At 62.1% G+C, this 54152-nt stretch carries 64 protein-coding genes and 1 pseudogene (2 of these 65 only partly in view); 12 read left to right on the top strand and 53 right to left on the bottom strand.

The features are described from left to right. Positions 1–490, top strand: partial view of a hypothetical protein gene (locus tag IVB22_RS02025; RefSeq protein ID WP_247515643.1) — the 3' portion only. The gene continues 59 nt to the left of window position 1, outside the view; only the last 490 of its 549 coding nucleotides appear in the window; the start codon falls outside the window, past its left edge; its stop codon occupies positions 488–490. Next, positions 487–1254, top strand: a complete 768-nt coding sequence (locus tag IVB22_RS02020) for a hypothetical protein (protein WP_247515642.1) — start codon at positions 487–489, stop codon at positions 1252–1254. Before IVB22_RS02025 ends, IVB22_RS02020 begins: the two co-directional genes overlap by 4 nt. Here IVB22_RS02020 and IVB22_RS02015 read toward each other — a convergent pair. Beyond that, complete coding sequence (locus tag IVB22_RS02015; RefSeq protein ID WP_247515641.1) at positions 1238–2623, bottom strand: tyrosine-type recombinase/integrase; 1386 nt, start codon at positions 2621–2623, stop codon at positions 1238–1240. The two genes, IVB22_RS02020 and IVB22_RS02015, sit on opposite strands and share 17 nt — an antisense overlap. Positions 2624–2777: 154 nt before the next feature. Continuing rightward, positions 2778–3986, bottom strand: coding sequence for a cytochrome P450 (locus IVB22_RS02010; protein WP_247515953.1), 1209 nt, complete (start codon positions 3984–3986; stop codon positions 2778–2780). 204 nt (positions 3987–4190) lie between these two features. On the opposite strand from IVB22_RS02010, the gene IVB22_RS02005 reads away from it, so the two are divergent. Next, positions 4191–5507, top strand: coding sequence for an acyltransferase (locus IVB22_RS02005; RefSeq protein ID WP_247515640.1), 1317 nt, complete (start codon positions 4191–4193; stop codon positions 5505–5507). A gap of 27 nt (positions 5508–5534) precedes the next feature. Here the strand turns inward: IVB22_RS02005 and IVB22_RS02000 are convergent, their stop codons facing one another. From IVB22_RS02000 to IVB22_RS01955, 10 genes are all read right to left on the bottom strand, one after another. After that, positions 5535–6659 carry an SGNH/GDSL hydrolase family protein gene (locus IVB22_RS02000; protein ID WP_247515639.1) on the bottom strand — a complete coding sequence of 375 codons (1125 nt, stop codon included), beginning with the start codon at positions 6657–6659 and terminating at the stop codon, positions 5535–5537. A 49-nt stretch (positions 6660–6708) separates the two neighbouring features. Beyond that, complete coding sequence (locus tag IVB22_RS01995) at positions 6709–6969, bottom strand: hypothetical protein (RefSeq protein WP_247515638.1); 261 nt, start codon at positions 6967–6969, stop codon at positions 6709–6711. Then, a complete protein-coding gene (locus IVB22_RS01990; RefSeq protein WP_247515637.1) occupies positions 6969–8513 on the bottom strand; it encodes a C25 family cysteine peptidase in 1545 nt (514 codons plus the stop codon). Before IVB22_RS01990 ends, IVB22_RS01995 begins: the two co-directional genes overlap by 1 nt. A 267-nt stretch (positions 8514–8780) precedes the next feature. Further along, a complete protein-coding gene (locus IVB22_RS01985) occupies positions 8781–9731 on the bottom strand; it encodes a catechol 2,3-dioxygenase (RefSeq protein ID WP_247515636.1) in 951 nt (316 codons plus the stop codon). Between the two features lie 96 nt (positions 9732–9827). Next, positions 9828–10670: a hypothetical protein gene (locus IVB22_RS01980; protein ID WP_247515952.1), complete on the bottom strand. Its 843-nt coding sequence runs from the start codon at positions 10668–10670 to the stop codon at positions 9828–9830. Between the two features lie 7 nt (positions 10671–10677). After that, on the bottom strand, positions 10678–11370 hold the full coding sequence (locus IVB22_RS01975) for a 4-carboxy-4-hydroxy-2-oxoadipate aldolase/oxaloacetate decarboxylase (protein ID WP_247515635.1): 693 nt from the start codon (positions 11368–11370) through the stop codon (positions 10678–10680). Next, complete coding sequence (locus IVB22_RS01970) at positions 11367–12092, bottom strand: PIG-L deacetylase family protein (RefSeq protein WP_247515634.1); 726 nt, start codon at positions 12090–12092, stop codon at positions 11367–11369. Before IVB22_RS01970 ends, IVB22_RS01975 begins: the two co-directional genes overlap by 4 nt. A gap of 55 nt (positions 12093–12147) precedes the next feature. Next, on the bottom strand, positions 12148–13146 hold the full coding sequence (locus IVB22_RS01965; protein ID WP_247515633.1) for a tripartite tricarboxylate transporter substrate binding protein: 999 nt from the start codon (positions 13144–13146) through the stop codon (positions 12148–12150). A gap of 13 nt (positions 13147–13159) precedes the next feature. Next, complete coding sequence (locus IVB22_RS01960; RefSeq protein WP_247515951.1) at positions 13160–14029, bottom strand: amidohydrolase; 870 nt, start codon at positions 14027–14029, stop codon at positions 13160–13162. A gap of 45 nt (positions 14030–14074) precedes the next feature. Further along, on the bottom strand, positions 14075–14800 hold the full coding sequence (locus IVB22_RS01955) for a TetR/AcrR family transcriptional regulator (RefSeq protein ID WP_247515632.1): 726 nt from the start codon (positions 14798–14800) through the stop codon (positions 14075–14077). Between the two features lie 171 nt (positions 14801–14971). Here IVB22_RS01955 and IVB22_RS01950 point away from each other — a divergent pair, with 171 nt between their 5' ends. Continuing rightward, complete coding sequence (locus IVB22_RS01950) at positions 14972–15949, top strand: tripartite tricarboxylate transporter substrate binding protein (protein WP_247515631.1); 978 nt, start codon at positions 14972–14974, stop codon at positions 15947–15949. A 22-nt stretch (positions 15950–15971) separates the two neighbouring features. Here IVB22_RS01950 and IVB22_RS01945 read toward each other — a convergent pair whose 3' ends face one another. Continuing rightward, the gene (locus IVB22_RS01945; RefSeq protein WP_247515630.1) at positions 15972–17231 is read right to left on the bottom strand and encodes an MFS transporter; all 1260 of its coding nucleotides are present in this window, start codon (positions 17229–17231) and stop codon (positions 15972–15974) included. 84 nt (positions 17232–17315) lie between these two features. Continuing rightward, positions 17316–19067, bottom strand: a pseudogene (locus IVB22_RS01940) (EAL domain-containing protein); the annotation flags it as partial. Between the two features lie 590 nt (positions 19068–19657). On the opposite strand from IVB22_RS01940, the gene IVB22_RS01935 reads away from it, so the two are divergent. From IVB22_RS01935 to IVB22_RS01925, 3 genes are all read left to right on the top strand, one after another. After that, positions 19658–21421: an ATP-binding protein gene (locus IVB22_RS01935; protein ID WP_247515628.1), complete on the top strand. Its 1764-nt coding sequence runs from the start codon at positions 19658–19660 to the stop codon at positions 21419–21421. Positions 21422–21614: 193 nt separating this feature from the next. Continuing rightward, a complete protein-coding gene (locus IVB22_RS01930; RefSeq protein WP_247515627.1) occupies positions 21615–22199 on the top strand; it encodes a peroxidase-related enzyme in 585 nt (194 codons plus the stop codon). 129 nt (positions 22200–22328) lie between these two features. Then, a complete protein-coding gene (locus IVB22_RS01925) occupies positions 22329–22667 on the top strand; it encodes a hypothetical protein (RefSeq protein WP_247515626.1) in 339 nt (112 codons plus the stop codon). Positions 22668–22927: 260 nt separating this feature from the next. On the opposite strand, the gene IVB22_RS01920 is transcribed toward IVB22_RS01925, so the two are convergent. The 4 genes from IVB22_RS01920 to IVB22_RS01905 form a co-directional block, all read right to left on the bottom strand. Beyond that, a complete protein-coding gene (locus IVB22_RS01920) occupies positions 22928–23593 on the bottom strand; it encodes a tetratricopeptide repeat protein (RefSeq protein ID WP_247515625.1) in 666 nt (221 codons plus the stop codon). Positions 23594–23640: 47 nt separating this feature from the next. Beyond that, complete coding sequence (locus IVB22_RS01915; protein WP_247515624.1) at positions 23641–24975, bottom strand: replication-associated recombination protein A; 1335 nt, start codon at positions 24973–24975, stop codon at positions 23641–23643. Continuing rightward, entirely contained in the window at positions 24972–26366 is a 1395-nt protein-coding gene (locus IVB22_RS01910; RefSeq protein WP_247515623.1) for a DegQ family serine endoprotease, read from the bottom strand. Before IVB22_RS01910 ends, IVB22_RS01915 begins: the two co-directional genes overlap by 4 nt. Before the next feature lie 81 nt (positions 26367–26447). Continuing rightward, entirely contained in the window at positions 26448–26825 is a 378-nt protein-coding gene (locus IVB22_RS01905; RefSeq protein ID WP_108518138.1) for a helix-turn-helix domain-containing protein, read from the bottom strand. A 120-nt stretch (positions 26826–26945) separates the two neighbouring features. Here IVB22_RS01905 and IVB22_RS01900 point away from each other — a divergent pair, with 120 nt between their 5' ends. The 4 genes from IVB22_RS01900 to IVB22_RS01885 all read left to right on the top strand — a co-directional run bounded on the left by IVB22_RS01900 (position 26946) and on the right by IVB22_RS01885 (position 31250). Further along, complete coding sequence (locus tag IVB22_RS01900) at positions 26946–27959, top strand: zinc-binding alcohol dehydrogenase family protein (RefSeq protein ID WP_247515622.1); 1014 nt, start codon at positions 26946–26948, stop codon at positions 27957–27959. Between the two features lie 128 nt (positions 27960–28087). After that, positions 28088–29065 (top strand): tripartite tricarboxylate transporter substrate binding protein, encoded by a 978-nt coding sequence (locus IVB22_RS01895; protein WP_247515621.1) that lies wholly within the window; start codon positions 28088–28090, stop codon positions 29063–29065. A 7-nt stretch (positions 29066–29072) separates the two neighbouring features. Further along, complete coding sequence (locus tag IVB22_RS01890; protein WP_247515620.1) at positions 29073–30563, top strand: amidase; 1491 nt, start codon at positions 29073–29075, stop codon at positions 30561–30563. A gap of 270 nt (positions 30564–30833) precedes the next feature. Further along, entirely contained in the window at positions 30834–31250 is a 417-nt protein-coding gene (locus tag IVB22_RS01885) for a hypothetical protein (protein ID WP_247515619.1), read from the top strand. A 63-nt stretch (positions 31251–31313) separates the two neighbouring features. On the opposite strand, the gene IVB22_RS01880 is transcribed toward IVB22_RS01885, so the two are convergent. The 34 genes from IVB22_RS01880 to rpsL all read right to left on the bottom strand — a co-directional run bounded on the left by IVB22_RS01880 (position 31314) and on the right by rpsL (position 51809). Then, positions 31314–31655 carry a DUF1236 domain-containing protein gene (locus IVB22_RS01880; RefSeq protein ID WP_247515618.1) on the bottom strand — a complete coding sequence of 114 codons (342 nt, stop codon included), beginning with the start codon at positions 31653–31655 and terminating at the stop codon, positions 31314–31316. 151 nt (positions 31656–31806) lie between these two features. Beyond that, positions 31807–32103 carry a DUF1330 domain-containing protein gene (locus IVB22_RS01875; protein ID WP_247515617.1) on the bottom strand — a complete coding sequence of 99 codons (297 nt, stop codon included), beginning with the start codon at positions 32101–32103 and terminating at the stop codon, positions 31807–31809. 28 nt (positions 32104–32131) lie between these two features. After that, positions 32132–32590 carry a transcription elongation factor GreA gene (greA, locus tag IVB22_RS01870; protein WP_247515616.1) on the bottom strand — a complete coding sequence of 153 codons (459 nt, stop codon included), beginning with the start codon at positions 32588–32590 and terminating at the stop codon, positions 32132–32134. Positions 32591–32728: 138 nt separating this feature from the next. Beyond that, the gene (rplQ, locus tag IVB22_RS01865) at positions 32729–33145 is read right to left on the bottom strand and encodes a 50S ribosomal protein L17 (RefSeq protein WP_247515615.1); all 417 of its coding nucleotides are present in this window, start codon (positions 33143–33145) and stop codon (positions 32729–32731) included. Between the two features lie 123 nt (positions 33146–33268). Then, positions 33269–34309, bottom strand: a complete 1041-nt coding sequence (locus tag IVB22_RS01860; RefSeq protein WP_212420837.1) for a DNA-directed RNA polymerase subunit alpha — start codon at positions 34307–34309, stop codon at positions 33269–33271. A 118-nt stretch (positions 34310–34427) separates the two neighbouring features. Then, entirely contained in the window at positions 34428–34817 is a 390-nt protein-coding gene (rpsK, locus tag IVB22_RS01855; protein ID WP_006021048.1) for a 30S ribosomal protein S11, read from the bottom strand. Between the two features lie 116 nt (positions 34818–34933). Continuing rightward, the gene (gene rpsM, locus IVB22_RS01850) at positions 34934–35302 is read right to left on the bottom strand and encodes a 30S ribosomal protein S13 (RefSeq protein ID WP_247515614.1); all 369 of its coding nucleotides are present in this window, start codon (positions 35300–35302) and stop codon (positions 34934–34936) included. Between the two features lie 184 nt (positions 35303–35486). Continuing rightward, positions 35487–36368: an adenylate kinase gene (locus IVB22_RS01845; protein ID WP_247515613.1), complete on the bottom strand. Its 882-nt coding sequence runs from the start codon at positions 36366–36368 to the stop codon at positions 35487–35489. A 78-nt stretch (positions 36369–36446) separates the two neighbouring features. Further along, positions 36447–37778 carry a preprotein translocase subunit SecY gene (secY, locus tag IVB22_RS01840; RefSeq protein WP_247515612.1) on the bottom strand — a complete coding sequence of 444 codons (1332 nt, stop codon included), beginning with the start codon at positions 37776–37778 and terminating at the stop codon, positions 36447–36449. 148 nt (positions 37779–37926) lie between these two features. After that, positions 37927–38415, bottom strand: a complete 489-nt coding sequence (gene rplO / locus IVB22_RS01835) for a 50S ribosomal protein L15 (RefSeq protein ID WP_247515611.1) — start codon at positions 38413–38415, stop codon at positions 37927–37929. 75 nt (positions 38416–38490) lie between these two features. Continuing rightward, positions 38491–38685, bottom strand: a complete 195-nt coding sequence (gene rpmD, locus IVB22_RS01830; protein ID WP_247515610.1) for a 50S ribosomal protein L30 — start codon at positions 38683–38685, stop codon at positions 38491–38493. Between the two features lie 37 nt (positions 38686–38722). Further along, positions 38723–39298, bottom strand: a complete 576-nt coding sequence (gene rpsE / locus IVB22_RS01825; protein WP_057902127.1) for a 30S ribosomal protein S5 — start codon at positions 39296–39298, stop codon at positions 38723–38725. Between the two features lie 61 nt (positions 39299–39359). After that, entirely contained in the window at positions 39360–39719 is a 360-nt protein-coding gene (gene rplR, locus IVB22_RS01820) for a 50S ribosomal protein L18 (protein ID WP_247515609.1), read from the bottom strand. A gap of 11 nt (positions 39720–39730) precedes the next feature. Continuing rightward, entirely contained in the window at positions 39731–40264 is a 534-nt protein-coding gene (gene rplF / locus IVB22_RS01815; protein ID WP_247515608.1) for a 50S ribosomal protein L6, read from the bottom strand. 16 nt (positions 40265–40280) lie between these two features. After that, positions 40281–40679: a 30S ribosomal protein S8 gene (gene rpsH / locus IVB22_RS01810; protein ID WP_247515607.1), complete on the bottom strand. Its 399-nt coding sequence runs from the start codon at positions 40677–40679 to the stop codon at positions 40281–40283. A 14-nt stretch (positions 40680–40693) separates the two neighbouring features. Then, positions 40694–40999 carry a 30S ribosomal protein S14 gene (gene rpsN / locus IVB22_RS01805; protein ID WP_247515606.1) on the bottom strand — a complete coding sequence of 102 codons (306 nt, stop codon included), beginning with the start codon at positions 40997–40999 and terminating at the stop codon, positions 40694–40696. A gap of 44 nt (positions 41000–41043) precedes the next feature. Further along, the gene (gene rplE, locus IVB22_RS01800) at positions 41044–41601 is read right to left on the bottom strand and encodes a 50S ribosomal protein L5 (RefSeq protein WP_247515605.1); all 558 of its coding nucleotides are present in this window, start codon (positions 41599–41601) and stop codon (positions 41044–41046) included. Continuing rightward, entirely contained in the window at positions 41594–41908 is a 315-nt protein-coding gene (gene rplX, locus IVB22_RS01795; protein WP_214491134.1) for a 50S ribosomal protein L24, read from the bottom strand. Before rplX ends, rplE begins: the two co-directional genes overlap by 8 nt. Further along, positions 41908–42276, bottom strand: a complete 369-nt coding sequence (rplN, locus tag IVB22_RS01790) for a 50S ribosomal protein L14 (RefSeq protein WP_011473865.1) — start codon at positions 42274–42276, stop codon at positions 41908–41910. The genes rplX and rplN overlap by 1 nt, the downstream gene beginning before the upstream one ends. An 84-nt stretch (positions 42277–42360) precedes the next feature. Beyond that, positions 42361–42609 (bottom strand): 30S ribosomal protein S17, encoded by a 249-nt coding sequence (gene rpsQ / locus IVB22_RS01785; RefSeq protein ID WP_100417522.1) that lies wholly within the window; start codon positions 42607–42609, stop codon positions 42361–42363. Between the two features lie 11 nt (positions 42610–42620). After that, the gene (rpmC, locus tag IVB22_RS01780; RefSeq protein WP_247515604.1) at positions 42621–42827 is read right to left on the bottom strand and encodes a 50S ribosomal protein L29; all 207 of its coding nucleotides are present in this window, start codon (positions 42825–42827) and stop codon (positions 42621–42623) included. Between the two features lie 5 nt (positions 42828–42832). Beyond that, complete coding sequence (gene rplP / locus IVB22_RS01775; RefSeq protein WP_025588649.1) at positions 42833–43246, bottom strand: 50S ribosomal protein L16; 414 nt, start codon at positions 43244–43246, stop codon at positions 42833–42835. A 32-nt stretch (positions 43247–43278) separates the two neighbouring features. Then, positions 43279–43977 (bottom strand): 30S ribosomal protein S3, encoded by a 699-nt coding sequence (gene rpsC / locus IVB22_RS01770; RefSeq protein WP_108518094.1) that lies wholly within the window; start codon positions 43975–43977, stop codon positions 43279–43281. 19 nt (positions 43978–43996) lie between these two features. Further along, positions 43997–44383 (bottom strand): 50S ribosomal protein L22, encoded by a 387-nt coding sequence (rplV, locus tag IVB22_RS01765; protein WP_247515603.1) that lies wholly within the window; start codon positions 44381–44383, stop codon positions 43997–43999. 10 nt (positions 44384–44393) lie between these two features. Further along, positions 44394–44672 (bottom strand): 30S ribosomal protein S19, encoded by a 279-nt coding sequence (gene rpsS / locus IVB22_RS01760; protein ID WP_247515602.1) that lies wholly within the window; start codon positions 44670–44672, stop codon positions 44394–44396. Between the two features lie 12 nt (positions 44673–44684). Continuing rightward, on the bottom strand, positions 44685–45518 hold the full coding sequence (gene rplB / locus IVB22_RS01755) for a 50S ribosomal protein L2 (protein WP_212420848.1): 834 nt from the start codon (positions 45516–45518) through the stop codon (positions 44685–44687). Positions 45519–45530: 12 nt separating this feature from the next. Next, positions 45531–45830, bottom strand: a complete 300-nt coding sequence (locus tag IVB22_RS01750) for a 50S ribosomal protein L23 (RefSeq protein ID WP_108518085.1) — start codon at positions 45828–45830, stop codon at positions 45531–45533. Further along, positions 45827–46447 carry a 50S ribosomal protein L4 gene (gene rplD / locus IVB22_RS01745; protein ID WP_247515601.1) on the bottom strand — a complete coding sequence of 207 codons (621 nt, stop codon included), beginning with the start codon at positions 46445–46447 and terminating at the stop codon, positions 45827–45829. Before rplD ends, IVB22_RS01750 begins: the two co-directional genes overlap by 4 nt. Before the next feature lies 1 nt (position 46448). Continuing rightward, positions 46449–47168: a 50S ribosomal protein L3 gene (rplC, locus tag IVB22_RS01740; protein ID WP_247515600.1), complete on the bottom strand. Its 720-nt coding sequence runs from the start codon at positions 47166–47168 to the stop codon at positions 46449–46451. Positions 47169–47220: 52 nt separating this feature from the next. Then, a complete protein-coding gene (rpsJ, locus tag IVB22_RS01735) occupies positions 47221–47529 on the bottom strand; it encodes a 30S ribosomal protein S10 (RefSeq protein ID WP_002712302.1) in 309 nt (102 codons plus the stop codon). Between the two features lie 89 nt (positions 47530–47618). Beyond that, on the bottom strand, positions 47619–48809 hold the full coding sequence (tuf, locus tag IVB22_RS01730) for an elongation factor Tu (protein WP_247515599.1): 1191 nt from the start codon (positions 48807–48809) through the stop codon (positions 47619–47621). A 40-nt stretch (positions 48810–48849) separates the two neighbouring features. Then, positions 48850–50922: an elongation factor G gene (gene fusA / locus IVB22_RS01725; RefSeq protein ID WP_247515597.1), complete on the bottom strand. Its 2073-nt coding sequence runs from the start codon at positions 50920–50922 to the stop codon at positions 48850–48852. A 29-nt stretch (positions 50923–50951) separates the two neighbouring features. Then, positions 50952–51422 carry a 30S ribosomal protein S7 gene (gene rpsG / locus IVB22_RS01720; RefSeq protein ID WP_108518073.1) on the bottom strand — a complete coding sequence of 157 codons (471 nt, stop codon included), beginning with the start codon at positions 51420–51422 and terminating at the stop codon, positions 50952–50954. A 15-nt stretch (positions 51423–51437) separates the two neighbouring features. After that, entirely contained in the window at positions 51438–51809 is a 372-nt protein-coding gene (gene rpsL, locus IVB22_RS01715) for a 30S ribosomal protein S12 (protein WP_025588683.1), read from the bottom strand. A 710-nt stretch (positions 51810–52519) separates the two neighbouring features. On the opposite strand from rpsL, the gene IVB22_RS01710 reads away from it, so the two are divergent. After that, entirely contained in the window at positions 52520–53743 is a 1224-nt protein-coding gene (locus tag IVB22_RS01710; RefSeq protein WP_247515596.1) for an NAD(P)/FAD-dependent oxidoreductase, read from the top strand. On the opposite strand, the gene IVB22_RS01705 is transcribed toward IVB22_RS01710, so the two are convergent. Beyond that, positions 53686–54152 carry the 3' end of an ABC transporter ATP-binding protein gene (locus IVB22_RS01705; RefSeq protein ID WP_247515595.1) on the bottom strand. 1564 nt of this gene lie beyond the right edge of the window, so the window shows 467 of its 2031 coding nt (coding positions 1565–2031); its start codon lies beyond the right edge, outside the window; the stop codon is at positions 53686–53688. The two genes, IVB22_RS01710 and IVB22_RS01705, sit on opposite strands and share 58 nt — an antisense overlap.

The raw sequence follows: 54152 nt of genomic DNA, 5'->3' as shown, positions 1-54152 counted from the left end.
CAGTTACGCGCAATCCCCAACGGCCTATTCTCAAATCCTGAAATTTGGTTTCTCTGGGAAGCCTTTCGATGCTTCGGCCAGGGCAGAGCTGACTAAGCTTTTCACGGCATTCTGTCGTGACTTATTGACGGCTTTGCCATCAAATACTCCGGCTGAAGACGCGTGGGTTCAGCAAGAGAGCAACACAACCGATGTTGCCAAACTTTCGCGGCTCGTTAATACACCCGAGTACGCCAGGCATCAGCTGAAAGACACATTATCGACCTGCGCGAAGAGAGCTTCAGACTTGGCCATGGTACAACAGAGAGGTGATCTTCGAGCTGAAGCTGCGGGATTCATCAGCCTCGCAGCTATCTTCAACGAGGATGCCGATCTCAAAGCGCTCGCGAAACGTCTCGACATCAAGAGCATCAATGACCAATTTCAACTGCTTTACGGCATACGTAGGGTACTACTTATCTCGGCGCTACGAACCTTAGATGGCCAATGATGCACGAGCTGTGGACGCAGATTTCCCCTTGGATTGTATCGGCGATCGGCGGCCTCATCGGCGCTACGCTCCTCCTGCCTACCAAACTCGGAGAGGCGCTGTTTCAATTTAGAACTAACAAGGCTCTGGAAGGATTTAAGGCCCAGCAAAGTCACGAACTTGAACGCATAAAATCCTCGCAGAGCCGTGAACTGGAGCTTCTCAGAGAACAACTCAATCACCTTGGCGATCGTGGCCGGCGCTCAAACGAAATGGAATTCGCTGCTACCGAAGCGGTTTGGAAGGCGTTCGTTAAAGCTTGGCTTTCGACGAACACTTGCACGGGCCAAATGATGACAATCCCGCGCTTTAGCACCATGTCCGCAGACGACCTGACAAGCTTTATGGCATCATCGGACTTAGATGAGCGAGAAAAGGAGATGCTACTGAACGCGACCGATCGCGAAAAGGAGTACGCTAAGGTCATAAACTGGCGCACCGTGTCCTTGGCGGAAACTGATATCTATCAGGCCCGCTTAGTTCTTCGCGAACAGCGCATTTTCATGCCGGCATCAATTACCTCGGAATTCGCAAGCGTTATCGATAAGATGTCGGGTGCCCAAGTTCAAAGACGTCTAAGCCTTCAGCATCCGCATATTCCGTCATATGACTTTGGCAAAGCTACAACCGATTGGATGAGGGATTGCGTTTCCGAATTTGATCGCATGGCAACCCTGGCAAACCAGCGCCTTTTCCGTGAGGAGCGCACTAAAGCGGAAGCTTGACCGATTCCACACAGGCCATCTTCAGCCGCTTCAACTGAGCGTTCGAATAGAGCCCGAAGGTAATCCCGACCTCGCTTTCGTGGCCCATAATGTCTGCCACGACGTTCTCTCTGTGTCCGGCATCTTCAGCCTTCGTCGCAAACCAACGCCGGAAGCTATGGAAGTTCACCTTTGATCGCCGTGCTCCTGGCCTTTTGTCATGCACGCCGAGTTTTATGCGGTAGTAAGTGAACCGCTTGGAGAGCGCCATGGTGCGGTTGCCGTCCCAACCGGTGTCCTGAAAGTCCGGGAATAAATATGCCGTGGCATCACGCTTACCCATGAGTTGCGCAATCTTCGACCGCAACGCCGAATGAATCGGAATGGTGCGAACACCCGCCGCGGATTTGCTGCGTGTGACACTGACGGAGTTGTCGCGGCAATCACCGACACGAAGCTGCCCGATCTCATCAAGGCGCATTCCCGACAAGGCCGCAATCCGCATGACGTTGGCCAAATCGGTATCCGCGGGGCCAGCGAGGAGAGTGCGAACCTCGTCGTCCGTAAACGGCCGCTCCGCGCCCATTGGACCATCTTGCGCGATCCTGTGAGCCTTGGCTTTAGGAAGCGATTTGCGCATCCAAGGGTTCGACTTCACACCAAAGCTTCGGTCGAGCCAACCCCAGTATTGCCGCAAGGCGGATAGCTTTTTGTTCGCTGTCTTGAAATGGACACCAGCCTTGACGAAAGCCTCATCGCGAAAATCGGCAGCAACCCGATCGGTGGTTGTCTCGATAAAGAACCCTTGGCTTGCCTTCGTGCACCATTCCTTAAACTGCGCTAGTGCCGTGCGGGCATCAGCTTTAGTGCGCTCGCTGTAAGTGGAAGCCGAAAGCCACCGCTCAACGTAAAGATCGGCCGGAGTGGCCTTTGCTGCGGCCAGTTGGACAAACTCGGTGGCCCGCTTGCTGGCCGCCCGGGGGTCTTCGAAGGGTTCGTAATCGTCCCGAGTGCCACCCGCCGCTAGGTCGATCTCTTCGGCGCGGTCCGTGATTTGATACATGAGGTCATTGCGCCGCGCGGCATCCGCCCTCACAAATTCCTCCCGCAGAGCCATGGCCTCCAAAAGCAAGGGGTCCTGATCCTCGGGTCCGGGCGTCCGGTGTCCGGCAATCTGGGATTTCAAGTCCGCGACTGCATTCCAGCGGGCAACGCGGGCCACACGAAGGTCGATCGTCTCCAGGGACCTCAGAAGCCGCTTCTTTCCGATGGCGCGCCGCAAACTCCTAGGAACTTCAGCGACAGCATACCAAGTCGTCCCTTCGCCTCGGGGCTGGGTTAGATAGCGCCGATCGCCGCCACCTTTTTCCGACCTTAGAATGACGTTCATGCCCCTGCCCCCAACGGCGCCCCCAACGGATCGCCCCCAACGCAGGTGTTGGTATAGACCTTATGTTGCAGTATTTCTAGGGTTTCGGAGCCTTTCGCGTAGGGTCCTAGTTCCCCAGCCAGACTTGTCGGCCCTTTCCTCTTAGCCGCCCTCGTCAAACGCCGGCCATCACAGGCAGCTCCGCGATCATGCGAATGCCGGGCCGCCTCCTCCAATGAATTTGCGACGGCTCAACCGCCAGCTTTAATCCCGGCCAGCGCGTGAACAGCGCCTGCAGTGCGCAAATTCCTTCGATCCGCGCGAGCTGGTGACCGAGACAGAGATGAATTCCTGTTCCGAACGATAGATGCCGGTTCGGCCGCCGCTCCAGATCGAGCCGTTCGGGGCACTCATTGGCTTCCTTGTCCAGGTTGGCGGCGACGATCATCGCCATGACCCGATCGCCCTTCTTCAATTTCACGCCCTCGATATCGACGTCCTGGCGCACGTAGCGCGGCTTTGAGAACTGCACCGGCGAGACGAAGCGCAGGAATTCTTCCACCGCAAGCCCCGCGCGGCTCCAGTCCGCCGCGAGCCAGTCGCGGCGATCCGGATCCTTCAGCAATTCGAACACCGATCCGCTGATCAGATGCGTCGTGGTCTCGGAGCCGGCGCCGAGCAGCAGAAACACCATCGAGACCATCTCATCCGGCGTGATGCGTCCGCCCTCCTGCTCGACGCGCACGAGTTCCGCGATCAATCCTTCGCCGCCCTTTTCACGGGCGAGCCACAGGCGTTCTCGCAGATAGCGCCGCATCTTGATAAGGCCGCCGATCAACCGCAGAAAGCCGAATGCATTGGTGAGATGCGCCATCGAGTTGGCCCAGGCGATGAATTTCGGCCGGTCAGCCGGCGGCAGGCCGAGCAGCTCGCAGATCACCGCAAGCGGCAGCATCCGCGCGTAACGCTGCACCAGATCGGCGGGGCTGCCTTCGCTGAACAATTCATCGGCGAGGCGATCGGCGATGGCGCGGATGTGCGGCTCCATGTCGAGGACCGCGCGGCGACGGAACGCCTCGTCGACGATACTTCGCAGCCGCGTGTGATCCGGCTCGTCCATCGTCAGCATGTTGTTGGCGAATGTCGCGATGAATTTCGGCATCCACCAGGGCAGGCCGACAACTGCGCCACCCTCCTTGCGCAGCGTGAACAACGTGCTGTCCTTCAGCACGCGCGCCGCCGCCTCGTAGGTCGTGGTAACCCAGACGCGGCCTATGATCGGAAACTTCGTCGCGACGACCGGACCGGCGGCGCGCAAGCTCGCGACGCCGGCCTGCGGATCACGAAAAAATGCCTCGCTGGCGAAATCCACGAACTCTGCCATCGGCACACCCTCACGGTCTCTTTCACGCCCATGCATCAAGGTGGTGCGCAACATGATCGGCGCAATGGCCGGGGACACGACGTCTCTCACCGGCACCATGCCCCGGTTCGAAACATTCGGGTTCGATCCCGGCCTTGCCAGGTTTGTGGCCCCGCTTTTGCTGACAGAAATACAACCGGAAAGAACCATAGAAGAAGATGTACCATGTCGGGAACAAAATCTGCGATTGTGGCTCGTTTTGAGGCACTCGATGCACTGCGTGGCGTCTGTGCGCTGCTCGTGGTTCTGTTCCACGTCCCCGTTTACCATGCTCTTAAAGACATCGGCTCATTCGCCAATCTGCAATTTTGCGTGGACATGTTCTTCGCCCTATCCGGCTTCGTGCTCTGTCACGCTTATGGCCAACGTCTCAACGATCGCGCCGAGACCATCCGGTTTGTGGCGATGAGGTTTGCCCGCCTTTGGCCGTTGCACATCGTGATGTTGACCCTGTTCGTCGGACTTGAAACCGGCAAGTTCATCTTCAGCCGTGCCGATACCACGTTCGCGCTGGATTCCCAGGCCTTCGGTCCGGGACGCTCGCTCTGGGAGGTCGTCACGAACACCCTGTTTCTGCAATCTTTTAATCTGCACGCTGGATTGTCATGGAATGGCCCCGCCTGGAGTGCGGCCGTCGAGTTCTACGTGTCGATCCTGTTCGCGACGGTCGTCCTGCTTTTCCCGCGCCAGCGCTATGGGATCTTCCTCGCACTTTGTCTGGCGGTCGGGGCGCTGCTCTACCAGGTGTCGCCAGACACGCTGTTTGTCTCGGCCGACTGGGGCATCCTGCGGGCCATGTTCGGCTTCTTCGCGGGCTGCCTGGCGTATGGTCTGCGAGCGCGTTCGGACGACCAACTGACGGCGCCGAATTTATGGGAGGCCTGCTGTGTGGTGTTGGTCATTGCGTTTGCTGCAACCCGACCATGGGGCCCGTCGCACTATGCGTATCCGCTGCTCGCAATGATCGTCATTTACATTTTTTCGTACGATCAGGGCGCTGTTTCGAAAATATTGCGTTCGTCCATTCTGCAAAAACTCGGTTTGTGGTCTTACTCGATCTACATGCTCCACACCTTCTTGTTTCAGGTGACGAAGATGGGAGTCTCTTTCGTCGGGCAAAAGGCCCATCTCAATCTGGTAGGCTGGCACAATGACGAGAAGCTGATGCTGCTGGGAACGCCGGGACAGGCGATGTTGCCCGCGATCATACTTACCGTGCTCGTAGTTCCCGTTGCCGCGCTGACCTATCGCTGGATCGAGAAGCCGGCGATGGACGCGGCCCGAAATCTCCTTTCGCCGACCCATGTGGGTCCGACAGCCCTCGCCAATCCGGCAACCTCGTCCGGAATCAGCGCGGCAGCAATTGCCGGACGGACATCGTGGTTGAGCACGTGGTTATTGACCCGTTCGACGCGGGGTTCGATCGAGACGGGCCTCGGCCGGTTGCGTGCCATGTCCAGGCGGGGTACTGCCGGCACGTAACAAGGGTCCGGATGACCGAACCAAGTGCTATGCGACGCGATCGGGGAAAAGCGCCTTCAGCCTGACGTGAAAAATGTCGGCAAATCTTTCAAATCCCCGGCGCGCAGGATGAAGTTCGTTGTGCCAGGAGCTGGGCTGGGGGACCAACGTACCCTGGCCGTTGACGAAGGTGACCGTCGGACCAGCCAGCGAGTCCAACATCGCCGCGAATTGCTGAAGCATGGCCTTGACCACAGCCTCCATCGCCGCACGCGTTGGGAACTTCCGTAGTTCGAATGTGGGCTTGAGCCATGGACCGAACCCGCAGATTCCGCGGCCGTCAGGAATTGCAAAGTCGTAGCCATGAAAGACCAATTGCGTGGTCGGACTGAGCTCGTTTCGCAATTCGATCACGTCCTCATAACCGGCGCGCACCAATGCGAGAGCCGCGTCGAAGCGCGCCTTGTGGATGAGTGCAGCCGGGGGAAGCGCCGGATTCCAGTCCTTGACCCACAGCGCCATGGGGTTGTCCACGATATCATTGCCGCCGCCCGAAAAGAGCAGCACGTCCCAAGGATCTCCCGCTGGGCTGCCATTGCTGAGGTTCTCCGTGAGCACCGCACGCTCCTCAACTCCGAGCATGTAGCGAACCTCATCGCCCGCCTTGGCCAGATTCAGGATCGGCACACCGAGCCGATCTTCCAGCCGAGGGATGATACCACCTCCGAAAAAGGGGACCGGATAATCGAACCAGGAATCACCCTCGGCGAAGATCTGCAGCGGCTCGAACGATCCGCCGTCCTTCGCCGTCGGTTCGCCATCCCGCGCTTTGGTGCTTTTTGGCCGCGGCGACCGGGCGCCGCGCCGCTTCATGATCTCCATCGTCGCCTTGTACTCGCGAATACGCTGCGCCCGTTCGTCGCGCTGTTCCTTCTTCAACTTTTCGCGCTCGGCGCCAACCGCCGCAGGTGATGCCGGGGGCGCCGCTGTTTTCCGCACGGCCCGCATTGCCAACTTTGGCTGCTTTGCCTGGGCCAGCGCCCTTGCCTCGTCGAGCGTAACGGGCCCCGTAGCCGGAACGGACTTCGCAGCCGCTTTCGCAGTCACCTTTCCGGCTCGGCCCTTGGCCCGCGAGGCCTTCCTGACGTTCTTGCGTTTTCCTGCGCGCGCCATCTGCCCCCCTCTCCGGATGCGTCAGAACCGATCCCGTAAAACGCCTCGTCTACCCCAGTGTTTCGATCCGCTCAGCGAGCAGCGTGTAGCCGACGACAAAGCCGTCACACTTCACGCGCTTGCCTACATATTTTTCGAGCGATTGATCTCCGAAGCTTGGCCCGCCCTTGCGCCTCAATACTAAGCGACGGCCGTCCGCTTCCAACCAGATCGCCTCTCGCTCACTTTTGCTGCCTTCGCCGAACGATCCCCGCGCTACGGTGCCGGTCAACCCATCAACTTTCTCGGGACTATCGCTGCTGTTTCCCACTATTTTTCCGCATAGATTCGATATCCAACGATCCGGCCGCTGACTTCCTTGGCCACGGCCGCCACGCTGGAATACTCCTTTTTCGGTCGATACACAGCAACGTAATAATGCGATGCTGCCGGAACCGCCTTGCTGCCGCGTGGACGCGCTCCTTTGGGCGTCTTGACGTCGAAGGCCATAAACTCCCTCTTGCTCCCGATCCCGGCTTCCTTCGCAATATTGCTGAGCGCCTTGCGGACGGTTTCGGACTTACGCACCTTGCGCGCCTTCTTGGATGCAGTGGGCTTGCTTTCCTGAAGCAGTTGGCCAACTGCGCGCAGTTTTGCGCGGCGCAGGTGCCGGCTTTGACGCTCGCCTTGTTCGGCATCGACGCCCTTTGGAACACTGGTTGGGCTAGGAACTACCGCTGGAGTGATCGACGGATCGCCCAGCAAACTAAACTGCGCAAGCGTCTTGAGATCCACCGGATCGAGCTCGCCCGTCTGCGCAACGAATTGCTGGCGCGCCATAAGCGCCGCACGTCCGATAGATGCTCCGCCAAGCACCGCCGCAAGGAAGTACTGGGTAATGAGGTCAGCCGCCCCATTCCCGTCCGCGGGGCCATAGGCGATCGTACTACTGCCGAAATATCCGTAGGCCCCCTGAATGAGGTATCGCTGGCAGATCGGTATCGGCAGCCCGAGCGTGACCGAGTCGTAAAGCTCAGCACCGTAGCAGCACTCGACGGCAGCCACCGTTCCGGGCTTGATCTTCTTTGCGATGCCATCGCTGGTGAGCGATATCGGCTGAGAGTTGCCCTTTTCGCCGTAGAAATTCGGATCCGTCTGGCCTCCGTGGCAGTTGATGAAATGAGCGAGCGGCGCGATGCGGGCAGCCGAATGCGTTGGGCCGCTCGGCGGAGCAATCGTAAGCGCGCCGTGATTGCCGAAGGTGTTGGAGAGACTAAGCTCAGTGGACTTGCGCCAGGAGTGCGTCGACAAGCCGAAGAACTTGCCGTACTCGGCGACATCGCGCGATTTGAATTTCTCCGCAAATCCGAGCACCGAAACAAGGTATGCGGGTGATGCGGGCTTCTGTCCGTTTAGGCCGGTCTTTCTCGTAAGGTCCGGAAGTCGTCCCACAACACGGGTCGGCCCCTTGAATGTGGCGATGTCTCGCGAATATGGCGTATCGCACGCATAGGGCAAGTCGCCGTACGCAAACCTGTCCGGGTCGTCGTTGGGCACGAATGTAGGGTTGGTCATATCCTGATGAGGGACCACGTCGGCAGCACCCAGGATCATCAGGTAGTCCGGATCTCCGGTTTTGAAAATCGCATCAATCGCTTCCTTGTTCTGGCGCGCGTCCGCGGGATCGGTCACGGCTTTGCCTCTAAAATTCTTCATGGCGGCCGCGGTGTCCAGATATACCAGACGGGTCTTGATGCCGCGCTTTTCATCGGCCGCGATCAGGGCTGTGACAGCCTGCTTGATCTTCCCAACACCGGCACTGCCATACTTGGCCGTTAACGCAGCACGGTTGCTAACGATGATCTTGTCGTCCATCGCGACCTCCCTATGCAAAAAAAATAAATTCGCCGCCGAAATGTGCGGTCAATCTTGTGTATAAATACCACTATAGGATGTAACCTGCCGCCGCGCATGTCAATGCCCGGGAGCTTTGGGACAGACCGTCTGACAACTTACCGCAGATGCCTCTGAGAAGTGACGGTGACCTGGCAGTCGCCTGCGCCTATCCGTGCCGCCTGCGTCTCGAGCGCAATGCCGGCGTTATGCTCGGGGGCGGTCCGCGTTTGGCGACGGAGCCCTATCTCACACCGGCGGCGTGCCATGGGTGTGAAACGACTCGATCGTCTTCAGCCCCCACGCCTGGCCCTTCTTGCGCTCTTCCTCGGTCCAGACGATCGGTTTCCAGTCGGGTGCGAGGATCAGGCGGGCGCCGGCGTTCGCAACCTCGACGCGGTTGCCGCCGGGCTCGTAGACGTAGAGGAAGAAGGTCTGCTGGATCGCGTGCTTGTGCGGGCCGGTCTCGATATGGATGCCGTTTTCGAGAAAGATATCGGCGGCGCGCAGGATTTCCTCACGGCTGTCGAGCGCGTAGGTAACATGATGGAAGCGGCCAGCCTTGCCGTAGTGATCGCGAGTATAGGCAAAATCGTAGCTCTTGTTCGACATCGTCATCCACATCGCGGCTTCCGTGCCGTCGTTGAGCACGATCTGCTCGGTGGTGCGCAAGCCCAGATAGTTTTCGAAGAAGAGACGGTTGGCCTTGATGTCGATGGCGAGGCAATTGAGGTGATCGAGCCTGCGGACATTGACACCGCGCGCCGGAAACCGCTGCGCCTGGTTCTTCAGCGCCGGCTTGAACTCGGGTGGCGCCTGGTACCATTCGGTCTCGTAATAGAGCTCGACGATATGGCCATCGGGATCGCGGCAGCGGAACGCCGGCCCCTGCCCCATGTCACCGTCAACCCAGCCGATGTCGAAGCCGGAGCCCTTCAGTGCAGCAACCCGGCGCTCCAGTGCCTGCGGGCTGCGGGCGCGCAGCGCCATGTGTTCCATGCCTGATGTTTTCGAGGCCGTCAGCTTGAGCGAATAGCGCTCGTAATCGTCCCAGCCGCGCAAATAAACCGACTCGCCCTTCTGGCCGCTGACCGTCATGTTCATGACGTCGACGAAGAATTTCAGGCTTTCGTCCGGCTTCGGCGTCAGCAATTCCATATGGCCGAGATGGGCGAGATCGAATATCGGCTCTGATGTCATTGGCGGTCTCTCTCGTAGGGTGGGCAAAGCGCAGCGTGCCCACCAGTTCAAACCACATGGTGGGCACGGCGCCATGCGCCTTTGCCCACCCTACAGTTACAGCGTCCGCGTCACGTCGTCGAACAGTTCGTCCACGTTGAACGCGCGCGGGATGAGCTTTTGCTGCGCGGAGTAATCGATAATCAGCTCCAGCGATCGCCGCATCTCGTCCGGGCTAAAGCGGGCCGCAGCGGATGAAACGGCGGCAGATTCGGCCAGCAGCCGATGAACCTCCCGGACCACATCCGGGTGCTGGTCCGACAATGCCTGGCTCACTACCACCATGTGATTGATCGGCACCACTCCGTGCTTTTCAAACCACGCCTTCTCTTCCGCAGCGACGTCGGCGAACAGCGGCTTCAAATCCGGATGGTCCGATTTCTCGCCGAGCACCGCATCGAGTTCGCCGTCGATCAGCATCTGGATAATCTGCTGGCCCGCGGGTGCCCGCTTGGTCGTATCAACGAATTCAGCGACGTGGGCGTCCTCGAACGTCACCCAGTCGATCGAATCGAGATCGACGCCATAATCATTGGCAAGGATGCCGCGCAGCCACGCACCGGTCGTGGTGGTGAACGAGCGAATGCCGACGCGCTTGACGTTGAGATCGCGTGGCGCGAACTTTCCGGCCTTCGCATTGTAAAGCGCATGCCCATGCTGGAACCGCGCCAGCACGACATCCGGCAGCAGTACCATCGGCTTGCCGAAAGACTTCGCCATCAGATAAGTGACGATCGCCATCTCCGAGACGTCGAACGCCCCTTCGCGGACCATCGGCTTAAAACCCTTGTTGGTCGGCGAATACTGCGCGAAATCGAGCGCGACCAGATCCGACCTGATCGACCCATTCTTCAGCGCGGTCGTGCCGGGATGGTCGCCGAGCAAGGTCCGCAGGCGCATCGCCACCTCAGTCTTCCTCCAGCTCGTCGACATAGACGAGGCCGGCTTTCGCCAGCGGCTCGCGCATATTGTACATGTCGAGGCCGAGCACGCCCGCCGCCAACTGCTTGCGCTTGCCGTCTTCGTCGGCGACGCGCTTCTCGCCCTTGGCGACCACGTCGGCGGCGTCCCTACGTCCAATCACCACCACGCCGTCGTCATCGGCGACCACGGCATCGCCCGGCACGACATTAATACCGGCGCAGACCACGGGAACGTTGACCGCGCCCAGCGTCGCCTTGACCGTGCCCTTGGCCGAGATCGCCTTCGACCAAACCGGAAAGCCCATTTCACGAAGCGATTTGGCGTCGCGAACGCCGGCGTCGATGGCGAGCCCCTTGACTCCGCGCGCCATCAGCGAAGTCGCCAGCAGATCGCCAAACATGCCGTCGGTATTATCCGTCGTGCAGCCGACTACCAGGATGTCCCCGGGCTTGCACTGTTCCACCGCCACATGGATCATCCAGTTGTCGCCGGGCTGTGCCAGGACGGTCACGGCGGTGCCGGCTGCTTCGGCACCGCTCCACACCGGACGCAGATAGGGCTTCATCAGCCCGAAGCGGCCATAGGCCTCATGCGCGGTGGCGACGCCAAGCGCGCCCAGCCGTTTCACCAGTTCGGCATCGGTTCGTTTGATGTTGCGGACGACGACCGTCTTCATGCCAGTTCCTCCATCGCCATCGGGAACAGCCGCTGATAAGCCTCGCCATAGGTCATCGGCTTGCCGGTATTGCGGCCGCCCTGCACGCCCCGCTGCAACGCGACCCGCTCATAATAGGCCCACAAATGCTTTTGCGCGGCGAGAACTTCGAACGTCTTGCGTTTGATCTCCCAGACCTCGTCGATGTTGAGGATCACCTGCGGCTTGAAATTGCACATCTCCGGCTGGTGCGGCTCGAACAGGAACACCGGCGGTGCCGAATAGGTGTATTTGGCGCCGGGCTTGTGGCCCATCGCCTGCGCGACGACACGGGTTTCCTGGGCGAAGTGCGCCGCGTTCGGATGATCGAAATTATAAGGATCCTCCAGCGCGTGGGTGAGCACGAAGGACGGATTGAGCTCGCGGTAGATATCGACCATGCGGTCGAAATGCTTATCCGTTAGCCGCAGCGGGTAGTCGCCGGCGTCGAAGAATTCGATCTCCGCTCCGAGCATCTCCGCCGCGCGCTGCGCCTCGTCACGCCGTCCAGCCTTGACCTTCTCCATCGTCGCGCCTGCCTCCTTCCAGGCGAACTGGCTTTCGCCGCGCTCGCCGAACGAGAGGCAGGCAATCTTGACGCGATAGCCCTTCTTGGCATGCAGCGCGATCGCGCCGCCCGCGCGCCAGACGAAATCGCCGGGATGCGCCGTGACCACCAGGCCCGTTTTGCCAGCATTGCTCATGATCGGGATTTCCTCCTTCGCTTGTCGCACGTGGCCGGCCGCACCGGCCGCGTGACTACTGTTTGGCAATTCCTGCCCGCTCGATCACACCAGCCCATTTGTCGATATCGGCCTTGAGCCGGTCGAGGATTTCCTCGGGCGAGCTGGCCTTGGCCTCGATGCCGAGATCGAGCGCGCGCTTCTTCAGCTCCGGCATGTCGAGCACCTCGCGCAGCGCGGCATTGAGCGTCTTGATCACCTCCGGCGGCGTGCCCTTCGGCGCAAAGATCGCATTCCACGACCGCGCCTCGAAATCGCCGCCGCCCGCTTCCTTCACCGTCGGCACATCAGGCAGGAATGAAGTGCGGATCGTGCCCGAAGACGACACTGCAATGGCCGCCTTGTCGGCAACATGCGACTGCACCGCGCTGTAGTTCTCGATCGCCATCTGGATATCCCCGCGCAACAGCGCGATCAGCACATCGGGCGAACTGCGGAACGGCACGATGGTGACGTCGACACCGGCGGTCGATTTGAACAATTGCGCCGCAAGATTCTGCGTCGACCCGACATTGATGGTGCCGACATTGAGCGCGCCGGGTTTTGCCCTGGCCGCCTTGATGAATTCAGCCAGCGTCGGATATGGCGAGCCGGCTTGCGTCACGAAGATGAAATCGAAATAGCCCATGCTCGAAACCGGAACGAAGTCGGTCACCGGATTGAAGCCAAGGCTCTTGAACAACGATACCGAGATCGCGGTGCCGTTGCTCAGCAGCGCCAGCGTATAGCCATCCGCAGGTGCGGACAGCACGGCGCGTGCGGCGTTGATGCCGCCGGCGCCCGCCATGTTCTCGATGACGAAGCGCTGGCCGAGCTTTTCGCCGAGTTTTTCGGTAACGAGCCGCGCCGTGACGTCGGCAACCCCGCCCGCGCCGAACGGCAGGATCAGCCGCACCGGCCTGTTTGGATAATTCTGCGCCTCGGCGATTTGCGGCAGCAACAATGCCGCCACCAGCAGGGCCATACCGGCGATCGACACGCCGCGCCGGCTCAGGGTGTATCGTTTGTCCACCATCGCACGCGCTCCTTCAAAACTCGAACAACCGCGCCGGATTGTCGACCAGGATCTTCTGCTGCAGCTCGGGCTCCGGCGCAAACAAGGGGATAAGGTCGACCAGATCGCCGTCGTTCGGCATCACCTTGACGTTGGGGTGCGGCCAATCGGTCCCCCAGATCACGCGGTCCGGCGCGGTCTCGACGATGCGTCGTGCGAACGGCACTGCGTCGTGGAACGGCGGTCCGCCGGATGACACGCGCTCGCAGCCGCACACCTTGACCCAGCATTTCTCGTCCCGAGTCATCAGGTCGATCAGCGTCCGGAACGGAAGCTGGTCGAGACCGTCAGATGCCTTGACGCGCCCCATGTGATCGATGGTGTAGCGCACCGGCAATTTTGCCAGCATCTCGGCATATTCAGGCAGATCGATCGCATCGAAATGCAGATCAATATGCCAGCCGAGCGGCGCCACCATCGCGACGATGCGATGGAACACCCTCATGTCGGGCACCCCGCCGAGATGGCGCACGAAGTTGAAGCGGCAACCGCGGAAACCGCCTTCGTGCAGCTCGCGAAGGCCGCGCTCGGTAATGGTATCGTCGATATTGGCGACGGCGCGAAAGGTCCCGTTGCTGATCGCGATGGCATCAAGCGCCACGCGATTGTCGGTGCCGTGCACGCTGGCATTGACGATGACGGCACGGCCGATCCCGAGCTTCTTGTGCAGCGCCCGGAAATCCTCCAGCGGCGCATCGGGCGGCGTATAGGGCCGTCCCGGCGCGTAAGGGTATTTGTCACCGGGGCCAAAGATGTGGGTATGCGCATCACACGCCAGCGCGGGGAGTTTGAATTTGGGCGTTCGTGTATCGGGATCGGGTCCGGGGATCGTCGGCTTGTGCATGGTGCCTTCTGTAGTGTTTTGGTCGCGCTTCACGGCGTCTCGAATTCATGAAGCCGAATTTTCTTTCCGCTTCCCGGCAGCGCCTTTTGCTGGCGGCTGGGTCGGTTTCGCCCGAGTGGGCGCGGTGTCGATGTGATCGACATCGGACGCCTGCAACGAGGCGACCGTCGCCGAGACGATTTGCTCGATCGCTTCCGCCATGTCGGCGCCATCGGCTTCGCCGCGGGACAGCCGCGTGACCCGCTCCGGATTGACGAGGGTGTAATAGAGCGCGCCGAGCAGGAATTGCGACCGCCACACGATCGTCGTCCGCGGCAGATGCGGCAGGCTTTCTTCAATGGCCTCGATAAAGGCGTTGGTGGTGTCGTCGAAGATCTCGGCGATGATACGCCCCACCACGGCGTTGCCCTCGGCCGACATCACGGCCCGCAGCCGCGTGAAGCGCGCCCCACCACCGGCAAGATCGCTGCTGGATGAAAACGCCGGCTGCACATAGGCCCGCACGATTGCTTCCAGCCGGTCCTGAACGTCGCGCACGCGCCGTGCCGCCACCAGCAACTCGATGCGGCGCTTGTTCATGGGACCGCAATGGCGCTTGTAGATTTCCAGCAGCAAGCCGTCCTTGCTCTTGAAATGATAGGTGATGCTGCCCGGATTGGCGCCGGCTTCCAGCGCGATGTCGCGGATCGACACGGCATTGAAGCCCTTGGTCGAGAACAGCAATTCGGCCGCACTCAGGATGGCTTCCCGCATGTTGGGATTTCGCGTCATGGCATTTGCTTTCCGTTCTCGAGTTTTGTACGTTTGTACAAATTATCAGGTCTAGTCAACAAACATCTGGGTGGGGTGACCCCGCCATCGTGGCTGGGCCGGAGTGACAGGGAGAGCCGCCGGATGCCCGGATTTTCAAATGATACTGCCAACACAAGAGGACCTTTTCTCATGATCCCACGCAGAGCATTGATCCGCTGCACGCTTGCCGCCGCGCTGTTTTCCTTGGCTGGCACGAACGTCTATGCAGATCAGTTCCCGACCAGGCCCGTGCGCATCCTGGTGCCCTACGCCGCCGGCGGCGCCGTCGACGTGCTGGCGCGCACGCTCGGGCAATCGCTGTCGAAAACCTGGGGACAGCAACCGGTCATCGAAAATCGTCCGGGCGCCGGCGGGACTATCGCGTCGCAGGCGCTCACACAATCGGCGCCGGATGGCTACACGCTGATCCTGGTCGCAAGCGGTCATCCGCTGAACCAGTTCTTCTATCCAAAACTGCCCTACGACACGTTCAAGGACTTCACCGCGATCAGCGAGATCGCCTATTCGCCGCTTGCAATCGTGGTGTCCAAAAGCAGTCCGGTGAAGAATTTGCAGGAGTTGCTGGCGACCGCGCGCGAAAAGCCGGATTCATTGTCGTACGGCATGTCCGGCAACGGCACCTCGGCCCATCTCGCCGGCGAGCTTCTCAACTACATGGCCAAGGTGAAGATCCAGTCGATCCCTTACAAGGGCGGCGCCCCCGCCCTCACCGCCGTCATCGCTGGCGAAATTCCCATGAGCGTCAATCCGCTGCCGGAGGTCGTCGGCCAGCTCGAAGGCAATGCGGTGCGTGCGCTTGCGGTGACGACCGCCCAGCGCTCGAAGGCATTGCCCGATGTTCCCACGGTCGCGGAGGCAGGCATCCCCGGCTACGACGCTTCGGTCTGGTGGGGTTTTCTCGGCCCCGCCGGCATGGTGCCTGACCTGGTCGCCAAGATCCACGCCGACCTTGCCGCCGCGCTGAAGGATCCGGTGGTTCTGGCCGCGCTGGAAAAGATGGGCGCCACGCCGGTCGGCAATTCGCCAAAGGATTTCGACGCCTTCATGCGCGCCGAGGCCGCGAAGTGGGAGCCGGTACTGAAAGAGGCGAATATCAAGATGCAGTGAGGCCGCCGGCTGCCCGATCAACTCACCGCGCATTCGCCGGCGCGTGCACGTGCCACAGATCGGCGCGCCAGTGCAGCACGATCGCCAGCATCAGCGCGAGGCCGGCCGCCGCGTAGAGTGTTCCGGTCGCCGCAAATCCGATCTCGTCGATCAGGCTGCCGGCGGCCAGCAGGCCGATCGGCAGGCCATAGATCACCATCATGCGCACCCCCATCACCCGGCCGCGGAAATTCTCGCTCGCGGTCCGCATCAGGATGACGGCAATCGAGATCATGGCGAGGCTTTGCGAAAAGCCCGCCACCACCAGGCACAGGATCGCGGTCGGCACCGTCTGCATCTGCACAAACACCAGCAAGGTCGCGTACCAGACGACGGTGGCGCCGATCATCAGCCGCGCCACCCGGATATCGCGGATCAGGCTCAACACGATCGAGCCGGCCAGCGAGCCGATCGCGAAACTCGCCGACAGATATCCGAGCCCGGTTTGGTTGGTGCCATAGATCGCCTTGGCGATGTAGGGCAGCAGGCCATTGGAGAGCGGATAGGCCGTCAGGTTGGCGAGGAACGCCACCCATAGCGCGGCCTGCATCCGCGGCGTGGTCCAGACATAGGCAACCCCTTCCTTGAGGTCGCGCATCGGCGAACGTTGCAACGCCTCGCTGGCCGCCTCGCCTGCGAGTTGCGGCTTTGCCGGGACCATGATGCATAGCGTCAGTGCGGTCGCGGTAATATAGAGGCAGACGATCGCCACATAGGCCGCGCCCATGCCGAGCGCTGCAAACAATCCGGCGCCGCTCAGCGCGCCGGCGATGCGCGCGGTATCCATCGTCGTGCGCGAGATGCTGATCGCCCCGATCAACTGGCCATGCGGCATGATGGTCGCGACCAAAGCGCCACGCACGCCAAGGTCTGATGGGCGGACGATGCCCATCACGGCCGCGACCATGAAGACGTAGACCGGTGCAAGTTGGCCGGACAGCGCCAGCGTCATCAGCACGGCCGCCAGCACCGCGTAGATCGCGCGCATCATCGCCAGCAGATCGCGGTGACCGATCCGGTCGCCGACAACGCCGAACATCGGCGCTACCAGCGTACCGATATAGCCGAGGGAGGCGAACAGCGTGAGCAGCAGCACCGACCCGGTCTCGACCAGCACATACCAGCCGAGAATGATCAGCTCCATCTCGAACGCCCACGAGGTGAGCAGATCGGCGGGCCACTGAAAACGGTAGTTCCTGACGCGGAATGGTGCGAGCGCCGAAGGCCGCGCCGGGTCGCTCAAGATGCGTTGTCGCGATTCATCGCGGTCTACCCTGCCCTGTTCTTATTTTTGCCTCACCGTCGATAGCAAGCTGTGCCCGGCGTTTCAAGCAGCCGACATCGCTCTGCCGCTATGCGTCAGCAACAGTCGCCTCACCTCGGCGGCCGGTATCGCGGGGCTGAACAGATAGCCCTGCATCTCGGTGCAGCCGAGGATGTACAGCAGGTTCCTTTGCTGCTCGGTTTCGACACCCTCCGCCGTCGTCGTCATGTCGCTGGCGGCTGCGATGTTTACCACGGCCTGAACGATGGACGAGGATGCGCCGGGACCTGCGATATCCCGGATGAAAGAGCGATCGATCTTGATCTTGTCGAACGGGAAACGCTGCAGGTAGCTGAGCGAGGAATATCCGGTGCCGAAATCGTCCAGCGCGATCCGGACACCCAGCTTGCGCAGCTGGTGCAGCATGTCGAGCGCCGCCTCGTCGTCGCGAATGAGCACGGCCTCGGTGATCTCGAGCTCCAGCCTGCTTGCCGGAAGGCCGCAAGCCGCGAGTGCCGCCGCCACGTTCAACGCCAGCGACTGGCTCCTGAACTGCACCGGCGAGACGTTGACCGCGACGCGGACATGATCCGGCCAGGTGACGGCCTCGGCGCAGGCGGTGTTGAGCACCCACAGGCCGAGCTGATTGATCAGGCCGCTGTCTTCCGCAATCGGAATGAATTCCGCCGGCGAGATCATGCCGCGTTCGGGATGCCGCCACCGCAGCAGCGCCTCGCAGGATGAGACCTTGCCGTCCTCGATATTGACCACCGGCTGATAGTAGGTCTCGAGGCTGCCGTCGCTGATCGCCTGGCGCAGCTCGAGCTCCAGGCTGCGCCGCGCCTTGGCGCGCTGATCCATGCCGGCCTCGAAGAAGCGGTGGGTGCGCCGTCCGTCGCCCTTCGCGCCGTAGAGCGCGAGGTCCGCATTCTTCAGCAACTGGTCGAGGTCCACCCCGTCAACAGGGGCAAGCGCTATGCCTATGCTGGCATCGGTGGTGATCAGATGCCCCATGCAGTCAAAAGGCTGCCTGATCGCCGAGTGGATTTCATCAACGAGCCGAGTGGTTTCCGACCGGTCCTTGATAGCGGTCTGAATGACGGCGAATTCGTCGCCGCCAAGCCGGGCCGCCACATCGGCCTCTTCAAGACAACCGCGCAGACGCTCGGCGACGCCCTTGAGCAGCTCATCGCCGATCGGATGACCGAGCGCGTCGTTGATGCTCTTGAACTCATCGATGTCGATATAGAGCACCGCCAGTTGCTCGCCCGGCCGTATCGCCTTGAGCGACTGTTCCAGCCGCTCGCGGAACAGGATCCGGTTCGGCAGGTCGGTCAACCCGTCGTAATGCGCCAGATGCGCGATCTTCTCGTCCGCGCGCCTGCGCTCGGTGACGTCCTCGATGGTCGCGACCCATCCGCCGCTCTTCAGCGGCCGGTTGATGATCTCGATCGCCCGGCCACCCGGCGCTTCCGTGAGCTGGCGCGTGGCCTTGCCGAGCCTCACCGTTTGGATGATCGCGTTGCAGAACGCGTCGACGTCGCCGTCGAATGATCCGGTTTCTTTCCGGTGAGCGATCAGCCGCTGCATGGTGCAGCCGGACTTGGCCACGTCCGGCGACAGTCCGAACATGTCGAGATAGGGCTGGTTGCAAATGATGATCCGCGCGGATGCATCATAGAGAACAAGGCCTTGCGGGATATTGTTCACGGCAATGGAGAGCTGGCGCCGCTCGGCCGCCAGCCGCCGGTCGGTCAGCCGGTCACGCCGCAGCAGCAGTCCGGCGGCCACGGCCAGAACGGCGACGAGCGCCAGCAGGAGGCGTTCGCGAAGGCTCCATCCCGAGGTCGTCAGGTCGGTCGCAACCAACACCGCGAACAGCACGCAGCAGGCCGCAAGCAATTTGACCGTTCCGCCCCCTTGCGCAGAACCGACCGAGCCGCCCGATATTTGATGACCGCCCTCGTTGCTCACCCGACGTGCCTTTGGAATGCGACAAGCGTCCGTACGAAATGGAACTCAGACAACTGATCGCGCGCCCCGCAGCAGTGTTACGCAGCACTGATGGAAGGCGCGTTACAACTTGCGGTTAGCGATCGGTTACCTCGCACACGTGCTGGCTCCAATCCGCGATCCGGCATCGGAGGTTACCGAGACGCGCCCGGCGGGCGGCGGCTCTCGTGCGAGGTGGTAAACGAATGATTAATCCGAAGCCGGCGTCGCGCGTGGCCGGAAATGCAAGAAAGCCCTTATTTTCCAGCGTAACTGACACCGGACGGTACTGACGGCACTGCCGCAAAAACGAATCCTGACCGAGATGCCGCGGATTTAGCTGACACGAACCTGCACCTGTTTAACCGTTTCGCTAGCTGGGGCTGCCCATAATGGGGGTCAGACCCCAATTCATGAGAGCCAGGTTCAACACCGTGACATCCTTCGGACGTGTGATTTCCGTGCGTGGCTCCCTCGCACGGGTCGGACTTCTGGCCGCAGGCCCGATGCCCGTCACCGAGGCGCGCGCCACCGTCGGCCGCTTCATCAGTATTCGCTGTGCGACGGCCACCACCATCATTGCGATGATCACCGAGGTGTCGTGCGAGAACCAGCAGAGCTCCGATGAATACATGGCGACCGCGTCGGTCGACCTGCTCGGCGAGATTTCCGGTGGGGAGCGCCCCAAGTTTCAGCGCGGCGTGACCAACTATCCGACCATCGGCGATGCCGTCGACCTCGTCACCGCCCAGGACCTCCGCACCGTCTATGCGCCGAGCGGGTCAGATCAGATCAATGTCGGCACCCTGCAGCAGGACCGTTCCGTCATCGCTTATGTCGATGTCGAGGAGATGCTTTCCAAGCACTTCGCGGTGCTCGGCTCCACCGGCGTCGGCAAATCGACCAGCGTTTCGCTGCTGCTCAACGAGATTCTCAAGGCGCGGCCGAATCTTCGGGTATTCCTGCTCGACGTCCACAACGAGTATGGCCGCTGCTTCGGCGACCGTGCGCTGGTACTCAACCCGCGCAACCTGAAACTGCCGTTCTGGCTGTTCAATTTCGAAGAGATTGTGGACGTCCTGTTCGGCGGCCGCCCGGGCGTGCCCGAAGAGCTCGACGTCCTCGCCGAAGTCATCCCGATGGCGAAGGGTCTCTACACCCAGTACCAGAACTCCGACCGGCTCGGGCTCAAGCGCATGGACCCGAAGTCGGGCGGCTACACCGTCGATACGCCGGTGCCGTACCGCCTGGTCGATCTGATCTCGCTGATCGATGAACGGATGGGCAAGCTGGAGAACCGCTCTTCGCGCATCATCTATCACAAGCTGATTTCGCGCATCGAGACCGTGCGCAACGATCCGCGCTACACCTTCATGTTCGACAACGCCAATGTCGGCGGCGACACCATGGCGGAGGTGATCAGCCATCTGTTCCGTCTGCCCGCCAACGGCCGGCCGATGACTATCATGCAGCTCGCCGGCTTCCCAGCCGAAGTCGTCGATTCCGTCGTGTCGGTGTTGTGCCGCATGGCGTTCGATTTCGGCCTGTGGAGCGACGGCGTGTCGCCGCTGCTGTTCGTTTGCGAAGAGGCGCACCGCTACGCCTCCGCCGACCGCAACATCGGTTTCGGCCCGACCCGGAAAGCCGTTTCGCGCATCGCCAAGGAGGGCCGCAAATACGGCGTCTTTCTCGGCCTCGTGACCCAGCGTCCGGCAGAACTCGACGCCACCATCATCTCACAGTGCAACACGCTGTTTGCGATGCGGCTTGCCAACGACCGCGACCAGGCGCTGTTGCGCTCGGCGGTCTCGGACGCTGCCGCGAACCTCTTGTCGTTCGTGCCCTCACTCGGAACCCGCGAAGTGCTGGCCTTCGGCGAAGGCGTGGCGTTGCCGACACGCCTGCGCTTCAAGGAGGTTCCGGTCCACCAACTGCCGCGCAGCGAAGCCACCATCGCGTCCGTGACGTCGGTCTCCGCCGGCCACGACATGCATTTCGTCTCCGCCGTGCTGGACCGCTGGCGCGGCGCCACATCGAGCCGCGACGTGCCGAACGATCCCGGCGTCGGCGACCGGCCCGCCGCCCGCGTCATGACGCCGGTGGAAGCGCCGATGTTGCAGCCCTCGATGGGGCTGGACCCCGACCGGTTCTCGCTCCTGAAGAAGCCGCTGCGCTGAGGCGGAGCATGATCCGGAAAAGTTGATAACGGTTTTCCCTCGCGACAAACGCGGAACGCGTTTGCGCGGAGATCATGCTCAAATAGAAGAATCAGCGTTCGCGCGAATTCTTGACGTGAGCCGGTATCCACTTCGCCGCAAAAAGCTATATGGTCCCGGCAACGCCGCCTCGCGGCTCCAGCCGGAACCTTTCATGACCAAGCCCGCCACCAAACGATTTCAGCCGCCCGCCATCGACAAGCTGCCGGAGGACATCCGCACCCGGATCCTCGCGGTGCAGGAGAAATCCGGCTTCGTCCCGAACGTCTTCCTGACGCTGGCTTACCGCCCGGACGAGTTTCGCGCCTTCTTTGCCTATCACGACGCGCTGATGGAAAAGGATGGCGGGCTGACCAAGGCCGAGCGCGAGATGATCGTGGTGGCGACGTCCGCCGCCAACCAGTGCCACTACTGCGTGATCGCGCACGGGGCGATCCTGCGCATCCGGGCCAAGAACCCTGTCATCGCCGACCAGATCGCCGTCAACTACCGCAAGGCCGACATCACGCCGCGGCAGCGCGCCATGCTCGACTTCGCCATGAAGGTGAGCCAGGCGGCCAACGAGGTTTCGGAGGCGGATTTTGCCGAGATCGCCGGCCACGGCTTTAGCGACGACGACATCTGGGATATCACAGCGATCGCGGCCTTCTTCGCGTTGTCGAACCGGCTGGCCAACGTCACCGCGATGCGCCCGAACGACGAGTTCTACATGATGGGGCGGCTGCCGAAGCAGGACTGAGCCGGCTTGCTTGCGTTTGGTTCCGGACCTTGCGGGACGGGATGGCTGGCCTGCGTCCGGCAACATTTCATGTTGGAAGTGCTGCCGGCGTGCTAAGAAAGGCTCAGGATTTTTCGCGGATCGGCGGCAGTGAAAACCCAGCGGCCCATTATTTCGGACGATGAGCACGTCGTGCTCAAGTTCCGGCCGCGCACCTCCGCCCACCCGCCGGGCGGACGGGAAGAAACCAGCCAGGCCAACGCGTCGCCGGCGGCGAACGATCTGTCCCGCTACGAGCGGCCGCGCGACGAGGGCGACGATTTCCGTCATCGCATGCTCGCCAATGTCGCCGCACTCGCCTTCACCGTGGCGTTGACCGCCATCGGCATCTGGCTCGCCGTGAGCATCGCCGATCTGCGCAAGACCCAGGACTGCGTGCTGATGGGCCGCCGCGACTGCGCCAGGATATCGGTGACGCCGCAGGGGTAGTGCCGCACGCCGCCCACTTCCAATTGTCAAACAGCCCGGCCACGTAGCCCGCATGAGCCAACGGGTCGCGCTGCAAATCGCGACGACGCCGAGAAGATGGCCCTAGGCAACTCCTTTTTTTTCGAGCATTCGAGTCTACGAAGCAAGGTCCGCTTGACGCGAAAGATGTTGCGGCGAATGGCGCTGTTCAACAACTTGGCCAACGCGCCATTTCGCTGCTGCACCACAATCGCGTTGCCGGCTAATCCAAGCCGCTCGAACTATTTGCACTGCGCGACGTTTCTGACCGCGGTCAGATCGCCCATGGAATTGTTGGACGGACGGCGCTTGGCAGCCTCCTCCGCCGCCGCGCAGGCCGCCGCCGCATCGCCGTTCTGGAAGCGCGCCCAGGCGAGATTGGTCCAGGCGTCGCCGAAATCCGGCGCGTCCTTGACCGCCTGTTCCAGCACAGACTGCGCATCACGCGGTCGTTTGGCGACCAGCAGGAAGCGACCATAATCGGCCTTGAGGGCCTTCACCGGGTTGGGCCGCTCCAGCGCGATCCTGAAGAACTCGTCCGCAGCATCCAGGTCATTGAATCGAGCTTGGGCAACCACCGCGAAGCCATGATAGACGCGGCTCTGTTCAGGCAAAATGAGAAACGCCTGATTAAATCGCACCGCGGCTTCCTTTATCTTGCCGGTATTTATCGCCCTCCAGCCACGCATGGTTGTTTCATCGAAAGCCTTCTCACGCGAGCCGGTGGCTCCCACGATGGCGTCTACAAATTTTTCATCAGCGGCTTTCTCATCCGGGCTCTTGGCCGCAAATCCAAAAAATGGCTGCTCGTTGATCGGCGCGGAATACGTCCGCTTCGTCACTTGTACGCCCGGCACCACCTCGACGGTCTCGGCGGCGGCCGCAAGCGGCGACGACAGCACCGCCACAAAGGTGACGGCGCGAATGGTTTGTGCAAGATAGTTCCCGAAACTGTTCATTCGCGCTCACGTTCCCTTCGCAACTTCGCCCAGTAGTCCAGCCGCTTGCGGATCTCGCGCTCGAAGCCGCGGTCCGGCGGATCGTAGAAGGTTTGCCGCCCCAGCGCATCCGGGAAGTAGTCCTGCCCGGAGAAGGCGTCCGGCGCGTCGTGGTCGTATTCGTAACCCGAACCATAGCCTTCCGACTTCATCAGCTTGGTCGGCGAATTGAGAATATGCTTTGGCGGCAGCAGCGAGCCGCCCTCTTTCGCCGTGCGCATCGCAGCGCCAAAGGCCTTGTAGGCGGCGTTCGATTTCGGCGCGGTGGCGAGATAGATCACGGCCTGCGCGATTGCGAGTTCACCTTCGGGAGACCCAAGAAAATCAAAGGCATCCTTGGCCGCATTGCAGATCACCAGCGCCTGCGGGTCGGCAAGGCCGATGTCCTCGACTGCCATCCGCACGACGCGCCGCGCCAGGAACAGCGGGTCCTCGCCAGCATCCAGCATGCGTGCGAGGTAATACAGCGCAGCATCGGGATCGGAGCCGCGCACCGATTTATGCAGCGCCGAGATCAGGTTGTAATGGCCGTCTGCGGACTTGTCGTAGATCGGCGCGCGGCGCTGCAGGATTTCTTGCAATTGCGCAGCGTTGAAGATTTCCTCCTTGCGCGCGGCGCGCCAGACCTCTTCGGCCAAGGTCAACGCGGCGCGGCCGTCGCCATCGGCCATCCGCACCAGCACGGCGCGCGCCTCCGCATCGAGCGGCAATTTTCGACCCTCGACCTTTTCGGCATGCGCAAACAGTTTTTCGATCGCGGCGGCATCGAGTGAATGAAACACCAGCACCCGCGCCCGCGACAGAAGCGCAGCGTTGAGTTCGAACGACGGGTTTTCCGTGGTGGCGCCGACCAGCACCACCGTGCCGTCTTCCATCACGGGCAGAAACGAATCCTGCTGCGCGCGGTTGAAGCGATGCACCTCGTCGACGAACAACAGCGTACCCTTGCCCATTTCGCGCCGGGCGCGGGCCGCGTCGAATACTTTCTTCAGGTCGGCGACGCCGGAAAACACCGCGGAAATCTGCTCGAAATGCAATTCGGTGGCATCGGCCAGCAGCCGCGCCACCGTGGTCTTGCCGGTGCCGGGCGGTCCCCAGAACACCAGCGAGCCCAGCGTGCGCGTCGCCAGCATGCGCGTCAGCGCGCCGTCGGGACCGAGGATGTGATCCTGGCCGACGACGTCGGAAAGCGTGCGCGGCCGCAGCCGGTCGGGCAGCGGATGCGGCGCATCCTGCTCCATCCCCGCCGCAGCGAAGAGGTTGGTCGCCTCGCGCGGTTGCTTCGGGCTCATCCGCCCAGCGTCACGTTGATCTGCTGGCCGCCGCGCACCACGACGATGCGCCAGACCCTGGACGACGCCTTTGAAGCCTTGTCGAGATCGCTGGTCTTGGTGATCTTCTGGCTGTTGACCGCAAGGATGATGTCGCCCTTCTGGAAGCCGACGCTGGCCGCGGTGCCGCCGTCGGCGAGATCGATCACCACGACACCCTCGGCTTGGGAATCCAGATGCAATTCATCGGCGACCGCCGGTGAAATATTGGCGACCTTGGCACCCTGGAACGGCGAGCGCGCGGTGAGCACGATTTCATCGCGGTTGGTATCGGGCGCAGTCTCCAGCGGCACCGTCAGCTTGACGGTCTTGCCGGCGCGCTGCACGTCGATCTGCGCAGCGCCGCCGAGCTGCCTTGTAGCGAAGCGGTAGTCGAACGCGTTAGGCTCGTCGATCGTCTGGCCCTCGATCGCTACAATCAGATCCGAAGGCTTCAGCCCGGCGCGCGCGGCCGGACTGTTCGGCGCGACATTGGCGACCAAGGCGCCGTTCGGCAATTTCAGCCCCAGCGTCTCGGCGATCTCGGGCGTCACCGCCTGCAGCTTCGCGCCCAGCCATGGCCGCTTGACGGCCTTGCCACCGCTCTTGGCGGACGCCACGACGACGCGCACCATGTTGGCCGGGATCGCAAAGCCAATGCCCTGCGAGCCGCCGGAGCGCGAGAAGATCGCGGTATTGATACCGACGAGCTTGCCGGTCATGTCGACCAGCGCGCCACCCGAATTGCCGGGATTGATCGCGGCGTCGGTCTGGATGAAGAACTGATAATCGGTGATGCCGACCTTGGTGCGGGCCAGCGCGGAGACGATGCCATGAGTCACGGTCTGACCGACGCCGAAGGGATTGCCGATCGCGAGCACGACGTCGCCGACCAGCAGCTCGTCGGAATTGGCGAACTCCAGCGTGGCGAATTTCTCCCTGCCGTCCTTCACGCGCAGCACGGCCAGATCGGTGCGGCTGTCCTTCAGCACGATCTCGGCCTCGAACTCGCGCTTGTCGGCGAGCGAAATCTTGACCTGATCGGCGCCCTCGATGACGTGGTTGTTGGTGACGACGAGCCCCACGGGGTCAACCATGACGCCCGATCCGAGCGAGCGCTGCATCTGCTCGGGCTGCTGGCCGGGGACGCCGAAGAAGCGGCGGAAGAGCGGGTCATCCAGCAGCGGATTGCGGTTCTGCACGGTCTTGGCGGCATAGACGTTCACCACCGCCGGCTGCGCACGCTGCACGATCGGCGCGTAGGACAGCCGCAGTTCGGCGCCCGAAGACGGCACGCGCCGGTCCTGCGCCAGCGCAGGCGTTGCAACGACTGCCGAGGCCAGCAGCAGGGCGAAGGAGCGGATCAAATTCATGCGAAAATCCTGGAATTTGGCGCCACACATATAGATGCGGGGCGGCAACGAGAGAAGATAAAGCGAACGCAATACCAGTAATCAGGCCGCGCGATCGGGCGTTTTGACGGCGTCTGGCGCCGGCGCACAGGATAGTCTTTCCTGATGGCCCTCGCCCCACGCCCGCAGCGTCTCGATCACGGGCCGCAGGCTCTCGCCAATGTCCGACAGCGTGTATTCGACCCGCGGCGGCACCTCGGCATAGACCTTGCGGATCACGAGCTTGTCGTCCTCGAGCGCGCGAAGCTGCTTGGTCAGCATGCGCTGGGTAATGCCGGGCATCCGCCGCCGCAACTCCCCAAAACGCTGGGTGCCGGCCTGGAGGTGGAACAGGATGACGCCCTTCCACTTGCCGTCGATCAGATCGAGCGTTGCCTCGACCGCGCAGCCGGGTCGGTGGGCAAAATTTCGCCGTTTCATGAGTTTTTCCCAATAGTATCCAAACAGGGACTAGTTCCCCGAATTTACAGTACTTGCCAAGTTGATGCCAGCGCGACAGTTAGGAAACCGATCTTTCCAAACGACGCAGGAGACACCGGCATGAAGGCCGTCGGATACAAAAAATCGCTCCCGATCGAGGATGCGGATTCGCTGATCGATTTCGAGACCGCCAAGCCGGAACCGAAGGGCCGCGACATCAGAGTCGCCGTCAAGGCGATCTCGGCCAACCCGGTCGATTACAAGGTCCGCAAACGCGCCGCCCCGCCCGAGGGCGAGACCAAAATCCTGGGCTATGACGCCGCCGGAATCGTCGATGCCGTCGGCCCCGACGTCACCCTGTTCAAGGCGGGCGACGAAGTGTTCTACGCCGGCTCGATCCTGCGCCAGGGCACGAATGCGGAATTTCATCTGGTCGACGAACGTATCGTCGGCAAAAAGCCGAAATCGCTGTCGTTCGCGCAGGCCGCAGCGCTGCCACTGACCTCGATCACCGCATGGGAATTGCTGTTCGACCGGCTCGGCGCCGTGCCGGGCAAGAGCGTCGATCCGCGCACGCTACTGATTACCGGCGGCGCCGGTGGCGTCGGCTCGATCCTGATCCAGCTCGCGCGCCGCCTCACCGGCCTGACAGTTGTCGCCACCGCCACGCGCCCCGAGTCGCAGAAATGGTGCCTCGATCTCGGTGCACATGCAGTGGTCGACCATTCCAAACTGATGAAAGAGCAGATCGAGAAGCTGAAGGTGCCGCCGGTCGCCCTGGTCGCGAGCCTCACCTTCACCGACCAGCATTACAAGGCGATCGCGGATTTCATCGCGCCGCAAGGCAAGTTCGGCCTGATCGACGATCCCCCGGAATTCACTGTCTCTGCCTTCAAGGGCAAGGCGGTCTCGATCCACTGGGAATCGATGTTCACACGCTCCTCGTTCCAGACAGCCGATATGATCGCTCAGCATCATCTGCTCAACGACGTGGCAGACCTGATCGACAAGGGCGTCCTGCGCACCACTCTCGACCAGACTTTCGGCACCATCAACGCCGCCAATCTGAAGCGCGCCCACGCGCTGCTGGAAAGCGGCAAGTCGCGCGGCAAGATCGTGCTGGAGGGCTGGTAGCTACCCTACAACAGGGTTGATCGGGACGTCGATTCAAGGGACCCTGTTCCATCGATCCGGGACGGCTGTCGCCGAGAACCCCGGCGCGAATTGCCGGGGAACACGGAAGACAGGAGACCTGTTTCGACATGATACGGATGTTTCTGGGGGCCGCGATAGCGTCGGCCTGTGTGGTTGCTTGTGCCTCGATCGCAACAGCCCAAGGCACCTACCCCGAAAAACCGCTGCAGTTGATCGTGCCCTTTCCGGCCGGCGGGGCCTCCGACGTCGTCGGACGCATCGTTGCCGGCGAACTCGAGGCGCGTCTGGGCAAGCCCGTGATCGTGCTGAACCGCCCCGGCGGCGGTACGACGATCGCAGCGAAGGAAGCCGCCAACGCGGCGCCTGACGGCTACACCCTGCTCTCCAGCTCGAATTCGACCTTCACCCTGCAGAATGCCGTGAAGGAGAACGTGCCGTACGACAGCGCGAAGGATTTTGAGCCGATCGGCCAGACCGGCACCCTGACCATGGTGCTGGTTACCCATCGCGACAATCCGATCAAGGACGTCGCGGCACTGGTCGCGGCTGCCAAGGCCAATCCCGACAAGCTGTCGCTCGCCTCCTACGGCGTGGCGACCACTTCGCATTTCGCCGGCGAGCTCTTCAAATCGAGCGCCGGCATCAAGATGTTGCATTTGCCCTACAAGGGAAGCGCGCCGGCGATGAACGACCTGATGGGCAAGCATATCGAGTACCACGTGGACACCGTGATCGCGATCAGGCCACTGCTCGAATCCGGCGCGGTTCGCCCGCTCGCGGTGTTCTCCGCCAAACGCTCATCGTTACTTCCCGACGTTCCGACGCTCGCCGAACTCGGCTATCCCAATATCGATTTTGTCTCCTGGGGTACCTTGGTTGCCCCCAAGGGAATCCCCCCGGCCATCCGCGGCCGGCTGGCGTCGGTGCTGGAAGAGGCGATCGCAAGCCCTTCGGTGATCGAGCGCTTTAAGAAGGTCGGGTACGAAGCCGGCTTCAAGCGCTATCCGGACTGGCCGGGCTTCATCGCCAAGGAAACCGCCGAGATGAAGGAACTGGCCCGCAAGGGCGGGATCAAGGAAGAGTAATCCCGACATGACCGAGCCGTGCGATCTGCCCGCGGTAACGGTCCGGGCGCTGATCGGCGAACGCAAGCTTTCGCCGGTCGAACTCATGGACAGTTGCATCCGGCGGATCGAGGAGATCGATCCCGCCGTCAATGCGGTCATTGCGCGCTCGTTCGAGGCGGCGCGCGCGACGGCGCAGGAGAGCGAGGCTGCCGTGATGCGCGGCGATAGCCTCGGCCCGCTGCACGGGCTTCCACTCGGGGTGAAGGACCTGATCGACGCCAGGGGGCTGCCGACGAGCTTCGGCAGCGTGCTGTTCGCGGACAACATCGCGGCCGAGGATGAGGCTGCTGTCGCGATGCTCAAGCGCGCCGGCGCCATCGTCGTCGGCAAGACCAACGTCCCCGAATGGGGCGCCGGCGGCAATACCCGCAACGCGCTTCATGGCGCCACCGGCAACCCGTTCGACCCTGATCGCTCCGCCGCCGGCTCATCCGGCGGATCGGCGGTGGCGCTCGCCACCGGCATGGTGCCGCTGGCGACCGGTTCGGACACCGGCGGCTCGGTCAGGAATCCCGCCGCCTTTTGCGGTGTCGTCGGATTCCGCCCCTCGCCCGGGCTGATCGCCAGCAACAGCCGCAACATGGCATGGCTGCAAATCTCGCAGCTTGGGCCAATGGCAAGAAATGTATCGGACGCCTGCCTGATGCTTTCCTGCATGCTGGATCGCGACGCGCGCGATCCGCTGTCGGCCATCCTTCACGCCGGCGGAACGCCCGTGCGCGAGACCTACCGCGATCCGCCAAGGACCGATCTCGCGACCTTGCGTATCGCCGCGACGTGCGATTTCGGATTCGCGCCGACGGAGCGCGCCATCGCCGAGACGTTCAGGAAGCTCGCGACGTTCGGATCGGCATTCCGCAGCCTCGAATGGACCCATCCGGATTGCAGCCACGCCGACGAGGTGTTCCGGATCTTGCGCGCCGTCGCATTTCTGGGGCGTCACCGTGAGCTTGCGGAGAAATATCCGGACAAAGTGGGTCCCAATATTCGCGACAACGTGGCCGAGGGGCTCGGCTATTCCGCTCTCGACGTCGCGCGTGCGCTCTCGCTACAGACCGCGCTCTACCGGAGCTGGCAACAATTCTTCGGCGAACATGATTTTGTCATTGCGCCGACGGTCACGATCAGCCCGCGGCCGTGGTCGGAGCTCTACCCGGCCACCATCGACGGCACGCCGACCAAAAGCTATTTCCACTGGCTGGCGCTGGCCTATGCCGTGACCAATGCCGGACACCCGGCGGTGGCGATACCGGCCGGCCGCGATGGCGCCGGATTGCCGTTCGGCATCCAGATCATCGGCCCGCGCGGCGGCGATGTCGCGACGCTTTCGGTTGCCCGCGAGATCGAGGCCCTGCTTGCCGCCAATCCAGAGACGGCCCGTCCCGTCCCCGACCTCGCCTGGCTGCGCCGCCAGCCGCCGATGTCCGGCCGGCCGGGTTTTCTGGATTTCGACTGAGGCGATATTCGTCTGTGGCTACGCTGACAGGCGGATCGCGTGCGCTCGGCTCTGCCCGAAAATGCCGTACAGCCTCACGGAGCCTTGAGTTCCAAACCGGGAAAAAATTGACGATCCTTCAGACAGGACGGGGATGTACTTCAGCGCCGTCCTGAACGCCCGTTCATGAAAGTTAAATCTGCGGGTGAAGCCATTGCAAACCCGCGGCTCAGGCAACGAACTTCACCCAAATGTGTTGATCGGGTGTCTGATTACGGAAAGGAGTTGTCCATGAGGAAAGCACCTTTGGCTTTGGCCGCAGCGGCGGTCCTGGGCCTGACGGCGGTAACGGCACCTTCGCCGGCGGAGGCCCGCTGGCGCGGCGGGGGATTTTTCCCAGCCGTGGCCGGCGGACTGATCGCGGGCGCCGTGATTGGCGGATTGGCTTCGAACGCCTACGCCTATGGTCCAGGTTACGGTTACGGCCCGGGTTACGGATACTATGGCGGCTATGCGCCGGCGTATTACGGCGGCGGGTATGGCGGGTATTACGGCGGTGGATACGCGCCGGCCTACTATGGCGGCTATTACGGCGATTCTTACCCCGTGGTTCGCTACCGCCGCGTGATCCGCCCGGCCTATGCCTACTATGGCGGTCCGCGCTTCTATGGTCCGCGGTATTACGGCGGCTACTATCGTCGCTGGTGATCCAGCAAAATGAAAAGGGCCGCCCGACTGGCGGCCCTTTTTGCATGGCGCTGCGAGAGCACCTTAGTCGATTTCATGCACCACCGTGCGCGTGCCGGGATCGACCAGCATCACGCGATTGCCTGAATAGACGTAGCGATACTTCGTCACTGACGGACCCCAATCCGAAGGCACCGCCTCGAGTTCGACGTCGGTCGGCACCTTGGCGCCAACGACAATTCGTTCGCGTGTTTCCACCGGGCGGATCTTCTGCTCGGTCACATAGCTCTTGATCCGGGTGCGATATTCCGGCTCGATCCGGACCGTCGCGCCAGCAGCTCCGGTCGTCGTCTCGACGGTGGTCTGCGCGTTGGCCATCGTCGCAACCAGCGACGCGGCGGCCGCAATCATGAACAGCTTCTTCATCTGGTTCCTCCTCAAACCGCATCAGCGCGGCTGCAGGAAAAACAGATTTTTTACGCTCTTGTTCCGGGAAGAATTCAGCTCCACTTCGCGTTGAAACGCAACGACATCGCCTCGCCTGAGGTGCCGCTTCGGCGCGCCACTCGATGCAAACTCAAACCGGCGCCACGCCCTCAACGAAGATCAGTCGCCGATCGAGCGCAGTCTGCCGTACCTTCAGCGCCTCGGCGTATTCCTGCGAGGCGTACCATTCGCGCAGACGTTCCATGGTCGGAAATTCGACGACAATGACGGCTTTCGGCGGTGGGCTACCTTCGATCACGCTTGCAGCGCCGCCGCGCACCAGATAGCGCCCGCCATACTGCGCGATCGTTTTCGCGGCGATGGCGCGATAGACCTCGAAGCCCGCCGCATCGCGCATCTCAACTTCGGAAATGACATAGGCTGGCATCCCTCACCTCGCCGGATGGTTTTGCAGATCACCGGATTTCCAGGATTTCCGCTTCGCCACCGGCGATGACGACGACATCGCCGACACCCTTGCCGAACAGCGCGCGCGCCAGCGGCGATGCGTGCGAGATCGTCCCTCGCGCGGGATCGGCCTCGTCTTCACCGACGATCCGGAACGTCTGCCGGCGGTCATCCTCGCGTACGATGGTGACGGTGTGGCCGAGCCGCACGACTGAATTGTCCGTAGGCTCCGGGATCACCGTCGCCGTAGCGCGGCGCGCGCTCCAATAGCGGACATCGCGGCGGGCGCTGGCCAGGGCCGTCCGGTCCCCGGCGGATTGCGCCGCAGCCTGGGCCGCTTGCGCTGCGGCCAACGCTTCCTCGATCCGGCGGAGACCTTCAGCGGTTACATCATTCGGAAGATCGGAGATCGGCCGGTCAGGCAGATCCTCGACGTCCTCGGTGTCCTTGACGAAAGCACGGCTCATGCATTGTAAAACGCCTGCAGTCCCCGAGGGTTCCTATCAACCCACGCCCACACATGGTGAGGAGATAACGAGCGCGTTAGCCGACAAAAAAAGCGGCGCCCAAAGGCGCCGCTTTTGAAACTTGCGATTCTGAAAGACTTAAGCCGCTTCGGCTTCCTTCTCCTGCACCGGGCCGGAATCCTGGCCCTTGGCATCGACGTCGCGGTCGACGAACTCGATCACGGCCATCGGGGCGTTGTCGCCGTAGCGGAAGCCAGCCTTGATGATGCGGGTGTAGCCGCCCTGGCGGTCCTTGTAGCGGGGCGCCAGCGTGTCGAACAGCTTCTTGACCTGATCCTTGTCGCGCATCTCGGAGATCGCCTGGCGGCGCAGCGCCAGCCCGCCCTTCTTGCCGAGGGTGACCAGCTTCTCGACGATCGGGCGCAATTCCTTCGCCTTCGGGAGCGTGGTGACGATCTGCTCGTGCTTGATCAGCGCCGCGCACATGTTGGCGAACATCGCCTTGCGATGCTCGGCGGTGCGGTTGAGCTTACGATGAACCTTGCCGTGACGCATTGAACTATTCCTTGATTTGTCTTCGTCGCGACGGTTCGTCGGACTTGTTGCTCAGGTGGGCTGCCTGCGTTCGCCCGATAACGTAATGGCCGGGATTCCCCGGCCACGACGATAACTTTCGACTCAGTAGTGATCTTCGAAGCGCTTGGCGAGCTCGTCGATGTTCTCCGGCGGCCAGCCCGGCACTTCCATGCCGAGATGCAGACCCATCTGGGCCAGCACTTCCTTGATCTCGTTCAGCGACTTGCGGCCGAAGTTCGGGGTGCGGAGCATTTCCGCTTCCGACTTCTGCACGAGGTCGCCGATGTAGACGATGTTGTCGTTCTTCAGGCAGTTTGCCGAACGCACCGACAGTTCGAGCTCGTCGACCTTCTTGAGGAACGCCGGGTTGAAGGCGAGATCGGGGATGATCTCCTGCGCCACTTCCTTGCGCGGCTCTTCGAAGTTCACGAACACGTTGAGCTGATCCTGCAGGATGCGGGCGGCATAGGCCACCGCGTCTTCCGGCGAGATCGCGCCGTTGGTCTCGATCGTCATGGTCAGCTTGTCGTAGTCGAGGATCTGGCCCTCGCGGGTGTTCTCGACCTTGTAGGAGACCTTGCGCACGGGCGAGAACAGGCTGTCGACCGGGATCAGGCCGATCGGCGCGTCCTCGGGCCGGTTACGCTCGGCGGCGACGTAGCCCTTGCCGGCGGCAACCGTGAACTCCATGCGGATTTCCGCGCCCTCGTCCAGCGTGCAGATCTGCAGGTCGGGATTGAGCACCACGACGTCGCCGACGGTCTGGATGTCGCCGGCGGTGACGACGCCCGGGCCGGACTTCTTCACGACCATGCGCTTGGGGCCTTCGCCCTGCATCTTGATCGAGATGTCCTTGATGTTGAGCACGATGTCGGTGACGTCCTCGCGAACGCCCGCGATCGAGGAGAACTCGTGCAGCACGCCGTCGATGTGCACCGACTGCACGGCGGCGCCCTGCAGCGACGACAGTAGGATGCGGCGCAGCGCGTTACCGAGCGTCTGGCCAAAGCCGCGCTCGAGCGGTTCGGCTACGACGGTTGCAAACCGGGTCGCATCGGTGCCCGGCGTTACCTGCAGCTTGTTCGGTCGAATGAGTTCTTGCCAATTTTTCTGGATCGTCACTTTGTCACCCCTTCGGGTCAATAGACCGGCCAGTCGATTTGCCTTCAAATCACTGGCGTTGGAGATCCGCGGATCAGTCCGCGGCAGTCAAAATTCCAAAAACAATCGCGAGGCGGTGCGAGCCGCGCGCGACCAGACGTCAGACGCGCCGGCGCTTGCGCGGACGGCAACCATTGTGCGGGATCGTCGTCACGTCGCGAATCGACGTCACGGTGAAGCCCGCCGCCTGCAGCGCACGAAGCGCCGATTCACGGCCCGAACCCGGACCGGCAACTTCCACTTCCAGTGTGCGCATGCCGTGTTCCTGCGCCTTCTTGGAAACGTCTTCGGCCGCGACCTGCGCGGCATAGGGGGTCGACTTGCGCGAGCCCTTGAAGCCCATCGTGCCGGCCGACGACCAGGCAATGGTGTTGCCCTGCGCATCGGTGATGGTGATGGTCGTGTTGTTGAACGACGAATTGACGTGCGCGATACCCGAGGCGATATTCTTGCGTTCGCGACGGCGTACGCGGGTGGCTTCCTTGCCCATTACCTAAAACCTTCCTGTGATCTCAAACGCCGCCGTACTGCCAGCGGCTACACCTAAGAAGCGAACGGTGAGCGGCGAATAGTCTATTCGCCGCCTCCTGTTCGCTATTCGCAAAATTACTTCTTCTTGCCGGCGATCGACTTGGCCGGGCCCTTGCGCGTGCGCGCGTTGGTGTGGGTGCGCTGGCCGCGCACCGGCAGGCCGCGGCGATGACGCAGGCCGCGATAGCAGCCGAGGTCCATCAGACGCTTGATGTTGATACCGGTCTCACGGCGAAGATCGCCTTCGACGAGGTAGTCGCGGTCAATCACTTCGCGGATCTGCAGGACTTCCTGGTCGCTCAGCTGGCTGACGCGACGATCCACGGGGATCTTGACCTTCTCGACGATCTCGGCCGCGTTCTTCTGGCCGATGCCATGAATGTACTGGAGCGCGATCAGGACGCGCTTGTTGGTCGGGATATTCACGCCGGCAATACGGGCCACGGACTTCTCTCCTGTCGCCGATCCCTCATGGGCCGGCCTTAAGTTCTTGCTATCTCGGGCAGGTTTCCGCAAACGCGAACACGACGCCCTTCCCCTCATCTGCTTCGGGGCCCGGCATCGTCAAAACTATCCGACTTGGATGCGGGGCTTATTAAAGGATTCAACTCGGTTTCGTCAACCGCCTCTATCGCTTAGCTCGCTTTTTCGTGACCTTTTTCGAGGCCTTGGCGGTAGTCTTCCCTGCGGCCTTTTTTGCCGCCTTTTTGGCCTTGCCGGCTCCCCGCCCCTTGGCCGGCGAAGCGGCCTTCTTGCTAGCCTTACCGCCCCCCTTCGAGGCCGCTTTCCTGCCCTTTGGGGCCGGTTTCGCAGCCTTCCGGGCGGTTTTGGCGGCCTTTTTGCCCGCCGGCCTGGCGGTCTTCCTGGTGGCCGCTGCGGCCTTCCTGGCCGGCGCCGCGGACCTGGCAGCCTTGGGTTCCACTGCCCCGATCGCGGTCAGGATCCGGTTGATCTCCCGGGTGACGTGCTCGATGGTCATCATTCCGTCGACCGTCAGAAGCTTCCGCCGCTCCGAATAATAGTGAATCAGTGGCTCGGTCTGCGTCCGGTAGTTGGCCAGCCGCTTCGACAGCACCTCCGGGGTATCGTCGATTCGCACTTCCTCGCCGCGCGCCTGCATCTCGGCGACACGCGTCTCGACGCGGTTCAGAAGCGCGCTCTCGTTGACGCGCAGTTCGACCACGGCGTCGAGCTTGATGTGTTTCTTCTTCAGGAGTTCGTCGAGCGCGGCCGCCTGCGGCACCGTCCGCGGAAAGCCGTCGAGGATGAAACCGTTCTTCATGTCGGGCTGGTCGAGACGGTCGGAGATGATCCCGATCACGATCTCATCCGGCACCAGGGAGCCGCTGGCCATGATGTCCTTGGCCTGCAGGCCGACCGGCGTCTGCGCGGCCACCGCCGCGCGCAGCATCTCGCCGGTCGAGAGCTGGATGATGCCGTACTTCTGAACCAGCCGCTGCGCCTGGGTCCCCTTACCCGCGCCCGGCGGACCCAAAAGGATCAATCTCATGACTATTCGCCCCCCGGCTTGGTGAGCGAAACGCCGCACACCTCTTATTGGAATTCAGACCGCCGCGCTTCCGCGAGATCAGCGGCGGCGGCCCCTCAGCTTGGATTTCCTGATCAGCCCCTCATACTGATGGGCCAGGAGATAGCCCTGCACCTGCGCTACCGTATCCATGGTCACGCTGACGACGATCAGGAGCGAGGTGCCGCCGAAGTAGAACGGCACCGAAGCATAGGAAATCAGGATCTCAGGTATCAGGCAGACGATCGCCAGATAGATCGCGCCGAGCACGGTAACGCGCGACAGCACGTAATCGATATATTCGGCGGTGCGCTCGCCCGGCCGGATGCCCGGGATGAAGCCGCCATGCTTCTTCAGATTGTCGGCGGTCTCGGTCGGGTTGAACACGATCGCGGTGTAGAAAAATGCGAAGAACACGATCAGGCTCAGGTAGAGGATCAGGAACAGTGGACGGCCGTGGCTGAGCTGGGTGTTCAGCCACTGGAACCATTCCGGGCCCTGGCCGGCATTGAAATTCGCGACGGTCGCCGGCAGCAGCAACAGCGACGAGGCGAAGATCGGCGGGATCACGCCTGACGTGTTGAGCTTGAGCGGCAGATGCGAGGACTGGCCCTCGAACATCTTGTTGCCGACCTGTCGCTTCGGATACTGGATCAAAAGCCTGCGCTGCGCGCGCTCCATGAACACGATGAAGGCGATCACCACGACCGCCATCACGATCACGACCAGGATCAGGCCGGTCGAGAGCGCGCCCTGGCGTCCCAGTTCCAGCATATTGGCGAGAGCAGACGGCAGCTCGGCAACAATGCCGGCCAGAATGATCAGCGAAATACCGTTGCCGATGCCGCGTGAGGTGATCTGCTCGCCGAGCCACATCAGGAACATGGTGCCGCCGGTCAGCGTGACGGTGGTGGAAATGAGGAAGAACATCCCGGGTTCGCTGACGACGTTGCCGGCGCCCTGGAGGCCGACGGCGATGCCGTAGGCCTGGAACGTGGCCAGGATTACCGTCAGATAGCGGGTGTACTGGTTCAGCGTCTTGCGGCCAGCCTCGCCTTCCTTCTTCAGCGCTTCGAGCTTGGGCGATACGGTGGTCAAGAGCTGGATGATGATCGATGCCGAGATGTACGGCATGATGTTCAGCGCGAAGATCGCCATGCGGTTGATGCCGCCGCCGGCGAACATGTTAAACATGCCGAGGATGCCGCCGGCCTGCGACTTGAACACCTGCTCCCAGGCCGCGGGATCGATGCCGGGCAGCGGAATATAGGTGCCGAGCCGATAAACAAGCAGCGCACCCAGCGTGAACCAGATGCGCTTCTTCAGTTCGTCGGCTTTCGCCAAAGCGCCGAAATTGAGGTTTGCCGCAAGTTGTTCTGCTGCTGAGACCATGTTCAGGCTTTCTCCCGCCGCCCCTCAAACCGCCACCCCTCCCCCGGGGCGATCGGCAGACGCCGGACATTATTTGGTGCTCGGCTTCGATAAGTCCATCGTTCTATCGTGCGGATCGCCCGCGACAAAACGGGCGATGACGCAGATGTTACGCCGCCTCGCCTTCGTCCTTCTTGGCCGGGGCCAGGACCTTGACCGTGCCGCCGGCCTTCTCGACCGCCGCGACCGCCGATTTCGAGGCGCCATGCACCTCGATCGCGAGCTTGGCCTTGAGTTCGCCGCGGCCGAGCAGCCGCAGGCCGTCCTTGGCGCGACGGATCACGCCGGCCTTCACCAGCGATTCGACGGTGACGGTTTCCTTGGCATCGACCAGCTTGGCGTCGATCGCCTCCTGCAGCCGGTCGAGATTGATCTCGGCGAAGTCGAGGCGGAAGATGTTGTTGAAGCCGCGCTTCGGCAGGCGGCGATGCAGCGGCATCTGGCCGCCCTCGAAGCCCTTGATGCGCACGCCCGAACGCGCGGTCTGGCCCTTGCCGCCGCGGCCCGAAGTCTTGCCCTTGCCCGAACCGATGCCACGGCCGACGCGCATGCGCTTCTTGCGCGAGCCGGCGTTGTCGGCGATATCGCTGAGCTTCATCGTTAGTTTCCTTTATCCTTGGAGCATGATCTTGACCGAAAACCGGTACCCACTTTTCGGGATCATGCTCCGAACTTACTTCTCGCCGACGATGCGGACGAGATGTTGAACCTTGGCGATCATGCCGCGAATTGCAGGCGTGTCCTGCAGCTCGGTGACACGACCGATCTTGTTGAGCTTGAGACCGATCAGCGTCGCACGCTGCGAGTGATGGCGGCGGATTGCGCTGCCGGTCTGCTCGACCTTGATCGTCTTTGCGGCCTTGGCCATCGTCTTAACTCCAAAGAGCGCTTGAAAATCGCGCCGGTTATTCAGCCACCACTTCGGCATCGCCGCCGACGCGGCGCGACTGCAGCGTGGACACCTTGATGTTGCGGCGTGCGGCCACCGAACGCGGCGAATCCTGATGCTTCAGCGCGTCGAAGGTGGCGCGAACCATGTTGTAGGGATTCGACGATCCGATCGACTTCGCCACCACGTCCTGGATGCCGAGCGTTTCGAACACCGCACGCATCGGGCCGCCGGCGATGATGCCGGTACCGGCCGGAGCGGCGCGCAGGTAGACGCGGCCGGCGCCGTGGCGGCCGGCGATGTCGTGATGCAGCGTGCGGCCTTCGCGCAATGCGACGCGCGTCAGGTTGCGCTTGGCCGACTCGGTCGCCTTGCGGATCGCTTCGGGAACTTCGCGCGCCTTGCCGTGGCCGAAACCGACCCGGCCCTTCTGGTCGCCGATCACGACCAGCGCCGCAAAGCCGAAGCGCTTGCCGCCTTTGACGACCTTCGCCACGCGATTGATGTGGACGAGCTTGTCGACGAACTCGCTGTCGCGCTCATCGCGATCCCTGCTCCGTTCGCGTCCGCCGCGTTCGCGTTCACCTGCCATGGTGTTTTCCAATCTTTAGGGGAGTAAAGCCCCTGTCCTCGTAATTATCCAAAACGGTTCGTTAGAAGCTCAGGCCGCTTTCGCGGGCCGCATCCGCGAGCGCCTTGACGCGCCCGTGATAGAGATACTGACCGCGATCGAACACCACTTCCTTGACGCCCTTCTGCACGGCGCGTTCCGCCAGCAGCTTGCCGACGGCCTTGGCCGCATCGATGTTGGCGCCCGTATTGCCGCCATCGCGCATGGTCTTTTCCAGCGACGAAGCGGAAGCCAGCGTTTCGCCTTTCAGGTCGTCGATGACCTGGGCGTAGATGTGCTTCGACGAACGAAACACCGACAGACGCGGACGTCCATTGGCGGACCGGCGCAGCGAGTTGCGCACGCGCTGCTTGCGCCGGGCATTCGTGACCTTGAGTGACATGACCGGCTCCGTTACTTCTTCTTGCCTTCCTTGCGGAAGATGAATTCGTTGGCGTACTTCACACCCTTGCCCTTGTAGGGCTCCGGCGGACGGTAGGCGCGGATTTCCGCGGCGACCTGGCCGACGCGCTGGGAATCGGTGCCCGTGATCGTGATCTCGGTCGGCTTCGGCACCACGATGGTGATGCCTTCCGGGATCGCGTAGACGACGTCGTGGCTGTAGCCGAGCGCGAGCTGCAGGCTCTTGCCCTGCAGCGCAGCACGGTAACCGACGCCGGTGATCTCGAGCTTCTTCTCGAAACCCTTGGTAACACCCTCGACCAGATTGGCGACCTGCGCGCGCGCAGTGCCGTACATCGCCTGGGCGCGGTTGGTCGCGAGCTTCGGTGCGACCTTGACCGCGCCGTCCTCGAACTTCACTTCGACGTCGTCATGCACGACGAACTGAAGCTGGCCCTTCGGCCCCTTCATCTTGACGGTCTGTCCCTCGACGGTCGCCGTCACACCGGACGGGATCGCTACAGGCCGTTTGCCAACACGTGACATGGCTCTAAATCCTTCCTCAGAACACCGTGAAGAGAATTTCGCCGCCCACATTCGCGTCACGCGCGGCGTGGTCAGCCATGATTCCCTTCGGCGTCGACAACACCGAAATACCGAGACCGTTGTTCACGCGCGGCAGGTTCTTCACCGAGGCGTAAACCCGACGGCCCGGCTTGGAGACCCGCTCGATCTCGCGAATGACGGGCTCGCCGTCGAAATATCTCAGCTCGATCTCAAGCTCGCTGCGGCCCGAAGCATGTTCGACGCTGGCGTAACCGCGGATGTAGCCCTCGGACTTCAGCACTTCGAGCACGCTGGCGCGCATCTTCGAGCCCGGGGTCGAGACCTTGGACTTCGAACGCATCTGCGCGTTGCGGATGCGGGTGATGAGATCGGAGATCGGATCGTGCGTTGACATCTTGACGACCCTCCTTACCAGCTCGACTTCACGAGCCCGGGAACCAGGCCCTTGGAGCCGAGTTCACGCAGCGCGATGCGGGAAAGCTTGTTCTTGCGGTAGGTCGAGCGCGGACGGCCGGTCAGCTCGCAGCGGTTGCGGATCCGCGTCGCCGACGAATTGCGCGGCATCTGGGCGAGCTTCAGCGTCGCCGCGAACCGCTCTTCCATCGGCCGCGTCTTGTCGGCGATGATCGCCTTCAGCTTCGCGCGCTGCGGCGCGGCGTTCTTCGTCATCCGCTTGCGCCGGTTGTTCTTCTCGATCGAACTCTTCTTTGCCATGCTTGGCTCCTGGGTTTCCGCGTTTGAGAGGCTTTAACTGCTTCTCACTGCCGGAACGGGAAATTGAATGCGGTCAACAAGGCACGCGCCTCGTCGTCGGTCTTCGCCGTGGTGCAGACCGTGATGTCCATGCCGCGGGCTTCCGAAACCTTGTCGAAATCGATTTCGGGGAAAATGATGTGCTCCTTGAGACCGAGCGAGTAATTGCCGCGACCATCGAAGCTCTTCGGATTGAGGCCACGGAAGTCGCGCACGCGCGGCAGCGCCACGTTCACCAGGCGGTCGATGAACTCGTACATCTTGGCCTTGCGCAGCGTGACCTTGCAGCCGATCGGCTGGTTTTCACGCAGCTTGAAGGTCGCGATCGCGATCCGCGAATAGGTCACGATCGCCTTCTGGCCCGCGATCTGCGTCAGTTCGCCAGCCGCGGTCTCTGCCTTCTTGCGGTCGTTGACAGCGTCGCCGACGCCCATGTTGAGCACGACCTTGTCCAGCCGCGGCACCTGCATGACGTTGGCATAGCCGAACTTCTCAGTCAGCTGGCCACGGATGCTCTTGTCATACTCTACGCGCAGGCGCGGTGTGTAAGCGGTATCAGCCATCGATCTCTGCTCCCGAGCTCTTGGCAATGCGTACCTTCTTGCCATCAGCCTGAATCTTGAAGCCCACGCGGGTCGGCTTGCCGTCCTTGCCGACATAGGCGACGTTGGACAGGTGGATCGGCGACTCCTTGGAGATGATGCCGCCTTCCTGGTTCTGGGTCTGCTTCTGGTGACGCTTCACCATGTTGACGCCGCGCACCAGCGCCTTGTTCTCGGCGGGGCGGACCTCGAATACTTCGCCGGTGCGGCCCTTGTCGCGGCCGTTCAGCACGATGACCTTGTCACCTTTCCGGATCTTGGCAGCCATCACAGCACCTCCGGCGCAAGCGAGATGATTTTCATGTGGTTCTTGGCGCGCAGCTCGCGCGGCACGGGCCCGAAGATACGGGTGCCGACCGGCTCCGACTGGTTGTTGATCAACACGGCGGCGTTGCGGTCGAAGCGGATGACCGAGCCGTCGGCGCGGCGGATGTCCTTGCGGACCCGGACCACGACGGCCTTCATCACGTCGCCCTTCTTCACCTTGCCGCGAGGAATCGCTTCCTTGATCGACACGACGATAACGTCGCCCACGGTGGCATAGCGGCGCTTGGAGCCCCCCAGCACCTTGATGCACATGACACGGCGTGCGCCTGAATTGTCGGCCACGTCGAGGTTGGTCTGCATCTGAATCATTGATGCACCTCGTCCTCTTTCTGTTGCGCTCGAATTAGCGCCTAAAATTTTTCCTGATTACCCGTCCGGCAAGCCGAACGAACCTCAGGCGGTTTTCTTCTGCTCGCCCCGGACCACGGTCCAGCGCTTCAACTTGGAGATCGGCTTGCTTTCCTCGATCCACACCATGTCGCCCGGCTTGAACTCGTTGTTCTCGTCGTGCGCGTGGTAGTTCTTGGACTGGCGGATCGTCTTCTTGTAGATCGGATGGGTGAAGCGGCGATCGACGCGCACCACCACCGTCTTGGCTTGCTTGTCGCTCACGACCACGCCCTGAAGGGTACGTTTCGGCATAATAAGGCCTCTTACTTCTTCTTCGCGCGCGTTTGCGCGGCGATGGTCTTGATGCGGGCGATATCGCGGCGGGCTTCGCGCAGCCGCGAGGTGTTCTCCAGCTGCCCGGTGGCGCGCTGGAAACGCAGATTGAAACGTTCCTTCTTCAGACTGAGGACGGCGTCCTCCCTCTGGTCGTCGCTCATCGCGCGGATGTCTTCAACTTTCATCGGGGCCATGACGATTACTCCGCAATGCGCGCGACGAAGCGCGTCTTGATCGGCAGCTTGGCGGCGGCAAGCGAGAGCGCCTCCTTGGCGGTCTGCACCGTGACGCCGTCGATCTCGAAAATCACGCGGCCGGGCTTGACCCGCGCCACCCACAATTCCGGCGTACCCTTGCCGGAGCCCATGCGGACTTCGGCCGGCTTCTTCGATACCGGCAGGTCCGGGAACACGCGGATCCAGACGCGGCCGGCGCGCTTCATGTGACGGGTCAGCGCGCGGCGCGCGGCTTCGATCTGGCGGGCGGTGATGCGCTCGGGCGCCATCGCCTTCAGGCCGAATTGACCGAACGACAACGTCGCACCCGAAGTCGCAACGCCGTGGATACGGCCCTTATGCGCCTTCCGGAACTTCGTTTTCTTTGGTTGCATCATGGCTTTAAGCCCTCAAACCTTCTTCTGATATCTCACGCTGCGTCGCGGCGCGGACGTGCGGTGTCGCCTTCGGCCATCTTCTTGTCCTGGGCCATCGGATCGTGCTCGAGGATCTCACCCTTGAAGATCCAGACCTTGACGCCGCAGGTACCGAACGTGGTGAACGCGGTCGCCACGCCGTAATCGACGTCGGCGCGCAGCGTATGCAACGGCACGCGGCCCTCGCGGTACCACTCCATGCGCGCGATTTCGGCGCCGCCGAGACGGCCCGAGCAATTGATACGAATGCCTTCGGCGCCGAGACGCATCGCCGACTGCACCGCCCGCTTCATGGCGCGGCGGAAAGCGACGCGGCGCTCGAGCTGCTGGGCGATCGATTCGGCGACCAGGGTGGCGTCGAGTTCGGGCTTGCGGATTTCGACGATGTTGATGACGACGTCGGAAGCCGTGATGTCGGCAACCCGCTTGCGCAGCTTGTCGATGTCGGCGCCCTTCTTGCCGATCACGACGCCGGGACGCGCCGAATGGATCGTCACGCGGCACTTCTTATGCGGACGCTCGATCACGATGCGGGCGACGGCCGCCTGCTTGAGTTCCTTGTGCAGGATCTCGCGGATCTTGACGTCTTCATGCAACAGCTTGCCGTACTCGTTCTTGCCGGCGAACCAACGGGAATCCCACGTGCGGTTGATGCCGAGACGCAGTCCGATTGGATTGATCTTTTGACCCATCGTTTTCTCCCGCGCCGCTTTAAGCGCTTGCCTCGGCCTCGACCTGACGAACCACGATGGTCAGGTGCGAGAACGGTTTATAGATACGCCCCGAACGGCCACGGCCGCGCGGTGAAAAACGCTTCATCACGATGCCGTTGCCGACATGCGCCTCGGCGACGACGAGATCGTCGACCTCGAGGTCGTGGTTGTTCTCGGCGTTCGCGATCGCCGATTCCAGGCACTTCTTGACGTCGACCGCGATCCGCTTGCGCGAGAACTGCAGGTCGGCGAGCGCAGCAGATGCCTTCCGGCCGCGGATCAGCTGCGCGACAAGATTGAGCTTCTGCGGGCTGACGCGCAGCATCCGGGCAACTGCCTTGGCCTCGTTGTCCGCGAGGACACGTTCGCGCTTTGGTTTGCTCATCGTCTATTCCTCAAGCCTTCTTGGCTTTCTTGTCGCCAGAATGGCCATGGAAGGTACGGGTCGGCGAGAACTCGCCGAACTTGTGACCCACCATTTCCTCGTTGATCGATACCGGCACATGCTTCTGGCCGTTGTAGACACCGAACGTCAGGCCGACGAATTGCGGCAGGATGGTCGAGCGGCGGCTCCAGATCTTGATGACGTCGTGACGACCCGACGCGCGCGCAGCATCTGCCTTCTTGAGCAGAGAGGCTTCGACGAACGGGCCTTTCCAGACTGAACGTACCATGTCCGGCGTTCCTTACTTCTTCCGCTTGTGGCGGCTTAGGAGGATGAATCGATTGGTCGACTTGTTCGAACGGGTCTTCTTGCCCTTGGTCGGCTTGCCCCACGGGGTGACCGGGTGGCGGCCGCCCGAGGTGCGGCCTTCGCCGCCGCCGTGCGGATGGTCGATCGGGTTCATGACGACGCCGCGGTTATGCGGACGCCAGCCCAGCCAGCGGGTACGGCCGGCCTTGCCGATCGAGATGTTCATGTGATCGGGGTTCGACACCGCACCGATGGTGCCGCGGCAACGGCCGTGCACCAGGCGCTGCTCGCCCGAGTTCAGGCGCAGAATGACGTAGTCCTGATCGCGACCGACGATCTGGGCGTAGGTGCCGGCCGAACGCGCGATCTGGCCGCCCTTCCCGATCTTCATCTCGATGTTGTGGATGATGGTGCCGACCGGCATGTTGCCGAGCGGCATGACATTGCCGGGCTTGACGTCGACATAGTTGCCGGCAACCACGGTGTCGCCCGCAGCCAAACGCTGCGGCGCCAGGATGTAGGCCTGCTCGCCGTCCTGATACTTGATCAGCGCGATGAACGCGGTGCGGTTCGGATCATACTCCAGCCGTTCGACGACGGCAGGAACGTCGACCTTGTTCCGCTTGAAGTCGACCAGGCGATAGGACTTCTTGTGGCCGCCGCCGCGGAAACGAACGGTGATGCGGCCGGTGTTGTTGCGGCCGCCATTGCCGAGCTTGCCCTCGGTCAGCGCCTTCACCGGCTTGCCCTTGTAGAGCGCCGAACGGTCGACCATCACCAGCTGGCGCTGGCCCGGCGTCGTCGGATTGTATGTTTTCAATGCCATCGCTGTATCGCCTTATAGTCCGGTAGTGACGTCGATGCGGTGGCCCTCTTCGAGGGTCACGACAGCCCGCTTCACGTCCGACTGCGAACCGAAATTGCCGCGGAACACCTTGGTCTTGCCCTTGCGGACCAGCGTGTTCACGCGTTTCACCTTGACGTCGAACAGCTTTTCGACGGCTTCCTTGATTTGCGGCTTGGTCGCCTTGCTGGCGACCCTGAACACCACCTTGTTGTGCTCGGAGGCAACCGTCGCCTTTTCGGTGACAACGGGAGCTACGATCACGTCGTAATGGCGCGGATCGATGTTCTTCATTTGAAGCGCGCCTCCAGCGCATCGACTGCCGCCTTCGTCAGCACGAGCTTCTGACGACGCAGAATGTCATAGACGTTGATGCCCTGGATCGGCAGCACGTCGATATTCGGAATGTTGCGTGCAGCGGTGGCGAAACCGGTGTGCAGCTCGGCGCCGTCGATGATCAGCGCATTGGTCAGGCCGAGACCCGAGAAATGACCGACCAGCGCCTTGGTCTTGGCGTCCTTGACCTGCGCATTGTCGAGCACGATCAGGCCGCCGTCCTTGGCTTTCGCCGACAGAGCATGCTTGAGCGCCAGCGCGCGCACCTTCTTCGGCAGGTCGGTCGCGTGCGAGCGAACCACCGGACCGAACGCACGGCCACCGCCGCGGAACTGCGGCACGCGGGCCGAGCCGTGACGGGCGCCGCCGGTGCCCTTCTGCTTGTACATCTTCTTGCCGGTGCGCCACACGTCGGCGCGGCCCTGCGTCTTGTGCGTTCCGGCCTGCCGCTTGTTGAGCTGCCATTGCACGCAACGCTGGATGATGTCGGCACGGGGCTCGAGACCGAAGATCGCGTCCGAGAGCTGGACCGAACCGGCTTCCTTGCCTTCAAGGGTCGTGACTTTCAGTTCCATCTCACGCGCCCTCCTGCTCGGCCGGAGCCTGAGCCTGCTCATCGCCGGCGACCTTGAACTTGCCGGGCTTCGGAGCTTCCTTCGGCAGCGGCTTCTTGACGGCGTCGCGAACCGAGATCCAGCCGCCCTTGGAGCCGGGAACGGCGCCTTCGACGAGGATCAGGCCGCGCTCGACGTCGGTCTGCACCACACGCAGATTGAGCGTGGTGATGCGATCGACACCCATGTGACCGGGCATCTTCTTGTTCTTGAAGGTCTTGCCGGGATCCTGACGTCCACCGGTCGAACCGATCGAACGATGCGAAACCGACACACCGTGGGTGGCGCGCAGACCGCCGAAATTCCAGCGCTTCATGCCGCCGGCAAACCCCTTACCGACCGAGGTGCCGGTGACGTCGACGAACTGGCCGACCACGAAATGGTCCGCCTGAATCTCGGCGCCAACCGGGATCAGCGCGTCTTCCGACACGCGGAACTCGGTGACCTTCCGCTTGGGCTCGACCTTGGACACCGCAAACTGGCCGCGCTCTGCCTTCGGCAGATAGACGGTCTTGCGGGTACCCGAACCGAGCTGCAGCGCGACATAACCGTTCTTCTCGGTCGTGCGGTGGCCCAGCACCTGGCAATTGCCCAGCTTCAGCACGGTCACAGGGATATGTTCGCCGGTCTCCGTAAAGACCCGCGTCATCCCGACCTTTTGTGCGATCACTCCGGAGCGCATCGGCGTGCTTCCTGTTCTTTCTGTCCGCTAACTTCGGACGATCCTGAAAATCTTAGAGCTTGATCTCGACGTCGACACCGGCGGCCAGATCGAGCTTCATGAGAGCATCGACGGTCTGCGGGGTCGGATCGACGATGTCGAGAAGGCGCTTGTGGGTGCGCATCTCGAATTGCTCGCGGCTCTTCTTGTCGACGTGCGGTGAACGGTTGACGGTGAACTTCTCGATGCGGGTGGGCAGCGGGATAGGTCCGCGAACCTGGGCACCGGTACGTTTCGCCGTGTTCACGATCTCGCGGGTCGACGTATCGAGGATACGATGGTCGAACGCCTTGAGACGGATGCGAATATTTTGGCCGTTCATTGCCGTTGTCTCTTTCTTCGTCGCTTGATGCGAGTAGTGAGCGGCGAATAGCGAATGAAACCATTCGCTATTCGCTTTTCGTTTTCTCTTTACTCGATGATGGAGGCGACGACGCCGGCGCCGACGGTGCGGCCGCCTTCACGGATCGCGAAGCGCAGCTTTTCTTCCATCGCGATCGGCACGATCAGGTGCACTTCCATCGCGATGTTGTCGCCCGGCATCACCATTTCGGTGCCTTCGGGCAGATGAACGACGCCGGTCACGTCGGTGGTGCGGAAGTAGAACTGGGGCCGGTAGTTGGTGAAGAACGGGGTGTGACGACCGCCCTCTTCCTTGGTCAGGATGTAGGCCTCAGCCTTGAACTTGGTGTGCGGCTTGACCGAACCCGGCTTGCACAGCACCTGGCCGCGCTCGACTTCCTCGCGCTTGGTGCCGCGGAGCAGCGCACCGATGTTGTCGCCGGCCTGGCCCTGATCGAGCAGCTTGCGGAACATTTCGACGCCGGTGACGATGGTCTTCTGGGTATCGCGCAGACCGACGATTTCGATTTCCTCGCCGACCTTGACGATGCCGCGCTCGACACGACCGGTCACCACGGTGCCGCGGCCCGAGATCGAGAACACGTCTTCCACCGGCATCAGGAACGGCTGGTCGATCGGACGCTCCGGCTGCGGAATGTACGCGTCGACCTGCTTCATCAGCTCGAGGATGGCGTCGTGACCAAGCGCCTTGTCCTTGTCTTCAAGGGCGGCCAGCGCCGAGCCCTTGACGATCGGGATGGTGTCGCCCGGGAATTCGTACTTCGAAAGCAGTTCGCGGACTTCGAGCTCGACGAGCTCGAGCAGTTCCGGATCGTCGACCATGTCGCACTTGTTCAGGAACACGACGAGCGCGGGAACGCCGACCTGACGGGCGAGCAGGATGTGCTCGCGGGTCTGCGGCATCGGGCCGTCGGCGGCCGACACGACCAGGATCGCGCCATCCATCTGGGCTGCGCCGGTGATCATGTTCTTCACGTAGTCGGCGTGGCCCGGGCAATCGACGTGGGCGTAGTGCCGATTGGTGGTTTCGTATTCGACGTGGGCGGTCGAGATCGTGATGCCGCGCGCCTTCTCTTCCGGCGCCTTGTCGATCTGGTCGTACGCCGTGAACGTCGCACCGCCGGTTTCAGCCAGCACCTTGGTGATCGCTGCGGTCAGCGAGGTCTTGCCATGGTCGACGTGACCGATGGTTCCGATGTTGCAGTGCGGTTTATTACGTTCAAACTTTGCTTTGGCCATTTGACTCTCCGTTCAGTCGTTAGCTTTGAACCAACGACAATCAGGCAAACTTCTTCTGGACTTCTGCCGACACGTTCGCCGGCGCTTCAGCGTAGTGATCGAATTGCATCGTAAAGGTCGCGCGTCCCTGGCTCATCGAGCGCAGGTTATTCACGTACCCGAACATGTTCATGAGCGGCACCATCGCGTTGATGACGTTGGCGTTGCCGCGCATGTCCTGACCCTGGATCTGGCCGCGCCGCGAATTCAGGTCGCCGATGACCGAACCGGTATAGTCTTCCGGGGTCACCACCTCGACCTTCATGATCGGCTCGAGCAGAACGGACTTGCCCTTCTGCAGCGCTTCGCGGAATGCCGCGCGCGATGCAATTTCGAAGGCCAGCGCCGAAGAGTCGACGTCGTGATACTTGCCGTCGACCAACTGGACCTTGACGTCCACCACCGGGAAGCCGGCGACCACGCCCGAGCCCATCACGCTGTTGAGGCCCTTTTCGACGCCGGGGATGTATTCCTTCGGCACCGCGCCGCCGACGATCTTCGATTCGAACTCGTAGCCCTTACCGGGCTCGTTCGGCTCGACGATGATCGATACTTCGGCGAACTGACCGGTACCGCCGGTCTGCTTCTTGTGCGTGTACTTGACTTCAGCGCGCTTGGTGACCCGCTCGCGGAACGCCACCTGCGGCGCGCCGATGTTGGCGTCGACCTTGTAGGTACGGCGGAGGATGTCGACCTTGATGTCGAGATGGAGTTCGCCCATGCCCTTGAGAATGGTCTGGCCGGACTCCTGGTCGGTCGACACGCGGAACGACGGATCTTCCGCAGCAAGCTTCGCCAATGCCACGCCGAGCTTTTCCTGGTCGGCCTTCGACTTCGGCTCGATCGCGATCTCGATCACCGGCTCCGGGAATTCCATCTTTTCGAGGATCACCTGCTTGTCGGGATCGCACAGCGTGTCACCGGTGCGCGCTTCCTTCAGGCCAGCAAGTGCTACGATATCGCCGGCATAGGCTTCCTTGATGTCTTCGCGGTTGTTCGCATGCATCAGCAGCATACGGCCGATACGCTCTTTCTTTTCGCGGGTCGAGTTCACGACGCCGGTGCCGCTCTGCAGGATGCCCGAATAGATGCGGCAGAAGGTGATGGTGCCGACGAACGGGTCGTCCATGATCTTGAACGCGAGCAGAGCCAGCGGCTCCTTGTCGTCGGCCTTGCGCAGCACTTCGTTGCCGTCATCGTCCATGCCCTTGATCGCGGGCACGTCGACCGGCGACGGCAGGTAGTCAACGACGGCGTCCAGCAGCGGCTGCACGCCCTTGTTCTTGAAGGCCGAGCCGCACAGCACGGGATAGAAGGCGCCGGTCAGCACGGCTTTACGGATCAGCCGCTTCAGCGTCGCCTCGTCCGGCTCCTTGCCGTCGAGGAAGGCAGCCAAGGCGTCATCGTCGAGCTCGACGGCGGCTTCCACCATCTTCTCGCGATATTCCTTGGCCTGGTCGACCATGTCGGCCGGGATATCGACATAGTCGAACTTCGCGCCGAGCGATTCATCGTTCCAGATGATGCCCTGCATCTTCACGAGGTCGACGAGGCCCTTGAAGTTGTTCTCGGCACCGATCGGGAGCTGGATCGCGATCGGCTTGGCGCCGAGGCGGTCAACGATGTCGGCGAGGCACTTGAAGAAATCCGCGCCGGTCTTGTCCATCTTGTTGGCGAAGACGATGCGCGGAACCTTGTACTTGTCGCCCTGACGCCAGACGGTTTCGGTCTGCGGCTCAACGCCCTGGTTCGAATCGAGCACGCATACCGCGCCGTCGAGCACGCGCAGCGAACGCTCGACTTCGATGGTGAAGTCGACGTGGCCGGGGGTGTCGATGATGTTCAGGCGCTTGCCGTTCCAGAACGCGGTGGTCGCAGCCGAGGTGATCGTGATGCCACGCTCCTGCTCCTGCTCCATCCAGTCCATCGTCGCGGCACCTTCGTGCACTTCGCCGATCTTGTGGCTCTTGCCGGTGTAGTAAAGGATGCGCTCGGTGGTCGTGGTCTTACCGGCATCGATATGCGCCATAATACCGAAGTTGCGGTAGTTCTCTATGGCATGAACGCGGGGCATGGGCTGTTCCTTAAATCCGTTCTTCGCCGTTACCAGCGATAATGCGAGAAGGCACGGTTGGCTTCCGCCATCCGGTGCACGTCTTCACGCTTCTTGACGGCGTTCCCCCGGTTGTTCGACGCGTCGAGCAGCTCGGCCGAGAGCCGCTCCGTCATCGTCTTTTCGTTACGATCGCGCGCTGCCGTGATGATCCAGCGAATACCCAGCGCCTGACGGCGAACCGAGCGCACTTCGACCGGCACCTGGTAGGTGGCGCCACCGACGCGGCGCGAACGCACTTCGATGGTCGGCATGACGTTTTCCAGCGCCTGCTCGAACACCGGCAGCGGACCCTGCTTGGTCTTGGTTTCGATCATGGCGAGCGCGCCGTAGACGATGCTCTCGGCGGCAGACTTCTTGCCGTCGTACATGATCGAGTTCATGAACTTCGTGATGATGACGTTCCCGAACTTCGGATCCGGGTTCACTTCACGCTTTTCAGCAGAATGGCGACGGGACATCGATTCTGTTCCTGATTACTTCGGACGCTTCGCGCCGTACTTCGAACGGCGCTGCTTACGGTTCTTGACGCCCTGGGTATCGAGGACGCCGCGGAGGATGTGGTAGCGCACGCCGGGCAAGTCCTTGACGCGGCCGCCGCGGATCATGACCACCGAGTGCTCCTGAAGGTTATGGCCTTCACCCGGGATGTAGCCGATCACTTCGAAGCCGTTGGTCAGGCGCACCTTGGCGACCTTACGAAGCGCCGAGTTCGGCTTCTTCGGGGTCGTCGTGTAGACGCGCGTGCAAACGCCGCGCTTCTGCGGCGACTGCTGCAGCGCCGGCACCTTCTTGCGTGACTTCTGCACCGCACGCGGATTTGCGATCAGCTGGTTGATCGTCGGCATGTCAGCCTTCACCCTTTAGTTCGCGCGAAACCTTGAATGGCTTTCGCAAATTCTTCTCGGAACTAGCCGTTCCGTTCGGCCCGCCTTGCGTGAAAAACATCCACGCAAAACGAAATCGCGCCAACCACCCATCACTGAGCGGAAAGCGCTTCGACGCCACAGAGGACCGCAAGTGAAGGCGATCAGCGCTCGCTGTCCGGCCTGCAACCGAGGTCATGCATCCGAGTTCACTCTCAAGAGAACGTGCTCAAGAGAACAAAAATCGTCCTGGCATTGCCTAGCAATATGATCGACAGCGTTTGAGCGGCATTCGTCGAGGTTGGTGCCCGTCCCGGTCCTTCAGGAAACTTCCGTAAGGATTTGAAAGGGTGTTCCGTTCCGACGCTGGCGTTGCTCACCGCCTGTCGTTAAGTGGCCGTCTTCTATAAGCGGTGGGTAGTTAAGTCAAGCAAAACAACAACGCTGGAAATGCCTATGGCGTCTGCGGATTCAGCGTTTCCAGCGAATTCAGGAAACGCGGAAATGGCATCTTCACCCCTCACCATTGGCATCTCCCCCTTTGCCTCGGAGCTCTGAGTCGCCTCGCTCGATCGCTAATTATACCCGGGTAAATACAATCAAAAACATCATTCTCTCGGCCAAGACAACCCAACTAAGGCTTTATTTGCCTTTCCGGGTGCAAAAGTGTCGCACCCCGGCTGAGATTCCACATGAAATACACCGACATTGCGATCATCGGCGGCGGCCTTGCCGGCTCGACCGCGGCTGCCATGCTCGGACGTGCTGGAATCCCGACTGTTCTGATCGACCCCCACAAAGTCTATCCGTTCGACTTCCGCGTCGAAAAAATCAGCGGCGACGAACAGCTCGGCCGCTTCTACCGGACCGGAATCGCCGATTCGGTGCTCCGCTCGGCCACCCACGACCGCCAAAACTGGATTGCGCGATTCGGCTACCTCCTCGACAAGAAGCCGAGCCGCCAATACGGCATCATGTACGACGCGCTGATCGGCGCTGTCCGGGCCGAAATCGCAGCCCCCGCCGAGCTCATCTACGCCAAGGTGACCGATGTCTCGACCAGTGCGGAGCGGCAGAAGCTCACGCTATCCGACGGCGAAACCATTTCGGCGCGCCTGGTGGTGCTGGCCAATGGACTGAGTGTCGGGCTGCGCCACAGTCTCGGCATCGAGCGCCAGACCATCAGCGTCAGCCATTCCATCTCGATCGGATTTGACATGGTGCCGGTCGGCCGTCCGGCCTTCGAATTTCCCGCCCTGACCTACTTTTCGGAACGGGCAAAGGAGCGCGTCGCCTATGTAACGCTCTTCCCTGTCGGAAACCGGATGCGGGCCAACCTCTTCGTCTACCGCGAGGTCGACGATCCCTGGCTGCGCGAGATGCGCCATAGGCCGGTCGAGACCATGAACGCCGCGCTGCCCAGGCTGCGCCGGATCATCGGCGAATACGGCGTTCCCGGCGACGTCAAGATCAGGCCTGCCGATCTCTATATCTCAACCGGCTATCGCCGGCCTGGCGTCGTTCTGGTCGGCGATGCCTTTGCGGCCACCTGCCCGGTTACCGGCACTGGCACCGACAAGGTGTTCACCGACGTAGCCCAGCTCTGCAACGTCCATATCCCCGCCTGGCTTGCGACCGCGGGCATGGACGCGGACAAGATCGCTTCCTTCTACGAAGATCCGGTCAAGCAGGCTTGCGATGCCTGGTCGATGGCAAAAGCCGTCAGCTTCCGCAAGCTCACGATCGAGAACGGGCTCTACTGGCGTGCGCAGCGCTGGGCGCGCTTCCTGGCGTGGTTCGGCGAAGGCGCCCTGCGGCGGATGCGAAACGGGATCAGCGCGGGGTCAAACCGCCGCGCTCACTCCTCGTCGTCATCCTCGTCATCGTCGTCGTCTTCATTATCATCGTCGGCTTGACCGGCATCGTTGTGCGGCGTGCGGCCCTGATCGTCCCAGAGCTTGCGATAGACGCCGTTGGCCGCGAGCAACTGCGCATGCGAGCCGCGCTCGATCGCCTTGCCGGCTGAAATCACGATGATCTCGTCCATCTCGACCACCGACGTCAGACGGTGGGTCGACCAGATCATGGTGCGCCCCTCCGCCACGTTCAGAAGCGTGCGGTTGATCGCGGCTTCCGTGGTCTGGTCGAGCGCCGACGTTGCCTCGTCGAGCAGCAGCAGCGACGGATTGCGGATGATCGCGCGCGCGATCGCGATGCGCTGGCGCTGGCCACCCGACAGCGTGTCGCCGCGTTCGCCGACCGGCGTGTCGTATTTCTGCGGCAGGCTCATGATGTAGCTGTGGATCTCGGCCTTGCGCGCGGCTT

The organism is Bradyrhizobium sp. 190, from assembly GCF_023073415.1.
Classification (GTDB): Bacteria; Pseudomonadota; Alphaproteobacteria; order Rhizobiales; family Xanthobacteraceae; genus Bradyrhizobium.
The sequence above is the reverse complement of the archived record's forward strand: the minus strand, read 5'-3'. Positions and strand labels throughout refer to the sequence as shown.

What these genes read in the sequence shown, in the direction of transcription:
- IVB22_RS02020 (WP_247515642.1), top strand. Translation starts at nt 487, where the DNA reads ATGATGCACGAGCTGTGGACGCAGATTTCCCCTTGGATTGTATCGGCG.
- IVB22_RS02015 (WP_247515641.1), bottom strand. Translation starts at nt 2,623, where the DNA reads ATGAACGTCATTCTAAGGTCGGAAAAAGGTGGCGGCGATCGGCGCTAT.
- IVB22_RS02010 (WP_247515953.1), bottom strand. Translation starts at nt 3,986, where the DNA reads ATGGCAGAGTTCGTGGATTTCGCCAGCGAGGCATTTTTTCGTGATCCG.
- IVB22_RS02005 (WP_247515640.1), top strand. Translation starts at nt 4,191, where the DNA reads ATGTCGGGAACAAAATCTGCGATTGTGGCTCGTTTTGAGGCACTCGAT.
- IVB22_RS02000 (WP_247515639.1), bottom strand. Translation starts at nt 6,659, where the DNA reads ATGGCGCGCGCAGGAAAACGCAAGAACGTCAGGAAGGCCTCGCGGGCC.
- IVB22_RS01990 (WP_247515637.1), bottom strand. Translation starts at nt 8,513, where the DNA reads ATGGACGACAAGATCATCGTTAGCAACCGTGCTGCGTTAACGGCCAAG.
- IVB22_RS01985 (WP_247515636.1), bottom strand. Translation starts at nt 9,731, where the DNA reads ATGACATCAGAGCCGATATTCGATCTCGCCCATCTCGGCCATATGGAA.
- IVB22_RS01980 (WP_247515952.1), bottom strand. Translation starts at nt 10,670, where the DNA reads ATGCGCCTGCGGACCTTGCTCGGCGACCATCCCGGCACGACCGCGCTG.
- IVB22_RS01975 (WP_247515635.1), bottom strand. Translation starts at nt 11,370, where the DNA reads ATGAAGACGGTCGTCGTCCGCAACATCAAACGAACCGATGCCGAACTG.
- IVB22_RS01970 (WP_247515634.1), bottom strand. Translation starts at nt 12,092, where the DNA reads ATGAGCAATGCTGGCAAAACGGGCCTGGTGGTCACGGCGCATCCCGGC.
- IVB22_RS01965 (WP_247515633.1), bottom strand. Translation starts at nt 13,146, where the DNA reads ATGGTGGACAAACGATACACCCTGAGCCGGCGCGGCGTGTCGATCGCC.
- IVB22_RS01960 (WP_247515951.1), bottom strand. Translation starts at nt 14,029, where the DNA reads ATGCACAAGCCGACGATCCCCGGACCCGATCCCGATACACGAACGCCC.
- IVB22_RS01955 (WP_247515632.1), bottom strand. Translation starts at nt 14,800, where the DNA reads ATGACGCGAAATCCCAACATGCGGGAAGCCATCCTGAGTGCGGCCGAA.
- IVB22_RS01950 (WP_247515631.1), top strand. Translation starts at nt 14,972, where the DNA reads ATGATCCCACGCAGAGCATTGATCCGCTGCACGCTTGCCGCCGCGCTG.
- IVB22_RS01935 (WP_247515628.1), top strand. Translation starts at nt 19,658, where the DNA reads ATGAGAGCCAGGTTCAACACCGTGACATCCTTCGGACGTGTGATTTCC.
- IVB22_RS01930 (WP_247515627.1), top strand. Translation starts at nt 21,615, where the DNA reads ATGACCAAGCCCGCCACCAAACGATTTCAGCCGCCCGCCATCGACAAG.
- IVB22_RS01915 (WP_247515624.1), bottom strand. Translation starts at nt 24,975, where the DNA reads ATGAGCCCGAAGCAACCGCGCGAGGCGACCAACCTCTTCGCTGCGGCG.
- IVB22_RS01910 (WP_247515623.1), bottom strand. Translation starts at nt 26,366, where the DNA reads ATGAATTTGATCCGCTCCTTCGCCCTGCTGCTGGCCTCGGCAGTCGTT.
- IVB22_RS01905 (WP_108518138.1), bottom strand. Translation starts at nt 26,825, where the DNA reads ATGAAACGGCGAAATTTTGCCCACCGACCCGGCTGCGCGGTCGAGGCA.
- IVB22_RS01900 (WP_247515622.1), top strand. Translation starts at nt 26,946, where the DNA reads ATGAAGGCCGTCGGATACAAAAAATCGCTCCCGATCGAGGATGCGGAT.
- IVB22_RS01895 (WP_247515621.1), top strand. Translation starts at nt 28,088, where the DNA reads ATGATACGGATGTTTCTGGGGGCCGCGATAGCGTCGGCCTGTGTGGTT.
- IVB22_RS01890 (WP_247515620.1), top strand. Translation starts at nt 29,073, where the DNA reads ATGACCGAGCCGTGCGATCTGCCCGCGGTAACGGTCCGGGCGCTGATC.
- IVB22_RS01885 (WP_247515619.1), top strand. Translation starts at nt 30,834, where the DNA reads ATGAGGAAAGCACCTTTGGCTTTGGCCGCAGCGGCGGTCCTGGGCCTG.
- IVB22_RS01880 (WP_247515618.1), bottom strand. Translation starts at nt 31,655, where the DNA reads ATGAAGAAGCTGTTCATGATTGCGGCCGCCGCGTCGCTGGTTGCGACG.
- IVB22_RS01875 (WP_247515617.1), bottom strand. Translation starts at nt 32,103, where the DNA reads ATGCCAGCCTATGTCATTTCCGAAGTTGAGATGCGCGATGCGGCGGGC.
- greA (WP_247515616.1), bottom strand. Translation starts at nt 32,590, where the DNA reads ATGAGCCGTGCTTTCGTCAAGGACACCGAGGACGTCGAGGATCTGCCT.
- rplQ (WP_247515615.1), bottom strand. Translation starts at nt 33,145, where the DNA reads ATGCGTCACGGCAAGGTTCATCGTAAGCTCAACCGCACCGCCGAGCAT.
- rpsK (WP_006021048.1), bottom strand. Translation starts at nt 34,817, where the DNA reads ATGGGCAAGGAAGCCACCCGCGTACGCCGTCGCGAACGCAAGAATATC.
- IVB22_RS01845 (WP_247515613.1), bottom strand. Translation starts at nt 36,368, where the DNA reads ATGAGATTGATCCTTTTGGGTCCGCCGGGCGCGGGTAAGGGGACCCAG.
- secY (WP_247515612.1), bottom strand. Translation starts at nt 37,778, where the DNA reads ATGGTCTCAGCAGCAGAACAACTTGCGGCAAACCTCAATTTCGGCGCT.
- rplO (WP_247515611.1), bottom strand. Translation starts at nt 38,415, where the DNA reads ATGAAGCTCAGCGATATCGCCGACAACGCCGGCTCGCGCAAGAAGCGC.
- rpmD (WP_247515610.1), bottom strand. Translation starts at nt 38,685, where the DNA reads ATGGCCAAGGCCGCAAAGACGATCAAGGTCGAGCAGACCGGCAGCGCA.
- rpsE (WP_057902127.1), bottom strand. Translation starts at nt 39,298, where the DNA reads ATGGCAGGTGAACGCGAACGCGGCGGACGCGAACGGAGCAGGGATCGC.
- rplR (WP_247515609.1), bottom strand. Translation starts at nt 39,719, where the DNA reads ATGTCACTCAAGGTCACGAATGCCCGGCGCAAGCAGCGCGTGCGCAAC.
- rplF (WP_247515608.1), bottom strand. Translation starts at nt 40,264, where the DNA reads ATGTCACGTGTTGGCAAACGGCCTGTAGCGATCCCGTCCGGTGTGACG.
- rpsH (WP_247515607.1), bottom strand. Translation starts at nt 40,679, where the DNA reads ATGTCAACGCACGATCCGATCTCCGATCTCATCACCCGCATCCGCAAC.
- rpsN (WP_247515606.1), bottom strand. Translation starts at nt 40,999, where the DNA reads ATGGCAAAGAAGAGTTCGATCGAGAAGAACAACCGGCGCAAGCGGATG.
- rplE (WP_247515605.1), bottom strand. Translation starts at nt 41,601, where the DNA reads ATGGCTGATACCGCTTACACACCGCGCCTGCGCGTAGAGTATGACAAG.
- rplX (WP_214491134.1), bottom strand. Translation starts at nt 41,908, where the DNA reads ATGGCTGCCAAGATCCGGAAAGGTGACAAGGTCATCGTGCTGAACGGC.
- rplN (WP_011473865.1), bottom strand. Translation starts at nt 42,276, where the DNA reads ATGATTCAGATGCAGACCAACCTCGACGTGGCCGACAATTCAGGCGCA.
- rpsQ (WP_100417522.1), bottom strand. Translation starts at nt 42,609, where the DNA reads ATGCCGAAACGTACCCTTCAGGGCGTGGTCGTGAGCGACAAGCAAGCC.
- rpmC (WP_247515604.1), bottom strand. Translation starts at nt 42,827, where the DNA reads ATGGCCCCGATGAAAGTTGAAGACATCCGCGCGATGAGCGACGACCAG.
- rplP (WP_025588649.1), bottom strand. Translation starts at nt 43,246, where the DNA reads ATGATGCAACCAAAGAAAACGAAGTTCCGGAAGGCGCATAAGGGCCGT.
- rpsC (WP_108518094.1), bottom strand. Translation starts at nt 43,977, where the DNA reads ATGGGTCAAAAGATCAATCCAATCGGACTGCGTCTCGGCATCAACCGC.
- rplV (WP_247515603.1), bottom strand. Translation starts at nt 44,383, where the DNA reads ATGAGCAAACCAAAGCGCGAACGTGTCCTCGCGGACAACGAGGCCAAG.
- rpsS (WP_247515602.1), bottom strand. Translation starts at nt 44,672, where the DNA reads ATGGTACGTTCAGTCTGGAAAGGCCCGTTCGTCGAAGCCTCTCTGCTC.
- rplB (WP_212420848.1), bottom strand. Translation starts at nt 45,518, where the DNA reads ATGGCATTGAAAACATACAATCCGACGACGCCGGGCCAGCGCCAGCTG.
- IVB22_RS01750 (WP_108518085.1), bottom strand. Translation starts at nt 45,830, where the DNA reads ATGAAGAACATCGATCCGCGCCATTACGACGTGATCGTAGCTCCCGTT.
- rplD (WP_247515601.1), bottom strand. Translation starts at nt 46,447, where the DNA reads ATGGAACTGAAAGTCACGACCCTTGAAGGCAAGGAAGCCGGTTCGGTC.
- rplC (WP_247515600.1), bottom strand. Translation starts at nt 47,168, where the DNA reads ATGCGCTCCGGAGTGATCGCACAAAAGGTCGGGATGACGCGGGTCTTT.
- rpsJ (WP_002712302.1), bottom strand. Translation starts at nt 47,529, where the DNA reads ATGAACGGCCAAAATATTCGCATCCGTCTCAAGGCGTTCGACCATCGT.
- tuf (WP_247515599.1), bottom strand. Translation starts at nt 48,809, where the DNA reads ATGGCCAAAGCAAAGTTTGAACGTAATAAACCGCACTGCAACATCGGA.
- fusA (WP_247515597.1), bottom strand. Translation starts at nt 50,922, where the DNA reads ATGCCCCGCGTTCATGCCATAGAGAACTACCGCAACTTCGGTATTATG.
- rpsG (WP_108518073.1), bottom strand. Translation starts at nt 51,422, where the DNA reads ATGTCCCGTCGCCATTCTGCTGAAAAGCGTGAAGTGAACCCGGATCCG.
- rpsL (WP_025588683.1), bottom strand. Translation starts at nt 51,809, where the DNA reads ATGCCGACGATCAACCAGCTGATCGCAAATCCGCGTGCGGTGCAGAAG.
- IVB22_RS01710 (WP_247515596.1), top strand. Translation starts at nt 52,520, where the DNA reads ATGAAATACACCGACATTGCGATCATCGGCGGCGGCCTTGCCGGCTCG.